The organism is Pseudomonas sp. NFACC39-1 (assembly GCF_900110355.1).
Taxonomy (GTDB): domain Bacteria; phylum Pseudomonadota; class Gammaproteobacteria; order Pseudomonadales; family Pseudomonadaceae; genus Aquipseudomonas; species Aquipseudomonas tehranensis.
Genome location: NZ_FODL01000015.1, coordinates 57,435 through 101,748, shown reverse-complemented (window position 1 = coordinate 101,748; position 44,314 = coordinate 57,435). Strand labels below are relative to the sequence as shown.

Below are 44,314 nucleotides of genomic sequence, written 5' to 3'. Positions count from 1 at the left end.
CAGACATGCAGGCTTGATGTTTCATTCGGATCAAGGCTGCCAATACACCAGCCAGCGCTTTCAATCTGAGCTGCTTGAGCATGGGATAACGCAAAGCATGAGTCGTCGAGGACAATGCTGGGACAACGCGCCAACAGAGCGTTTTTTCGGGACGCTCAAATCAGAGTGGGTGCCCATCAAGGGCTACACGACAGTTGAAGAAGCCAAGCAGGATATGACCAGCTTCTTCATGCGATACAACCGAATCAGGCTCCACAGCTATAACAACTACCTGCCGCCAATAGCCATGGAGCAGCAGGCAGCTTGATCACCGTAATCGGTGTCCGGAAAAACTTGACCAGAACAAGCCCGCTCCCACAGGGTGTGTCGCTTGCCTGATCAGGCCAGCTTCTTGTGCCTTACGCGGTGCGGCTGGGCAGCGGCTTCGCCCAAGCGTTTCTTGCGATCGGCCTCGTACTCGGTGTAGTTGCCTTCGAAGAACACCGCTTGCGAGTCGTCTTCGTACGCCAGGATGTGGGTCGCCACGCGGTCAAGGAACCACCGATCGTGGGAGATCACAATCGCGGCGCCTGGGAAGTCCAGCAGGGCTTCTTCCAGGGAACGCAGGGTTTCGACGTCGAGGTCGTTGGACGGTTCGTCGAGCAGCAGGACGTTACCACCCTCCTTCAAGGTCAGTGCCAGGTGAAGACGACCGCGTTCACCGCCGGACAGGTCCTTGACGAACTTCTGCTGGTCGCCGCCCTTGAAGTTGAAGCGGCCCACGTACGTGCGCGACGGAATTTCATAGTTGCCGATGCGGATCTGGTCGGAACCGTCGGAGATCTGCTGGAACACGGTCTTGCTGCCGTCCAGGTCTTCGCGGCTCTGGTCGACACAGGCCAGTTGCACGGTTTCGCCGATTTCGATGGTGCCCGAATCCGGTGTTTCCTTGCCCATCAGCATGCGGAACAGCGTGGATTTACCCGCACCGTTACCACCGATCACACCGACAATGGCGCCTTTGGGCATGGCGAACGACAGGTTGTCGATCAGCACGCGGTCGCCGTAGCCCTTGGTGACGTTCTTGAATTCGATGACCTTGTCGCCCAAGCGCGGACCGGCCGGGATGTAGATCTCGTTGGTTTCACTGCGCTTCTGGAATTCCTGGGACTGCATTTCCTCAAAGCGTTGCAGACGTGCCTTGGATTTGGACTGGCGGGCCTTGGCGCCTTTGCGCACCCACTCCAGTTCTTCCTTCATGGCTTTTTCATGGGCCGACTGCTGCTTGGATTCCTGGGCCAGACGATCGGACTTGGCTTCGAGCCAACCCGAATAGTTGCCTTCGTAAGGAATACCCGCGCCGCGGTCCAGTTCCAGGATCCAGCCGGCAACGTTGTCCAGGAAGTAACGGTCGTGCGTGATCGCGACCACAGTGCCCGGGAAATCGTGCAGGAAGTGTTCGAGCCAGGCGACGGAATCGGCGTCCAGGTGGTTGGTCGGTTCGTCGAGCAACAGCATGTCCGGCGCCGACAGCAGCAGGCGGCACAAGGCGACGCGGCGCTTTTCACCACCGGACAGGTGTTCAACCTTGGCATCCCAGGCCGGCAGGCGCAGCGCATCGGCGGCGACTTCCAGCTGGCGATCCAGGTTGTGGCCATCGCTGGCCTGCAGGATCGCTTCGAGCTTGGCCTGTTCGGCGGCCAGCTTGTCGAAGTCGGCATCCGGCTCGGCATAGGCCGCGTAGACCTCGTCCAGACGCGCCTGGGCATCCTTGATCACGCTGACCGCCTCCTCGACCACTTCACGTACGGTCTTGGTCGGATCCAGCTGAGGCTCTTGAGGCAGGTAACCGATGTTCAAGTCCGGCATCGGACGGGCTTCACCGTCGAATTCGTTGTCGACCCCGGCCATGATTTTCAGCAGCGTGGACTTACCCGAGCCGTTGAGGCCCAGTACGCCGATCTTGGCCCCGGGGAAGAACGACAGTGAAATGTTTTTCAGGATTTCCCGCTTCGGCGGAACAACTTTGCTCAGCCGATGCATGGTGAAGACGTATTGAGCCATGGTGAACCTAGCGTCAGTGACAGGTGAAAAGAACGGGCCAGGCCATGCGCGGCGCCGGCGCTTGACGGTGATCAATGCCGGCGGGCAGGTTAAGCCTGGGGGATCGGAGCTTGCGCGCTCTTGTTTGACCGGCAAAGCTACCTCAACCATCGGTCAAGGTCCAGCCACCAGGGACTGGCACTTTGCCACAAGTCAAGGCATGCTAGCCGCCCTTTGGGCGTCCGGCTTATAGTGCACGTCGCGCCAGTCCAGCAAACTGCAGGATTACAGCTTGTCCAATGTCACGCCGACCCTGTCCCCACGCGCACCGACTGCTGCGAGCGGCTCGCCCCTGCGCGGGACACTGAAGAGTGCGCTGGCCACGTTGGTGCTGTTGTTACTCGGGCTGCTCTTCTGGCAGTTGCTTGACCAGTTGCGCGAAACCCAGCAGCAACAGCGCCAGTACACCATCGATTACACCGCCGACCTGGCCGCGCAAGTCAGCCTGAACATGGCCTTGAATGCGCAAATCGCCCTCAACCTGCTACCGATCGTCGAACAACCCCAGAGCGCCGACGAACAGCAGGCTTTGCTGCGCAAACTCCGACAATCGTTGCCCGAGCTACGCAGCCTGGCGTTGCTGAGTCCTTCCGGCCGGGTGCTCAGCGACAGTGATCCGGCCAGCCACGATGCCGATTACCTGGCGCAGCTGGTACAGCGCAGTCATGCCCAGGCGCACTATTTCAGCAATGCCGAGGACGGCTCCGTGGTGCATCTGTTGTTGCACCAGGCCAGTGGCAGCAGCCGTGGCTATTGGGCCCTGCGCCTGACACCAACCTTCTTCTCGACCCTGACCAAGCAGGCCGATACAGGCATACGTCCACTGTGGCTGGTGGAAAACCGGCTCAACCAGCAGATCATCAGTCGGGATGAAAGCCTGCCCTCGGCCAACCCTACCCGGCTGTCCCCGGATGATCTGAGCAACACCGTGCTGACCGTGCCGCTGAGCAGCAGCGACTGGCAATTGCGTGGACTGTTCGACCGGCACCAGGTGCTGGAGCAATTGCTGCCGGCCTTCATCGGCAAATGCCTGCTAGGTCTGGCGTTTTCAATGCTGCCGGTGATCGCGCTGTTGAGCATGCGTCGTCGTCAGCGCCAGTTGCACGAGGGTCGCCGACGCTACCAGGATATTTTCGAAGGCACCGGCGTCGCGCTCTGCGTGCTGGACCTGTCGAGCCTCAAGGCGTTTTTTGAAAGGGCCGGCCTGCGCAATGGCGACCAGTTGCGCGCCTGGTTGGCCATCCCTCACCAGCTTGAACAACTGCAGCAGGAGGTTCACGTCACCGAGGTCAATCAGATGGCGTTGAAGCTGCTCAACGTCAACTCCTGCGAACGGGCGTGGCAACTGTTGGTCGGCAATGCAGCCCAGGACAACAATCCCGTGGGTTCGAAGCTGCTCGAAGCACTGCTCGACCCGCACAAGCAACTGGAGCTGGAAATCCAGCTGCAGGACGCCCATGGCCGCGATCAACACCTGTGGCTGGTGCTGCGTCTGCCGGAAAAACAGCAGGACTACAACGCCGTCATTCTGAGCATCAGCGACATTACCAGCCGCAAGTTGATCGAACTCTCGCTGCTCGAACGCGAAGGCTTCTGGTCCGATGTGGTGCGCACCGTGCCGGACCATCTCTATGTGCAAGACGTGATCAGCCAGCGGATGATCTTCAGCAACCATCACCTGGGACAGACCCTGGGGTACGACCGCTCTGAACTGCACCAGATGGGCGAATACTTCTGGGAAATCCTGCTGCACAGCGAAGACGCCGACCACTACCACAACTTGCGCCAGGCACAACGCCAGGCCGGGTATGCGCACCTGCTGCAATGCCAACTGCGCTTTCGCCATCGCAATGGCAAATGGCGGCGCTTCGACATTCGCGAACAAGCCCTGGCCCGGGACCGGCACGATCAGGTGACACGCATCATCGGCGTAGCCAAAGACATCACCGAACAGATCGAAGCCAGCGAATCGCTGCGTGACAGTGAACAACGCTACCGGATGCTCGCCGAAAGCATCAGCGACGTGATTTTTTCTACCAACAGCACGCTTTCGCTCAACTACGTCAGTCCCTCGGTGCAGGCGGTGCTGGGCTATAGCGCTGACTGGATATTCCAGAACGGCTGGCAATCGACCATCGCCAACCCGCAACAACTGACCGGCATCTACACCTTGATGGATCGGGTCAGCAAAGCCCTCGACAAGCCCGAGCAACTGGCCGAGTTGCGCAACCAGATGCAGACCCAGCTGTTTCTGTTCGACTGCCTGCGCGCCGACGGGCGCAAGATTCCCATCGAGCTGCGACTGGTACTGGTATGGGATGAACACGGCGCGTTCGAGGGCGTGCTGGGCGTAGGCCGTGATATCAGCCAACAAAGACGCGCCGAAAAAGACCTGCGTATGGCCGCCACGGTATTCGAGCATTCAACTTCGGCGATTCTGATCACCGACCCGGCCGGTTACATTGTCCAGGCCAACGAAGCCTTCAGCCGCGTCAGCGGTTATGCGGTGTCGCAGGTGCTGGACCAGTTGCCCAACATGCTGACCGTGGACGAACAACAGGAAGCCCACCTGCGCTACGTGCTCAAGCAGTTGCAGCAACACAGCACCTGGGAAGGCGAGGTCTGGCTCAAGCGCCGCAATGGCGAGCACTATCCGGCCTGGGTCGGCATCACGGCGGTGCTGGACGATGAAGGCGACCTGGCCAGCTATGTGTGCTTTTTCAGCGACATCAGCGAACGCAAGGCCAGCGAACAGCGCATCCACCGCCTGGCCTATTACGACGCGTTGACCCACCTGCCCAACCGCACGCTGTTTCAGGACCGCCTGCACACTGCGCTGCAATCGGCCGAGCGCCAGAAAAACTGGGTCGTGCTGATGTTTCTCGACCTGGACCGCTTCAAGCCGATCAACGACTCCCTGGGCCACGCCGCCGGCGACCGAATGCTCAAGGAGATGGCCACGCGGCTGCTCGGCTGCGTGGCCGACGACGACACCGTGGCGCGCATGGGCGGCGACGAATTCACGCTGCTGCTGCAACCGCGCTCCAGCCGCGAAATGGCGCTCAACCGGGCGATCAACGTGGCCGAGCAGATCCTCGCCAGCCTGGTCCGCCCCTTCGTACTGGAAGGTCGGGAGTTCTTCGTCACCGCCAGTATCGGTATCGCCCTGAGCCCTCAGGACGGCAACGAGCTGAGTCAGCTGATGAAGAACGCCGACACGGCCATGTATCACGCCAAGGAGCGCGGCAAGAACAACTTCCAGTTCTACCAGGCCGACATGAACGCCAGCGCCCTGGAACGACTGGAGCTGGAAAGCGACCTGCGCCACGCCCTGGAGCAGAACGAGTTCGTGCTGTATTACCAGCCACAGTTCAGCGGCGACGGCAAACGCCTGACCGGCGCCGAGGCCTTGCTGCGCTGGCGCCATCCACGACGCGGGCTGGTGCCGCCAGGGGACTTCATCCCGGTACTCGAAGAGCTCGGCTTGGTGGTGGACGTCGGTGACTGGGTGATCAGCGAAGCCTCTCGGCAGCTCAAGGCCTGGCACCAGGCCAAGGTCCGAGTGCCGAAAGTCTCGGTCAACATTTCGGCCCGGCAGTTCTCCGACGGCCAGCTCGGCACGCGCATCGCCAACATTCTGCGCAGCACCGGCCTGCCCCCGGCCTGCCTGGAACTGGAACTGACCGAAAGTATCCTGATGCGTGAAGTCAGCGAGGCGATGCAGATCCTGGCCGGGTTGAAAAACCTGGGCCTGAGCATCGCCGTGGATGACTTCGGTACCGGTTATTCGTCCCTCAACTACCTCAAGCAATTCCCCATCGACGTGTTGAAAATCGACCGCACCTTTGTCGATGGCCTGCCATCCGGCGAACAGGACGCCCAGATCGCCCGGGCGATCATCGCCATGGCCCACAGCCTCAACCTGGCGGTGATTGCCGAAGGGGTCGAAACCCACGAACAACTGGACTTTCTGCGCGAACACGGCTGCGATGAAGTCCAGGGCTACCTGTTCGGCCGCCCGATGCCGGCCGGTCGGTTTGAAGCGCAGTTCAGCAATGATGCGCTGTTCATGCTCGACTGAAAGCTTGTGCTGGCTGGGCGGGCCTCTTCGCGAGCAAGCCCGCTCCCACAGGGGGAACGCATTTCAAAATGTGGGAGCGAGCCTGCTCGCGAGGAGGTCAGTACAGGCAGCGTGAATCCCATTCGTCCGCGACATGACGTCCTTTCATATGCCTTCCAAAACCGGTTGGGTTAGAATGCCCCCCTTTTCTGCCCCCGATCCTTGAGGACCGCCATGTTCAGCCGTGATTTGACTATTGCCAAGTACGACGCCGATCTCTTTGCCGCCATGGAGCAAGAAGCTCAGCGCCAGGAAGAGCACATTGAGCTGATCGCTTCGGAAAACTACACCAGCCCCGCGGTGATGGAAGCTCAAGGCTCGGTACTGACCAACAAGTACGCCGAAGGCTATCCAGGCAAGCGCTATTACGGTGGTTGCGAGTTCGTCGACGTGGTCGAGCAACTGGCCATCGACCGCGCCAAGGAACTGTTCGGCGCCGACTACGCCAACGTTCAGCCCCACGCCGGTTCCCAGGCCAACGCCGCCGTCTACCTGGCGCTGCTGTCGGCCGGTGACACCATTCTGGGCATGAGCCTGGCCCACGGCGGTCACCTGACCCACGGTGCCAGCGTCTCGTCCTCGGGCAAGCTGTACAACGCCATCCAGTACGGCATCGACGGCAACGGCCTGATCGACTACGACGAAGTCGAGCGCCTGGCGCTCGAGCACAAGCCGAAAATGATCGTGGCCGGTTTCTCCGCCTACTCGCAAATCCTCGATTTCCCGCGTTTCCGCGAAATCGCCGACAAGGTCGGTGCCTACCTGTTCGTGGACATGGCGCACGTTGCCGGCCTGGTTGCCGCTGGCGTCTACCCGAACCCGGTGCCATTCGCCGACGTCGTCACCACCACCACCCACAAGACCCTGCGCGGTCCACGTGGCGGCCTGATCCTGGCTCGTGCCAACGCCGACATCGAGAAGAAGCTCAACTCCGCCGTATTCCCGGGCGCCCAGGGTGGCCCGCTGGAACACGTGATCGCCGCCAAGGCGATCTGCTTCAAGGAAGCGCTGCAGCCTGAGTTCAAGGCTTACCAGCAACAAGTGGTGAAAAACGCCAAGGCCATGGCCAGCGTGTTCATCGAGCGTGGCTTCGACGTAGTGTCCGGCGGGACCGAGAACCACCTGTTCCTGCTGTCCCTGATCAAGCAGGACATCTCCGGCAAAGACGCCGACGCTGCACTGGGCAAGGCGTTCATCACCGTGAACAAGAACTCGGTGCCCAATGACCCACGCTCGCCGTTCGTCACCTCCGGCCTGCGCTTTGGCACCCCGGCCGTGACCACTCGTGGTTTCAAGGAAGCTGAGTGCAAGGAACTGGCTGGCTGGATCTGCGACATCCTGGCGGACCTGAACAACGAAGCGGTGATCGACGCCGTTCGCGAGAAGGTCAAGGCGATCTGCAAAAAGCTGCCGGTATACGGCGCTTAATCAGCCCCGCTAAACCTCAGTAGAAAAGGCCTCCATTGAAAGATGGGGGCCTTTTTCATGGGCGCAGACAACTGACTCAAACAACTAACCCCGTACTTATCTAACGTCTTGCAATACACACACCACCACCAAGAGCCGATAAATCAATAACATCGCGCCCTAACTGCACACTTCCTAAACCCAACGAGGAGTTGAATCACATGGACAGTGATCAATCTTTTAACGCAACACTTCGAATGTTTGACACCCATGTCAATCTGCTTGAAATACTTCATGGCAAACCGGCAATGGCCACCGTGAGCTTATTCAGCGGTGGCTTTTTTACCGGTCGCCCACAAACCCATGACCACTCCAGCCTGCTCGGCATGCGCCCCAAAAATCAGGGCCACTCCAGCAGCCCGTTGAAATTGCATTTGCGACACACCTCGGACGGCTACAACCTGGTCATTAAAAACACAGGGGAACATGAAAACAAACTTATCGGTAAACGCTGGCTTGAGGTTCTGGGCGCACAGGACTCCGACACGGATGATCCGATGCTCTTTACCCTCGTTGATCATCAGAACAACGCCATTACCCGGAAGAATATTTCCACGCCGCATTTACCCGTCTCGCTCATGACAAAAAATAAAAAATATATCGGCGGATTGAAAGTTCGAGGCTCGCCTTACCTTTATCTCGCCGAGACAGAAGAAAAGTCGAAAGTGACGTTCATCCTGAGTGTTCTTTAAAGAATCTATCGACAACGTCGTGGCGAGGGGGCTGATCCCTCGTCACACGGTGCTGTGGCGCACTGCTTGCCACTGACAACTTTTTTCACCGCAACAAACGGCTCAAGCACAAGGGTTTCGCTCCAACTGGTAAGACCGGTCATGCCAAATCTCAGCAAATCAGCTTGCACAGCCGCCAAAACCACGCCTAGACTGCGCCTGCACTGGACAAACCGGTAAGACCACAATAATGAAGTCCTGACGCCAACAGCTCTATTGACGGCGAAAAAGGACACCGAACCAGGAATCCCTCCCATGCTCAAATGGTGCTCGCGTTCGATCTTCCTTCAAGTTGTTCTCGGATTGGTGCTCGGCATCGTCTGTGGACTGACCCTTCCCGAATACTCCGCACAGCTCAAACCCCTCGGCGACGGCTTTATCAAGCTGATCAAGATGCTCATCGGCCTGATCGTATTCTGCGTGGTAGTCAGCGGTATCTCGGGGGCCGGAGACCTCAAGAAGGTCGGGCGCATCGGCCTCAAGTCGGTCATCTACTTCGAAGTATTGACCACCATTGCGCTGGTCATCGGTCTGGTGCTTGCCTTCAGCACCGGCATCGGCAGCGGTGCGAACATCCATCTGGAACAACTCTCCAGTGCGGACATGGGCGATATCGCCCAGCGTGGCGAGCATCTGGTCACCACCACCCAGTTCCTCATGAACCTGATCCCGACCTCGGTGCTCGGGGCCTTCGCTGAAAACAACATTCTGCAAGTGCTGCTGTTCTCCGTGCTGTTTGGCAGTGCGCTGAACCTGGTGGGCGATGCAGCGTCCGGCATCTCGCGGTTGATTAACGAACTCAGCCACGTGATCTTCCGCATCATGGGCATGATCGTGCGTCTGGCCCCCATTGGTGTCTTCGGAGCCATTGCCTTCACTACCAGCAAATATGGCCTGGACTCGCTGCAACACCTGGGCAGCCTCGTGGGCCTGTTCTACCTGACCTGCATCGCCTTCGTTGCGCTGATCCTCGGTCTGGTGATGCGTGCATCGGGCCTGCCGATGTTGCCGTTTCTCAAATACCTGCGTGAAGAGCTGCTTATCGTGCTCGGTACCGCCTCTTCCGACGCCGTGCTGCCACAGATCATGCGCAAGCTTGAGCACCTGGGAATCGGCAGCTCCACCGTCGGCCTGGTCATCCCGACCGGTTACTCGTTCAACCTGGACGGCTTTTCGATCTATCTGACCCTGGCGATTGTGTTCATTGCCAACGCCACCGGCACACCTCTGGCGATGAGTGATTTGCTGACCATCCTGCTGGTGTCATTGATCACCTCCAAGGGCGCCCACGGAATTCCCGGCTCGGCGTTGGTGATCCTGGCTGCCACACTGACGGCGGTCCCGGCGATCCCGGTGGTAGGTCTGGTGCTGGTACTGGCCGTGGATTGGTTCATGGGCATCGGCCGAGCCCTGACCAACCTGATTGGTAACTGTGTGGCCACGGTAGCGATTGCCCGCTGGGAAAAAGATATCGATGTGCCTCGGGCGCGCAAGGTACTGTCCGGCCAACAAGGTTATGCCTTCCAAACCAGGAAGCCAGTAGGCACTGCGCATCAGCAGCAATTCTGAAAGACTGCGGTGCCGGTCCGCGAACCGGCACCGCCTGATTGATTTTCGAGGAGTCACCCGTGATCAGTTCATCAACCGTCGTCAATTCCGTGGTGGAGAAACTACGTGCCGCCCTCGCCCGGGGCCAATGGCGCTCCGGCGACATGCTGCCCGGCCAGCGCGAGCTGGCCGAGCAATTGGGCATCAGCCGACCAAGCCTGCGTGAAGCGGTGATTGTCCTGGAAACCCTGGGTCTGGTGCGTTCGATGCCCGGCAAGGGCGTCGTGGTGCTGGAGGCCAGCTTCGCCGACACCGCCAGTGAAGGCAGCGCCATGGCCGGCGCGAGCCTGGAGGACGTGCTGCAACTGCGCTACACCCTGGAGCCTTTCATCGTTGGCCTTGTGGCGCAATCCATCAGCAGCAAGGAGGTCGGCCAGTTACGCCTGACCCTCATGGACATGCGCGAAGCGTTGGAGGCCAACGACAGCGACGCCTGCGCCAACGCCTACATTGCCTTCCATGAAGAGTTGTTTGCCTTGACGTCCAACCCGATATTTCAAAACGTGGTCCAGCAGACCAGCAACGCGCTCAAGCAAAGCGCCGATGTGTTGCGCAATTCACCCCAGCATCTGGCCGAACGCCTGGAGGAAAACGAAGCCGTGGTGCGCGCCATCCGCGGCAAGAACAGCGCCCAGGCCAGCACCGAAATGCGCCGGCATATCCTCAGGGAAGGCCAGCGCATGGGCATCGAACTGAACATTCCGGACGACAACCTCGGCACTTGAGCCACGCCCTGCGGAGACCGCCATGAACATCCTCATGCCCCACCCGAATCAGCCTGAGCGCAACGTGCTCGCGTCCCTGTCGCTGCCCGGTCGGATCGGCAAACCGTCGGTGGACGATATCTACCCGCAGATTTTCGACGCCATCCTCGAACAACGCATTGCTCCGGCCAGCCGTTTCACCGAGGAAAGCCTGGGGGATGTGTTCGGGGTCAGCCGCAGCATCATTCGCCGTGTCCTGGCGCGCCTGTCTCACCAGCAAGTGGTGATCCTGCGGCCCAACCATCGGCCCCAAGTGGCGGCACCGGACCTGGAGCAGACCCGGCAAATCCTGCATGCCCGGCGCCTGGCCGAGCAGACCCTGGTGCGCCTGGCCTGCAAGGCGCCGCAACCCAAGGACCTGCAGCGCCTACGCGATCTGGTAGAGCACGAGCGCCAGTGCCTGGATCGCGGCGAGCGCGGCCCGGCGATTCGCCTGTCCGGCGAGTTTCACCTGCAATTGGCGGCCATGGCCGGAAACGCGCCGTTGGCGCAGTTTCTCGGCAGCCTCGTGCCATTAACCTCGCTGGCCCTGGCGCGGCATGAGGTCAAGTCCCGCAGGCATTGCGCCTGGCAGGAGCATTTGGCGATCGTAGACGCGATGGAACGTGGCAACGTTGATCAGGCGTTGCAACTGATGAGTGAGCACCTGGACCATCTTGAACAAAAGCTGCTGATGGCCGCAGGCACCGGGACATCAAAGTAGCGCGGCTTCGAAGCCTGCGCGGATCTTCTCTTCGGGCAACTCGTCGGCGATGAACACAATGACGCTCTCCCGGGCTTCGTCGGGCGCCCATTCGGTGTCCCAATCAAAGCCGTACAGTTTGAGTACGCCCTGGAACACCAGTCGACGGGATTCGCCAGCGATGTTCAGTACCCCCTTGTAGCGCAGCAGCTGTTTACCATGCGCCTCCAGTAACTGGTTCATGAACTCGCTGAGCTTGTCGATATCCAGCGGTTTATCGGTGCGAAGCACGAGGCTGCTGATGCGGTCTGCGGTGCTTGCCTTGCCCACCGGTCGCAGGCTGAACCCCGCCCCCAGGTCTGCGTTGAGATTGAAGCCGCGGATGTCGAGCAGTTCGGCCAGATCGATCTTGCCGTGTTCCACCACCCTGATCGGTGCCCTTCGGTTGATCCGCGTCAGTCGTTCGCTAAGGGCTTGGACATGGGCGGCGTCCACCAGATCGGTCTTGCTCAGCAGCAGACGGTCGGCAAACCCGACCTGGGCCTGGGCAATGGCCTGGGTCAGGTGGATCTCGGCGTGAGCGGCGTCCACCAGGGTCAGGATGCCGTCGAGGATGTAGCGCTCGCGCAGGTCCTCATCGATAAAAAATGTCTGGGCCACAGGGGCCGGATCGGCCAGACCGGTGCATTCGATCACCAGGCGATCAAAGGCAATTTCGCCGCTGTCCAGCCGTTCGAGTAGCAGGTACAGGGCTTTGGTCAGGTCAGTGTGAATGGTGCAGCACACGCAGCCATTGGCCAGGGTCATGACCTGCACCGGCTCATCGCCCAATAGCTGGGTATCGATGCCGGCATCGCTGAATTCATTCTCGATCACGGCGATTTTCAGGCCGTGCTCGGCCTTGAGCAAATGACGCAAAAGCGTGGTCTTGCCGGCGCCGAGGAAGCCGCTGAGGATGGTGACCGGGATGGGAGAGGACAACGTGATTCTCCTGTTGCGAAATTGAAAGAAGAGCACAAAACCCATGTGGAGGCGAGGCAAACTGTTCCGACGCCTTCGCGAGCAAGCCCGCTCCCACAAGGTTCTGTGGTGTATGAAAATCCCGAGGCCACCCCAAAACAACTGTGGGAACGAGCCTGCTCGCGATAGCGGTGGGTCAGTCAACATCCTCGTTACTGACCCGGCGCCTTCGCGAGCAAGCCCGCTCCCACACGGGTATCGGGCTGGTCGCAGGACCCATGTTCACCTCAAATCCCCTGTGGGAGATTCTATGGTGCATGAATATCCCCTAAACGCTTTTTGGCTGGTATTCACTCTGACTTTTCAGCAGAGCGAATACCACTCGGGCAAGCTTGCGCGACAACGCCACCATGGCTTGGGTCGTACTCAGCCCTCGGGCCAGTAACGCCTCATAAACCCCCTTCCATCTCTCGGTGCGCCTTGCCGACATTGCAGCGTTGTGGAGCAAGCGGCGAACCTCCGGATCTCCTCGCTTGGTCAGGCAACTGCGCCCCTTTTTTCGTCCTGATTGCGCTATACGCAGGTCCAACCCCAGAAACGCGATGAAAGCATCGGCATTTCGGAAATCTCCACGCTGAAACGATGCGATCAATCGCGCGCCGGTCAACAGGCCAATACCTTCGACTTTCATGCAGCGCTTGAGCTGCCCCAGCAAGCCCGCTTCCTTGAGCTCTTCCTGGATCTTTTGTTCGACCAGCGTTTCCAGCCTTTGCATGGCGCTTACTTGGCGCTTGAACGCGGCTTTGAGCAGCGGCTCATTCGCCCAGGCTTGGCTCAGACTGACACGGGCTTGAACCACAGCCGCACGACGCCGGAAAAGGCTTACGAGCCTGCGATACAAGGGCGATGGCGGCCTCCAGGGTTTTAGCTCTTGTCCTTCGTTCTTCAGGTAACGGGCCAATAGGCGAGCATCCAGAGCATCGGTCTTGGCGCGAACGTTCACACCTTTGCGGTAGTGACTGAGCTCATAACCACCGACCATATAGATCAAGCAGCCGGCCTTGTGAGCCAGATCGGCGAACTCCAAGTGATAGATGTTGGTCGCCTCAATAGCAATATCCACCCGTGTGGACAAGGCCTTGAGCCATTTCTTGATCGCAGCTTTGGTGTTAGGGATCGTCTCGAGTTGATCTGACTCGGCGTGATACATCACCAACTCGTCCTTGGCGACATCTACACCTACGATCGGTTGGTGGATGGCGACGGGCATTGCCATTGAAAAACCTCCGGGCTAAGGTTTGAACACTTGAAGGGTTCACCCAGAGGCGCAGGCTTGTTCCTATCGTCGGTCTAGGCCAGATGCATTCTTTATCGGCGCTTGGGTGAAAGGAGGAGGGGCGAAATCTCCCACGGTCTGTACTGCGCCTAACAGTCAGAAGCGAACCTTGTCCCTCCTCCTCCCTTCAAGTCCTACCATACAAGCGAGCCTGCTCGCGATAGCGGTGGGTCAGCCACATCAATGGCGACTGACCCGACACCTTCGCGAGCAAGCCCGCTCCCACAAGGGTTCTGTGGTGTAGGCAAATGTTGAGACAACCCCAAACAACTGTGGGAGCGGGCTTGCTCGCGATAGCGGTGTGTCAGCCACATCAATGGCGACTGACCCGACGCCTTCGCGAGCAGGCTCGCTCCCACAGGGGGTATCTCAACCCAAGCGGTGTTTCAACAGCACTTGGGCCCGGCCTTGCCACCGTATCGGGCTTCCTGGCGTTCGCGGAAGAACGCCTCGTAGTCCATCAGCGGCTTGTCCGGGTGTTTGCTTTGCATGTGCTCGACGTAGTTGTCGTAGTCGGGCATGCCGACCATCAGGCGGGCGGCCTGACCGAGGTATTTACCGAGGCGACTCAAGTCATTGAACATCGTTGCAATCCTCGATTCAGGCGTCCGGCACAGCCTGGAATGGCGCTTCTTTATCCGTGCGTTCCTTGTGACCCCAGGCGGCGATGCCGACCTTGAGCGCGTAGAACAGGATGCTGAAGACCACCAGCAGGAACAATACCGTCAGCGTGGCGTTGGTGTAGGCGTTGTACACCACATGTTGCATCTGCTCGATGCTCTTGGCCGGGGCCAGGATCTGGCCGGCGGCCAGGGCATCGTTGTATTTGCGCGCCAGGGCCAGGAAGCCGATCGCCGGGTTGGCGTCGAACAGCTTGATCAGGCCCGCCGTGGTGGTGCAGATCAGCAGCCAGACCGCCGGCAGCATGGTCACCCAGACGTAGCGCTGGCGCTTCATCTTGATCAGTACCACGGTGCCGAGCATCAGGGCGATACCGGCCAGCATCTGGTTGGAGATGCCGAACAGCGGCCACAAGGTGTTGATGCCGCCCAGCGGATCGATCACGCCCTGGTACAGCAGGTAGCCCCACAGCGCCACACAGCCGGCGGTGGCGATCAGGTTGGCGACCCAGGATTCAGTCCGCTTGAGGGCTGGGACGAACGAGCCCAGCAGGTCCTGCAGCATGAAGCGCCCGGCACGGGTGCCGGCGTCCACTGCGGTGAGGATGAACAGCGCTTCGAACAGGATCGCGAAGTGGTACCAGAAGGCCATGGTGTTCTCACCCGGCAACACCGAGTGCAGGATCTGCGCGATGCCCACCGCCAGCGTTGGCGCACCGCCGGCACGGGCCAGCACGGTGGTCTCGCCAATGTCATTGGCCACCGCCTGCAGCGCTTCGGGGGTGATTGCGAAGCCCCAACTGCTGACCGTCTGCGCCACGCTCACCACATCACTGCCGACGATCGCCGCCGGGCTGTTCATGGCGAAGTACACGCCCGGCTCGATCACCGAAGCGGCGACCATGGCCATGATTGCCACGAACGACTCCATCAGCATGCCGCCATAACCGATGTAGCGGGCGTTGACTTCGTTATCGAGCATCTTCGGCGTGGTGCCCGAAGAGATCAGCGCGTGGAAACCCGAGACCGCGCCACAGGCAATGGTGATGAACAGGAACGGGAACAGTCCGCCCTTCCACACCGGCCCGGTGCCGTCAGTGAACTGGGTCAGTGCCGGCATTTTCAGCTCGGGCATGGTGATCAGGATGCCGATCGCCAGGGCGACGATGGTGCCGATCTTCAAGAAGGTGGACAGGTAATCGCGCGGCGCCAGGATCAGCCAGATCGGCAACACCGCGGCAACGAAACCGTAGCCGATCAGCATCCAGGTGATCTGCACGCCGGTGAACGTGAAGGCCTCGGCCCAGACCGGGTCTGCGGCCACTTGCCCGCCGAGCCAGATCGAGCCCAGCAGCAACAGCACGCCAATGAGGGAGATTTCACCGATGCGGCCCGGGCGGATGTAGCGCATGTAGATGCCCATGAACATCGCAATCGGGATGGTCGCCATCACCGTGAAGATCCCCCACGGGCTCTCGGCCAGGGCCTTGACCACGATCAGCGCCAGCACCGCGAGGATGATGATCATGATCAGGAAGCAGCCGAACAGCGCGATGGTGCCGGGAACGCGGCCCATTTCTTCACGGACCATGTCGCCCAGGGAGCGACCGTTGCGACGGGTGGACAGGAACAGGACCATGAAGTCCTGCACGGCACCGGCCAGCACTACGCCGGCGATCAGCCAGAGCGTACCGGGCAGGTAGCCCATCTGCGCCGCCAGCACCGGCCCGACCAGCGGCCCCGCACCGGCAATGGCCGCGAAGTGGTGGCCGAACAGGATGTGTTTGTTGGTCGGGACATAGTCCAGGCCATCGTTGTTGAGCACGGCGGGGGTGGCCCGGCGCGCATCGAGTTGCATCACGTTATTGGCGATGAACAGGCTGTAGTAGCGGTAGGCGACCAGGTAGATGGCCACGGCTGCGACGACGATCCAGAGGGCGTTGATCGCCTCCCCCCGACGCAATGCCACGACGCCCAGGGCGCTCGCTCCCAAGACGGCCAGCAGTAGCCAGGGTATGTGGCGCAGCAGGCTATTATTATTTGTCATTTTTATATTCCGGCCAGGGTGGACAAGAAAGACAGCCATCGGAGTTTAGCGCTAACGAGAACAAAGGCCACCCCCCCGACATTCGTCTGCCACCAGCCCAACGGTGACGACGGCGCGCCAGTTGGGTCTATAGTCAATCAATCTCCAGAAAGGAAGACGTAATGAGCGAACGCCGCCGCTTCGTACGAATCGAGTTCCATGCCCGGACCGAGTTGAGTCAGGGCGAGGGTGAGGACAAACTGACTTGGCCGGTCGAACTGCTGGACCTGTCCCTCAAGGGCCTGCTGATTAAAAAGCCCGAACCCTGGCTTGGCAATCCCGCAGAGACTTTCGTCGCTGACATTCATCTGAGCAATGAGGTGGAAGTGCGGATGGAGGTTCGGTTAACCCACGACGACCACGGTCACCTGGGCTTTGTCTGCGAGCATATCGACTTGGACTCCATCGCCCATCTGCGCCGGCTGGTGGAGTTGAACCTGGCCGATAATGATGAGCTGGAGCGGGAGCTGGCGGCGTTGATCCATATCTGAATCAACAGCGATCCCTTGTGGCGAGGGGATTTATCCCCGCTGGGCTCTGTAGGAGCTGGCGAAGCCTGCGATCTTTTGATCTCTGACCTCTCACCTAGGACTCAAGCGTCGGTGGAAAGATCGCAGCCTCGTTGCACTCGACAGCTCCTACGAGCGCAGCCCAACGCCCTCGCCACAGGACCGCGGTATCACTCGAACAACGCATCCAGCGCCTGTTCCAGGCGGGTGACGGCAATGATCTGCAACCCCGGCGGAGCTTCCTTCGGCGCGTTGCCCTTGGGCACGATGGCGCGTTTGAAACCGTGTTTGGCGGCTTCCTTGAGTCGCTCCTGCCCACTGGGCACCGGCCGGACTTCCCCCGACAGCCCCACTTCACCGAACACCAGCAGATCATGGGGCAGCGGCCGATTGCGCAAGCTGGACATGACCGCCGCCATCAACGCCAGGTCAGACGCGGTTTCCAATACTTTGACGCCGCCCACCACGTTGAGGAAAACATCCTGATCGTGGGTAGGAATGCCACCGTGTCGATGCAGGACGGCCAGCAGCATGGCGAGCCGATTCTGATCCAGCCCCAAGGTGACCCGACGCGGGTTCGCCAAATGGCTGTCATCCACCAGCGCCTGCACCTCCACCAGCATCGGCCGGGTGCCTTCCCAGGTCGCCATGACCACGCTGCCCGGCACTTCTTCCTGGGCACGCGTGAGAAAAATCGCCGAAGGATTCGAGACTTCTTTCAAGCCCCTGTCGGTCATGCCGAACACACCCAGCTCGTTGACGGCACCAAAGCGATTTTTCACTGCCCGTAACAACCGTAGGCGACCGTCGGATTCGCCCTCGAAATACAACACGGTATCAACCATGTGCTCCAGCACCCGCGGGCCTGCCAGCGCGCCTTCCTTGGTGACGTGCCCCACCAGGAAAATCGCCGTGCCACTCTGCTTGGCGTACCGCACCAGCAACGCCGCGCTTTCACGCACCTGGGACACGCCGCCCGGCGCCGATTGCAGTTGTTCGGTGAAAATCGTCTGGATCGAGTCGATCACCATGACCTTGGGTTTTTCCAGGCGGGCTGTGGCAATGATGGTTTCGATGCACGTCTCGGTCATGACCCGCAGTTGATCCTGGGGCAGCCCCAGACGCCGGGCGCGCATGGCGACTTGCTGCTGGGACTCCTCGCCAGTGACGTACAGCGCCGGCATGCGCGTGGCGAGGTTGCACAAGGTTTGCAGCAGGATGGTGGACTTGCCGATGCCCGGGTCCCCGCCAATCAGCACGACCGAACCGTCCACCAGACCGCCGCCCAACACGCGGTCCAGCTCGCCGGACGCGGTGGAAAACCGTGGAATTTCCTCGACGCTGACTTCGGCCAAGGTCTTGATTTGCGCCTGCTGACCGGCCCACCCCGTGCGACCGGTGGGGGCTGCGGCACCGCCACTTTCCACCATGGTTTCGGTCAAGGTGTTCCAGGCACCGCACTCACTGCACTGGCCGGCCCATTTGGGAAAGGTCGAGCCGCACTCGGTGCAGCCATACATGCGCTTTGCCTTGGCCATCTGAACTCCGGGATAAAAACCGCGATGATAGCCCACGCGGGGGTCAGCGCGGGGCCGGCATTCTGATTTCACCGTTGGCCAGGTTCGCCGCGGTATTGCCCAACGGATCCTGGGCCTGCAGGTCCGCCCCTTTGGCCGCCAAAGCGTCGAGCAACTCGACGCGCTTGAACAGGCCGGCGTACATCGCAGCGGTCTGTCCGGCGCCGTTGCGCTGATCCGGGCTGCAATCGGTGGACAGCAAACGGCGGGCAATCTGCACTTCGCCCTTGAAGATGGCGCCCATCAGCGCCGTGTTGCCGCGTTTATCCTGGGCGCAGGCATCGGCGCCGGCGGCCAGCAGCCGCTCCACCGCCGGGCGATGGCCGTGATAAGCCGCGAGGATCAGGGCGGTGTAGCCCTTTTCATCCTGGGTGTCGAGCGCGTAACCGGCCTCGATAAAGGTCTCGAGAATCGGCACATCGCCGCGTCGGGCGGCGTCAAAGTAATAATTCTGCAATTGTTCTTGTACAGCCACCGAGTCAGTAGGCACGGGCTGATCGGCCCACACGCTCAATGAGCAGGCTGCGAGCATCGAAAACAGGAAGTTACGCAGCATGACGTCTCCTTGGCATAAGACTATAGATGCAGGGTTGCGGGAGCATGGCTTGCCCGCAATGCAGACAACTCGGTCTAGCTTCAGACCGCAGCGCCTGCTTCGCGAGCAAGCTTTGCTCCCACCGGTTATGCACGTGCCAGACTGTGGATCAATCGCTGAGTTTTTCCGCCAGCGCCTTGACCCGGACCAGATCGCCTTTGGCGACACGGGCCACGCCCGTGCCGTATTCAGGGTCAGCCTTGTAGAGGAACGACAGGATGATGTGCTTGCTCTCATCATCAGTGGTCGCCAACGACCCGCCGAAACTTTCGATCAGGTCATTGCGCTCCTTCTGGTTGAACGAGCGGTACAGATCACCGGCTTGCTTGAAGTTCTGCTCACGCTGAATCTTCGCCTGCTGGGTACTGCCAGTCAGCGCGGCCTGGCTGTAGCGTGCCGCTGGCTGTTCCTGGCGAGGCATCAGACGGCTCGGCTGATAATTCACGCCGGTGCTGGTGCTGCCCGAATTCATCGCGCCGTCCTGGTTGCCATTGTTGACCGCCACCTTAGGCGCATTGATGGGCAACTGAAGCGCGTTGGGCCCCACGCGATACATTTGCGTATCGGCATAGGAGAACACCCGCCCCTGCAACAGCCGATCTTCCGAAGGCTCAATACCCGGAACAAGATTGGCCGGCGCCATCGCCACCTGCTCGGTTTCCTGGAAAACATTCGCCGGGTTACGGTCCAAAACCATTTGCCCGACTTTGCGCTCAGGCACACCCGGCCAGATTTTGGTCGCGTCAAGGGGATCGAAATCAAACATGGAAAGGTCCTGCGGGTTCAGCACCTGAACGTACAAGTCCCATTTCGGGAAGTCGCCCTTATTAATATGACTCACCAGATCGTTAGTCATATGGCTGTAATCTTGCCCCTGAACTTTCACAACTTCTTTCGGATCGAGATTTTTCAGGCCCTGCAAACTTTTCCAATGAAACTTGACGTAGTGAACTTCACCCTTTGCATTCACCAACTTGTAAGCATGCACACCGTTACCGTCCATTTCACGATAACTGGCCGGCGTGCCGGAATTGGAATACAACTCGGTCAGCGTGCGCGTTGCTTCGGGCACGTGAGAAAAGAAATCGAAACGGCGGGCGTCATCATCCAAGTTGGTCCGAGGGTCGGGTTTGAAAGCATGGACCATGTCCGGAAACTTGATGGCATCGCGAATGAAGAAGGTCGGGAAGTTGTTACCCACCAGATCCCAGTTACCCTCGGCCGTGTAGAACTTGGTGGCAAAACCACGGGGGTCACGCAGGGTTTCCGGCGAATGGTTGCCGTGCACTACGGCAGAAAAACGCACGAACACCGGCGTGGCCTGGCCAGCGGCGAAGACTTTGGCCTTGGTCAGGTCACTGAGGTCGTCGGTGACTGTAAATGTGCCATGGGCACCGGTTCCTCGTGCATGCACCACACGCTCGGGGATGCGCTCGCGGTCGAAGCGCTGGAGTTTCTGGATCAGTTGCACGTCTTGCAACAAGGTCGGCCCGTTAGGACCGGCTGTTTGCGAGTTCTGGTTGTCGCCCACGGCCGCACCGTTATCGCGGGTCAGGGTGGCCGCATTGACGGACAAGGACAACAGGCTGGCGGTGAGCACAAACAAGGCACGGCGATGGGGGAAAGTCCCGCCGCCAAGGGAAATGTTCATAGGCGTTTCCTCTGATGTTATAGAGCGCATCCATGTGCGCCTTGCAGAGGCTAGTGCCGGCAAAAGAAAAACCTAAATAGAAATGCCGCACCGATCCGATAGAAAAATCCTTATGGGGAATCGGCTCGGGACCACGTATCACGCGCGATTGATGGCACTTTGTAAACTTTTCGCCCAGACCCGAGTCGATAACTGGAGGTTTGTAAGCAGGCGTTTCGAGCAGGACGCGTTGGGCTGATTTACACTGCCACCATCCACTTCATCTGTCACAAGGAACAACTCATGGGCGTGATTAACGAGTTCAAGGCCTTCGCGGTCAAAGGCAATGTCGTCGACATGGCCGTCGGGATCATTATCGGCGCTGCTTTCGGCAAAATCGTTTCGTCATTCGTGGGCGATGTCATCATGCCTCCGATCGGCCTTTTGATTGGCGGGGTGGACTTCAGCGACCTGGCCATCACCCTCAAGGCGGCACAAGGCGATGCGCCTGCGGTGGTATTGGCCTATGGCAAATTCATTCAAAGCACCATTGACTTCATCATTGTGGCGTTCGCCATTTTCATGGGCGTCAAAGCCATCAACCGCCTCAAGCGCGAAGAAGCCGTTGCCCCCAGCGCTCCACCGGTTCCCACCAAGGAAGAACTGTTGCTGAGCGAAATCCGCGACCTGCTCAAGGCCCAGAACGAGAGGCCCTGACTCACACTTCGCCGCCTGTGGCGTGGTTTTTTGTCTCCACGCCACAGGCGCCTTTTCTACCAATAGTTTTCCACGGCCACCTGACCTGGCCGACGGCTGAGACTCAGATGCAGGCCTCTGGCCTTGAGCAGCTTGCGCGTGTCATCAATCATCTGCGGATTGCCGCACAACATCACCCGCGAGTGTTCCGGCGTCAGCTCGATGTCAGCCGCCCTTTCCAACTCGCCATTTTCGATCAGTGTCGTGATTCGTCCGCTGAGCGCACCGGGATGCTGCTCACGGGTGACGGTGGCGATGAAACGAAATTTATGGGCGTAGCCGGCCAGGTAGTCACGGTGGGTCAACCCTTTGATCAGCTCCTGGTACGCCAGCTCGCGTGCCTCGCGAACGCTGTACACCAGAATGATCCTCTCGAATTTTTCCCATGCTTCGAAATCCTGGAGAATCGAAAGAAACGGCGCGACGCCCGTTCCCGTGGACAGCAGCCACAAATCGCGCCCGTCAACGAAACGATCCAGCGTCAGGTAACCAAAGGCCTGGCGATCCACCAGCAGGCTGTCGCCCGGCTGCAGCCGGCTAAGTTCGCTGGTGAACTCGCCATCCGGTACCACGATGGAAAAAAATTCGAGGAATTCATCGAACGGCGAGGACACCATGGAATATGCCCGCCAAACGAGGGTGCCATCCGCTTTGGCAACCCCCAGCCGGGCGAACTGGCCCGCCCGAAAACGAAAACCGCGATCCCGTGTGGTGCGCAACGTAAACAAATGAGGTGCCACTGGCTGCACATCGAGCAAGGTTTGACGGGTGAACTTCTCTGAGCTGTCGGTCATGAGCCACTCCAAGGGGACAAGACTTACAGTGTCCCGCAAAGTGAGGCCCTTCACCACTGACAACGAGTAGTGGCACTTTAGCCACTATCGCCCCCGGTGCCGAACATATCTTCTACCAGACTTATACAAAGCCACATCTACTGTAAAATCAAACTCGATAAGTTTATGTCTTAAACATTTCAAACTGTAAGCAAACAAAAAAAAGCTCACTGGAAATTAAGAATAGTCCTACACTAAAAATTCGCATCATGGATTGGATCCGCATGGACGAACTCAACCCAGGAGAGAGCGATGGACAAGTGGAAGGACTTGCTGTTGAGGAAATTATCCTGTGAAAAGGACTTACAGACGGCCTATCGTCTAGTCCTGAATTTCTTTAACAATCAGGGATTTGAATATTGTGCATTCTCAGCTTATCTCGGAAGCCCGGACAAGCATACCAACAAGGTAAACCTAAATAACTACCCTTATGGATGGGACAGACTTTATGAACAGAACGGCTATGCGTCGAACGACCCACTAGTAGCACATTGCAATCAATCACCGCTCCCTATCTTGTGGGATGAGACTGTTTTTGCTCAGGCCCCCAAGTTGTGGCGAGAACTTAATCGACAGGGACTCAAGTATGGCTGGACCCAGGCCGTTCATGATGAACAGGGGGCACATTGCAGCCTTTTCAGCTTGGCTCGGACTCATTGCCCCATCGATATCGACGAGCACTACGCAAATCTCGGCTATGCCATTTTCGCCAGTCAAAGACTGCATGCGCTGGCCAGCAAAAAACTGGCTGATGCTGTCGCGCCCCCACAAAAATGTCATTTATCACCCAGAGAGATCGAAGTATTGAGGTGGTCGGCCGAAGGCAAGACGGCCTCGGAAGTGGGCAGAATCCTCTGCCTCTCCGAGCGCACCGTGAACTTTCATGTGTGCAGCTGCATGCGAAAGCTCAACGTCAACAACAAAATCTCAGCGGTAGCCAAGGCGGCCCACATCCATGTGATCTGAACCGTGCGACGCGCTTACCCACCTGAAAAACCCGCGAGTAATGCCTGGCAAAAAAACGTACCATTTACGGCTCCACTTGAATGATGACGCGCCAAGCACGCGACGCAGTTCATTCAGGCGGTCCCGCTGAGACACCTGCCCCAGGGCAGCGGGACATTCGTTGATCTCCAGAGTCCCAGCCATGCCCTTGCTCGACAGTCCCTTCGCCCAACTTGACCTGATCCGCCAACCCGAACAGCAGAACGAGCCGCTGCAAGCCTTCGACGCGGCCGATGAATACCTGCTCGCGCATCTGGCCGAGCAACAGCCGCTCGCCGCTACCCGGGTCCTGGTCCTCAATGACAGCTTTGGTGCCCTGGCGGCGAGCCTTGCCGGCAAGGTTGAAGTCATCAGCAGCAGCGACTCGTACCTGGCCTTGCATGCGCTGGAGAAAAATCTGGTGCGCAATGGCCTGCCCTTCGATGCGGTACCGACGTTGCCGGCCAGTGAACCGTTGACCGGGCCTTTCGACCGCGTCCTGATCAAAGTCCCGAAAACCCTGGCCCTGCTGGAAGAACAGTTGATTCGCCTGCAAGGCCAATTGGCCCCCGGCGCCCAGGTGATTGCTGCTGCGATGGTCAAGCATCTGCCTCGGGCCGCCGGTGACCTGCTGGAACGTTACGTGGGCCCGGTGCAGGCCTCGCTGGCCGTGAAAAAAGCTCGCTTGTTGATCGCCACACCAGAAGCGCTCCGGCCACAAACCCGAGTGCCGGCCGCATCCCCCTACCCCACGCGCTACTGGCTGGAAGAACCGAAGATCGAATTGCTCAACCACGCCAACGTGTTCTGTCGCGAAGGCCTGGACATCGGCACCCGGGCATTTCTGCCGCATCTGCCAAAGAACCTGGGCACCGCCCGCGTCGCGGACCTGGGGTGCGGCAACGGTGTACTGGCAATCGCCAGCGCCCTGCAGAATCCCGAGGCCCACTACACCCTGGTGGATGAATCGTACATGGCCGTACAGTCGGCCGCCGAGAACTGGCGCGCCGCCCTGGGCGAGCGTGAGGTGACAATACGGGCCGGGGACGGTCTGGCCGGGCAAGAGGCGCAGTCATTGGATGTCGTGCTGTGTAATCCTCCCTTCCACCAACAGCAGGTGGTGGGCGACTTCCTGGCCTGGCGGATGTTTCAGCAGGCGCGCGAAGCACTGGTGGTCGGCGGCGCGCTGTACATCGTCGGCAATCGGCACCTGGGCTACCACAGCAAACTGGCGCGGTTATTCCGGGGTGTCGAGCAAGTGGCCGCGACCCCGAAGTTCGTCATTCTCAAGGCCCGCAAATAATTTGACCCTGCCCCGGGAGGGTCAGTGGGTGGTCAGCCCTGCGGCGCTCATGAACATCCGCATCAGGCTGGCGACAATAAACAGCGCCAGCACACTGCCGGCCCAGATCAGCGCCAGCCAGCCAAGCCGCTGCCAGAGCGGCTTCTTTTCAGCCGCTTCGATGTCTTTCAAATCAGGCTTGGCCATTTTCAATGCCTCGCAGGTCAATCAATGGTAGCCGTCGTCATGGGTCACCTTGCCCCGGAACACGTAGTAGCTCCAGAAGGTGTACACCAGAATCAAAGGAATGATGAACAGCGTCCCGACCAGCATGAACCCCTGGCTCTGTGGCGGTGACGCCGCGTCCCAGATGGAGATGGATGGCGGTACGATGTTCGGCCACAAGCTGATGCCCAGACCGCTGTAACCGAGAAAGATCAGCGCCAGCGTCAGAAGGAACGGCGTGTAGTTGGCGTTGCGGGCGACGGCGCGAAACAACCCGTACATGGTCACCAGCACCAGGATCGGCACCGGCAGGAACCAGAACAGATTCGGCAGGGTAAACCAGCGCGCCGCGATATCAGCGTGGGCCAGCGGGGTCCAGATACTGACGATACCGATCACCGCCAGCACCCCGAACGCCAGCGGCCTGGCCAGGTTATGCATCTGCTCCTGCAACTTGCCTTCGGTTTTCATGATCAGCCAGGTGCAGCCGAGCAAGGCGTAGGCGACGATCAAGGCCAGCCCACAGAAGACGGTGAACGGTGTGAACCAGTCCAGGGAGCCGCCGGCGAACTGGCGATCGACCACTTCGAATCCATCGATGAACGCTCCCAGCGCCACCCCCTGGAAGAAGGTGGCCGTCAGGGAGCCGCCGATGAACGCCTTGTCCCACAGATGGCGCTTGTCAGCCTTGGCCTTGAAGCGAAACTCAAAGGCCACGCCGCGGAAAATCAGCCCGATGAGCATCAGGATCAGCGGCAGGTACAGCGCCGAAAGCACCACCGAATAAGCCAACGGGAACGCTCCGAACAGGCCCGCGCCGCCCAGCACCAGCCAGGTTTCGTTACCGTCCCAGACGGGCGCCACGGTGTTCATCATCACGTCACGATCACGCTCGCCCTTGACGAAGGGGAAGAGAATGCCGATCCCCAGATCAAAGCCATCCATGATCACGTACATCATGATGCCGAAGATGATGACCACGGCCCAGATCAGCGGAAGATCAATACCCATGACTCAATTCCCCTTGTGCGAGCTGTCGTTATGGTCCGTATCGTCGTCGCCATCATCGGCGGCGGACAATGGACGGGCCGGGGTACGTTTCTGACCAGGGCCACCATCGGCCGGCTCGTCTTCATGGGCTTCCGGCCCCTTGCGCACCAAGCGCAGCATGTAGCTCAGCCCCGCACCGAACAGCGCGAAATACACCACGACGAACAGCACAAGCGTGATACTCATCTGCGCAAAGCTGTGGCCGGACGAAGCATCGGCGGTGCGCATCAGGCCGTAGACCACCCAGGGCTGGCGACCGATTTCAGTGGTGAACCAGCCTGCCAGGATCGCGATCAGCCCGGACGGGCCCATCCACAACACCATGTGGAGGAACGGTCGCGATTGGTAGAGCCGGTCATTACGGCGCAACCAGAGACTGCACAGACCGGTGAAAATCATCAGCAGGCCCAGGCCCACCATGACCCGGAACGACCAGAACACAATGGTCGAATTCGGTCGGTCTTCAGGCGGGAACTCCTTGAGGGCCGGCACCTGCTTGTCCAGGCTGTGGGTCAGGATCAGGCTACCCAGATACGGGATCTCCACGGCGAACCTGGTTTTTTCGGCTTGCATGTCTGGCCAGCCGAACAGAATCAGCGGGGTCGGCTCATTGCCGACGTTCTCCCAGTGCCCTTCGATGGCGGCGATCTTGGCCGGTTGATGCTTGAGGGTATTGAGCCCATGGAAGTCGCCGATGACCGCCTGTATCGGCGCTACCAGCAAGGCCATCCACATCGCCATCGACAGCATGCGGCGAATGGCCGGGGTGTCGCGACCGCGCAACAAGTGCCAGGCCGCCGACGAACCGACGAAAAACGCCGTGGCGACAAACGCTGCCGTGGACATGTGCAACAGGCGATAAGGGAACGAGGGGTTGAACACCACCGCCAACCAGTCCACCGGGATGACCCGGCCATCGATGATTTCGTAGCCCTGAGGAGTCTGCATCCAGCTGTTGGAGGACAGGATCCAGAACGTCGAGATGAGCGTGCCGATCGCTACCATGACTGTGGAAAAGAAATGCAGACCACGCCCGACGCGATTCCACCCGAACAGCATCACCCCCAGAAACCCTGCCTCGAGGAAGAACGCCGTGAGCACCTCGTAAGTCAGCAGCGGCCCGGTGACCGCGCCGGCAAAATCAGAGAAACGACTCCAGTTGGTCCCGAACTGATAGGCCATGACCAACCCGGATACCACCCCCATGCCGAAGTTGACGGCGAAGATCTTCGACCAGAAGTGGTACAGGTCGCGGTAGGTGTCGTCGCGGGTCTTGAGCCACAAGCCCTCGAGTACCGCCAGGTAACTCGCCAGGCCGATGGTGATGGCCGGGAACAGGATATGGAACGAGATGGTGAACGCGAATTGGATTCGGGCGAGATCGAGCGCCTCCAAACCGAACATAAGTCTTCCTCTGTCAGGTAAAACCGGCTGCGGGCGGGGCTTGCGTCGCAACCTCCAGGGATATGGAGTGCGACGCTTTTCAAATCGTTCTTTTTTTAAACCGTCACAACGCAGGAACATGGCCGGATGGCCGCCAGCCCAAGGCCCGGAGGGTATTGACCTGGATCAAGCAATGTTCAAAGAGTAGTCGCATTATCGCCGATGGACGGCGTGGTCTTTTGTCGCGTGACAGGTTGTCTCAGTGCGCGATAGAGCTGTGGGCATCGGTGAAGTCTCTTGTGGCGAGGGGATTTATCCCCGCTTTGTGGGAGCAAAGCTTGCTCGCGAAACAGTCACCTCCGATATCTGAACGACCGCGTCGCCTTCATCGCGGGCAAGCCTTGCTCCCACACAGGGATAATTCCCTCGCCACAAAAATTGCATCTCGATCTAAATCGATGCTTGGCTAACTATTTTTCCGGCAACCGCAACCTCCGGTTACAACTCGGTGATAATCTCGATGCCCTCATCACCGGACCCGTCATAGATGCCCAGCCAAGCGCCATTGCTGCTCCGCCACCATCGCCCCTTCATCGCCTTCTGGCTGGCCCGTATCTTCACCGCCAGTGGTTTCCAGATGCTCACGGTGGCCATCGGCTGGAATCTCTATCAACTGACCGGCAACGTATTGGACCTGGGTCTTGTAGGGTTGGTGGAGTTTGCTCCGCGCGTGCTGTTCATGCTGCACACCGGGCATGTGGCCGACCGCTATGATCGCCGCAAGGTCGCGGCGATCTGCCAGTCGTTGCAGGCACTGATTGCCCTGGCGCTGGTCATCGGCAGTGCCACTGATAACGTCACGCGGGAGATGATCTTCATCCTCGCCTTCCTGCTTGGCGCCGCCCGTTCCTTTGAGATGCCCACCACCCAGGCGCTGCTGCCGAGCATCGTGCCGGCCGCGCTGTTTCCCCGCGCCGTCGCCGCCGCGCAGTCGGCCCAGCAGTCCGCGACCATCGTCGCCCCGGCCCTGGGCGGTCTGCTCTATGCCTTTGGCAGCGTCTGGGTCTATGGCCCGACCGTGTTGCTCTACGTCATCGCCTGCTGCCTGATGCTCAACCTGCCCGCCCGCCAGACGCCACTGAACAAAGGCAAGGCAACCATGGATTCGTTGCTGGCCGGGATTCGCTTCATCCGCAGCCAGCCGGACATTCTCGGGGCGATTTCCCTGGACCTGTTCGCGGTCCTGCTGGGCGGCGCGACGGCGCTCTTGCCGGTGTTCGCCAAGGACATTCTGCTCACCGGCCCTTGGGGCCTGGGCCTGCTGCGCTCGGCTCCGGCGGTGGGGGCCTTGCTGATGTCGCTGTGGCTGGCGCGGTTTGCCGTGGAGCGCAAGGTCGGTCGAGTGATGTTCACCGCCGTGGGCGTGTTCGGCGTCGCCACCATCGCCTTCGGCCTCTCCACTTCGTTCTGGTTCTCGTTGGCAGTGCTGGTGGTGCTGGGCGCGGCAGACATGATCAGCATGGTGATCCGCGCCTCCTTCGTGCAGTTGGAAACGCCGGACGAAATGCGCGGCCGGGTCAGCGCCGTGAACGGGCTGTTCATCGGCGCCTCGAACCAGTTGGGCGAGTTCGAGTCCGGCCTGACCGCCCATTGGTTCGGCACCGTGCCGGCAGTGGTCATGGGCGGTGTCGGCACGCTGCTGGTGACCGGGGTCTGGATCAAACTGTTCCCGACCCTGGCCAACCGTGACCGGATGCACGAACCGGTGGAAGCTGCGAAAACCTAAAGCAATTTATCCAGCGTGATGGGAAAGTCCCGGACCCGTTTGCCGGTGGCGTGATAAATCGCATTGGCCACGGCCGCCGCCACACCGACAATGCCGATCTCACCGACGCCCTTGGAGCCGAGGGCATTGACGATCTCGTCGTGCTCGTCGACAAAAACCACGTCAATGTCGCCGATGTCGGCGTTCACCGGCACATGGTATTCCGCCAGGCTGTGATTCATGTGCCGGCCCAAGGCATGGTCAGTCAAGGTTTCTTCGTGCAAGGCCATACCGACACCCCAAACCACGCCGCCGAGGATCTGACTGCGCGCGGTTTTCGGGTTGATCACCCGTCCGGCGGCGACGGCGCTGACCACCCGACTGACCTTCACCGTGCCCAAGTCCTCATCCACCAGCACTTCGACAAACACCGCCGAATGCGTGGCCGTGGCGTAGGCTTGGCGTTTTTCCTCCGGCTCGGCAGTGACCTGAACCTGCAAGGGTGTCTCGCCGCTTTTTTGCGCCAGCTCTGTCAACGAGACACAGGCCTCGCCCAAACGTAGCTGACCATCGGCAAACGTCACTTGCTCAAGGGTCGCGCCAGCAAAGGCAGGACAGGTCTGCCGCGCTACAGCCAGGAGTTTTTCGTTCAGGGCTTCACAGGCCTGCTGCACGGCAGTGCCCACCGACGAGACGGTGAACGAGCCGCCCTGCAGCGGCGCAGTCGGCAGCGACGAATCTCCGAGGATAAAGGTGACGTTTTCCAGGGAAATCCCTGACGCTTGGGCAGCGATCTGGGTCATGACTGTGTAGGTGCCGGTACCGATGTCAGTGGTGGCGCTGCTGACGGTCAACTGGCCGTTGGCATCCAGCGAGGCCCGAGCGCTGGCCTTCTGCTGCATGGCCTCCCACACACCGCCCGCCATGCCCCAACCGACCAACTGCCGACCTTCACGCATGCTGCGCGGTTCCGGGTTGCGCTTGTCCCAGCCGAAACGACGGGCACCTTGGGCATAGCATTCACGCAACTCCTTGCTGGAATAGGGTTTGCCTTCGTTCTCGTTACGCTCGGCATAGTTGAGCAACCGCAGCTGGATCGGGTCGATCGCCAGGGCACAGGCCAGTTCATCCATGGCGCACTCCAGACCGATCAGTCCCAGGGCAGCGCCGGGGGCGCGCATGTCCAGCGGCGTATAGACGTCCAGCGGCACCAGTTTGTAGGTCAATTCGACGTTGTCGCAGTGATAGAGCATGCCGCTCCACTCCACGACATGTTCGGTGAAATCCTCAAAGCGTGAGGTTTGGCCAATGGCCGTATGCGCCACCGCCAACAGCCGCCCGTTGGCCGCGGCCCCCAGTTGCACGCGCTGCAAGGTCCGTGGCCGATAGCCAAACGTAAACATCTGCTGACGCGTCAGACTGACCCGCACCGAGCGCTTGAGCGCCAGCGCCGCCATCACCGCCAGGGGCAGTTGGTACTGTGGCCGCAGCCCGGAACCGAAGGCGCCGCCCACATAGGCGGCAAACACTCGCACCTGGTCTTGCTCAAGCCCGAAGACCTTTTGCACATAGGCCTGGCAGTTTTGCGTGCCTTGGGTCTTGTCGTGGATGTGCAGGCTGCCGTCAGGCTGATACAGCACGGTGGAGGCATGAGGCTCCATCGGGTTGTGGTGTTCGATCGGTGTGCTGTAGGACACGTCCACACTGAGGGCCGAACTGGCGTACTCGCCCTGAAAATTCCCACGGGGCTTGGGCAATTCTGCTGGAGCCGGATGGGCTTCGTTTTGCAGGATGGCCAGATCGGTCTGATGGTCCTGGGCTTCATATTCGATTTCAATAAGCGAACCGGCGTAGCGGGCCAGCTCGAGATTTTCAGCGACCACCAAGGCCAATGGCTGGCCGCTGTAGAGTACCTGATCGTTATACAGCGGTCGGAACGGCGAACCCTCTGCCGCATCGGCGTCTTGGTAAGGCTCGTCGTAGCTGGCGATCCTGGGGCGGTTGGTGTGGTCGATCACCGTGACCACTCCGGGCAACGTCAACGCTCGGCTGGCATCGATGCGCCGCACGCGGCCACGGGCGATGCTGCCGGAGACGACGCTGCCGTGCAGCAAACCGTCCTCGGGGTATTCGCCGGCATATCGGGCCTGGCCGGTGACCTTGAGCAGGCCATCGACCCGGTCAAGGGGTTGCCCTATGGATTTGCTCGAAGCATTCATCAGGCGTGTCCTCCCACCAGTGCGGCATCGCTCAAGGCGCGGACCACCGCACGGCGCGCCAGTCTGACCTTGAAGCCGTTATGTTCCAGCGGCTCGGCGTTTTGCAACAGCGCGTCAGCGGCAGCAGTGAAGGTTTCGCGGCTGACGGTCTGGCCGCTCAGCCAACTCTCCACGGCCCGGTCGCGCCAGGGTTTGTGGGCAACGCCACCCAGGGACAGACGCGCCTGGCGTATCACCGGACCGTCCAGCTCCAGCGCCGCCGCCACCGAAACCAGCGCAAAGGCGTAGGACGCCCGATCGCGAATTTTCAGGTAATGGCTGTGTTCAGCGAAACCGGCGGCAGGTAACTCAATAGCGGTGATCAGTTCATCATCGGCCAGTTGGTTGTCCCGTTCCGGGGCATCGCCGGGAAGGCGGTGAAAGTCAGCAAACTCGATGGTCCGTGCCCCGCCCCGACCGATAACATGCACCACCGCCTCCAGGGCAGCCAGCGCCACACACATGTCGGAAGGGTGCGTGGCGACACATTGATCACTGGCACCGAATATCGCGTGCATACGATTCAAGCCGTCCCGAGCCGGGCAACCGCTGCCGGGGCGCCGCTTGTTGCACGGCACGTTGGCGTCATAGAAGTAATAACAACGGGTGCGTTGCAGGAGGTTACCGCCGGTGCTGGCCATGTTGCGCAACTGCGGCGAGGCGCCCGCCAGGATGGCCTGGGAGAGCAGCGGATAGCGGCGCTGGATCCAGGGATGCCAGGCCAGGTCGGCATTGCTCACCAACGCGCCGATCATCACCCCGCCGGAAGGGGTTTCACTGAGATCCGCCAGGGGCAGCCCGGTAATGTCGATCAGGTGCTCGGGGCGGGTGAGGTTTTCTTTCATCAAGTCCAGCAGGTTGGTGCCACCGGCAATGAAGCGGGACACCGGGCTCGACAAGTCGACGGCGGCCTGCACGGTGTCGGGCTTGCTGTATTGGAAAGGGTTCATTGATCACCTCCCCGCTGCGGGCAGAGCGGCAATGCCTCTTCGATAGCGTCACGGATGTTGTTGTAGGCGCCGCACCGGCAGAGATTGCCGCTCATCAGTTCGCTGATCTGCCCCTTAGTCTGTGCCCGGCCTTCGTTGGCCAATCCCACCGCAGAGCAGATCTGCCCAGGCGTGCAGTAACCGCACTGGAAGGCGTCGTGCTTGATGAAAGCCTGCTGCATGGGATGCAGCTGATCACCGTTGGCCAACCCCTCGATGGTGGTCAGCTCAGCGCCGTCGCACATCACCGCCAGCGTCAGGCAGGCGTTGATCCGCTTGCCGTCGCGCAGCACCGTACAAGCGCCACACTGACCGTGGTCGCAGCCTTTCTTGCTGCCCACCAAATCCAGTTGCTCACGCAGCAAGTCCAGCAGCGTGGTCCAGGGCAGCACTTGCAGTTCGCGTGCCTGGCCATTGAGCGTCAGGCGGATCGGATGGCGGACGAAGGACGCCTGTGTCGTTTCGGACAAGGTCGCGCTCATAAACACCTCACGGTTGGTCGTACACTCGCGGCGTTTTCGCAAACCGCCGTCATAAGGGGTACGACTTCGGGGTGGGATGAGCGTTCAAGACAAATGATTGATGCTGGAAGCCAGCGCCTTTAGTGGGTCAGCTTGCATTGAGGTTGAATGTGCTGACGCCATCGCGAGCAGGCTCGCTCCCACATTGGCTTTCGGGTGATCATAGATCCTGCATCCATCATAAACTCCTGTGGGAGCGAGCCTGCTCGCGATAGCGGTAGGTCAGCTTGCATTGATGTTGGCGGGAGCAAGCGCCCTTGCCACAGACCGCTGCCGGCTTGAAGCGTTTCAGGCCAGCAACTCCGCCGCCACCACACCCCTCACGCCCTTGCCGCTGAGTTGCTCCACCAGCGTCAAGGCAAACGCCAGCGCGGCGGCGGAGCCTTGGGCGGTGATGCAGTTGCCGTCCACCACCACCGGCTGATCGACAAAATTGCAACCGGACAGTTGCTGGCTCACGGCGGGCAGGCAGGTCATGCGGCGCTGGCGCAGTACGCCGAACGCTTGCAAGGCCAGGGCCGGGGCTTCGGCAATGGCGGCGAAGACACGTCCGGCGGCGGCCTGGTCCTTGACCAATTGTTGCAGAGGCTGGTGCGCCGCCAGGTGTTGAGCACCAATGATGCCGCCGGGCAGGACGATCAGGTCAAAGCCCTGCGCCAACAAGTCCACCAGCATGCCATCGGCGGTCAACCGCGTGCCACGGGCGCAGGTCAACATCCGCCGCCCTTCGATACTCGCCACCACCACTTCGACCTGAGCCCGGCGCAGCACATCGATCAACGTGACGGTCTGCAAATCGTCGACACCTTCGGCAACGGCAATCAGGGCTCGGGGGATCTTGGTTCCAGGAATCATGGGCGCTCTCCGCTGGGTGATGCTTGTAGTGTAGGAGTTGCCGAAGGCTCGGGCCGGGTTCGAGCGATCTTTTGACCTTTGGCTGGGGGTTCAAGCGCCGGGGGAAAGATCGCAGCCTCGCTTCGCTCGACAGCTCCTACAGAGGGGCGGCGGGTCATTTGATGTACAGCTGGGTCGCCATCCGGTTGCCTGGGGCGTTGATCGACTGGTTGCTGAAGCTGAAGGTACCTTCCTGCTTGCCCTTCAGATCGAAGATGTACAAATAGCCGACCGTTTGAGTCCCGTTCGAGCAGTCATTCAGGTTGCCATTGCTGAACGCACACACCGGCGAGCGGGTGCCATCGACGTCAAAGCCGTCCAGCGTGACATGGGGCTGACGGCCGTAACCCACCTCCAGCACATAGACCTTGATACTCGGGCCGCTGTGATTGCAACGGGTCTGCGCTTGCCCTTGGGCGATGTCTTCGAAGCCACAGGCGGGCGACTCGACCTTGAGCACCTTGACCTCGCTCAGGGGCGGTGCCGAAGCGGCATTGACGACCTGCGAATGCAGCCCCAGGCCCAGCGCACATGCCCATGCGGCCAACAGGTGTTTTTTCATACGATGCATAAAGACCTCCCGGAACCGCGGGCAGTATGGCCCACTTGGCGCGTCGGCAAAACATCGACGAGGATCGCAGCCATTGCGCCACGCTGCTGGTATGATGCGCGGCTTTTTCCGACCCACAGAAAATTCCCGAGCGCCCCTGGCGGTCTGTGCTTTGCTGTTGAGGTCGATACATTCACGGCGCCCGGCGCGCCACGGGGAGCAGACATGCTGGAAAGGCTGTTTCAACTCAAGGCACACAACACCAACGTGCGGACCGAGATTCTGGCGGGCGTCACGACCTTCCTGGCCATGGCCTACATTCTGTTCGTCAACCCGAGCATCCTCGGCGAAACCGGCATGGACAAGGGAGCGTTGTTCGTCGCCACCTGCCTGGCGGCGGCCATCGGTTCCGCAACCATGGGGTTGATCGCCAACTACCCGATCGCCCTCGCGCCGGGCATGGGCCTGAACGCGTTTTTCACCTACACCGTGGTCCTGCACATGGGCCATACCTGGCAAGTGGCGCTGGGCGCGGTGTTCATTTCCGCCGTGTTGTTCTTCCTGCTGTCGATCTTTCGCATCCGCGAATGGATCATCAACAGCATCCCGCTGCCCCTGCGCTCGGCCATCGCCGCCGGTATCGGCCTGTTCCTGGCGCTGATCGCTCTGAATAATGCCGGCATCGTGGTGAAAAACCCGGCAACCATGGTCGGCCTCGGTGATTTGAAACAACCGGCGCCGATCCTCGCCACCCTCGGCTTCATCCTGATCGTTGGCCTCGAAGCGCTTAAGGTGCGCGGAGCGGTGCTGATCGGCATCCTGGCGGTCACCCTCGCCTCGATCCTGATGGGCTTCACCCCGTTCGGCGGAATCATGTCCATGCCGCCATCGCTGGCGCCGACCTTCCTGCAACTGGACATCAAGGGCGCCCTGGACATCGGTCTGGTGAGCGTGATTTTCGCCTTCCTGTTCGTCGATCTGTTCGACAATTCCGGCACCCTGATCGGCGTCGCCAAGCGCGCCGGACTGATGGGCAAGGACGGGCACATGCCGAAAATGGGCCGGGCGCTGATCGCCGACAGCACCGCCGCCATGGCCGGCTCGCTGCTGGGCACCTCCACCACCACCAGCTACATCGAATCGGCGGCGGGCGTCAGCGCTGGCGGGCGCACCGGCCTGACCGCCATCGTCGTGGCGGTCCTGTTCCTGCTGGCGCTGTTCTTCTCGCCACTGGCCTCCAGCGTCCCGGCCTTCGCCACCGCGCCGGCGCTGTTGTTCGTCGCCGTGCTGATGACCTCGGGCCTGGCGGAAATCGACTGGGACGACATCACCGTGGCCGCTCCCGTGGTGATTACCGCGCTGGCGATGCCGTTCACCTATTCCATCGCCAACGGCATTGCCTTCGGCTTCATCGCCTGGACCGCCATCAAACTGGTGTCTGGCCGTGGCCGTGAGCTGAACCCGGCGCTGGTCATCCTGTCGATTCTGTTTGTGATCAAGTTGGGTTGGTTCAACGCATGACTTTTGATTCCCAGGCCTACGCCGCTCAACTCCAGGACAAGGTCAGCCGCTTGCGTGACCTGCTGGCCCCGTTCGATGCACCGCAGCCTGCGGTGTTCGACTCACCGCTGGAGCACTTTCGCCTGCGGGCCGAATTCCGCCTGTGGCGCGAGGCCGGCGAGCGGCATTACGCGATGTTCTCCCAGGACGACAAGCGCACGCCGATCCTCATCGAGGAATTCCCCATTGCCAGCCTGCGCATCAATCAGTTGATGCCGCAACTCAAGGCCGCCTGGCAGGCCAGCGCGCCCCTGAGCCACAAGCTGTTCCAGGTGGAGTTCCTGACCACCCTGGCCGGCGATGCGATGATCACCCTGTGTTACCACCGCCCGCTGGATGAGCACTGGCACGCAGCGGCCACGAAGCTGGCGAACGACCTCGGCGTGAGCATCATTGGTCGCTCCAAGGGCAAACGGGAAGTGATCGGCCATGATTACGTGGTGGAGAAACTCGACGTCGGTGGCCGCACGTTCAGCTACCGCCAGCCTGAAGGCGCCTTCACCCAGCCCAACGGCACCGTGAACCAGAAGATGCTCAACTGGGCTTATGAGGCATTGGGTGATCGCAGTGATGATCTGCTGGAGCTGTACTGCGGTAACGGCAACTTCACCCTGCCTCTGGCCACCCGTGTGCGCAAAGTGCTGGCGACCGAGATCAGCAAGACGTCGGTGAACGCCGCGCTGAGCAACCTCAGCGAGAACGCTGTGGATAATGTGACGCTGGTGCGCCTGTCAGCCGAAGAATTGACCCAGGCCCTGAACGAAGTCCGCCCGTTCCGTCGCTTGCATGGCATCGACCTCAAAAGCTACGAATTCGGCAGCGTCTTCGTCGATCCGCCCCGCGCCGGCATGGACCCGGACACCTGCGAACTGACCCGGCGCTTCGACAATATCCTGTACATCTCCTGCAACCCCGACACCCTCGCCGCCAACATCGCGCAACTGCACGATACCCACCGCATCACCCGCTGCGCGATGTTCGATCAATTCCCCTGGACCCATCACATGGAATCCGGGGTGTTGTTGACTCGGCGGTAAGCACAGCCCCCCGTGGCGAGGGAGCTTGCTCCCGCTGGGCTGCGCAGCAGCCCCAAGCTTTTTGCGGTTGCTGCGCAACCGAGCGGGAGCAAGCTCCCTCGCCACAGTTTCCGTCTCCAAATTACCGACCTCTGAGGACCGCTGTTCGATCATCGAACACTTATTGCCCGATGCCTTCGGCTTTGTTTGACCAAATTAACCATCTAGTACAATTTATCTCCACCGGCTGAAATCCGCCGACCCCAACAATAAAAATTGTGGAGAAATTGCCATGCCTCCGATCGTTCTGGTGCTCAACGGCCCGAACCTGAACCTGCTCGGCACCCGCGAGCCGGCCACCTACGGCCACGAAACCCTGGCCGACATCTCGTCGCTATGCGGTCGTGCCGCTGAAGAACTTGGCCTGACGGTGGAGTTTCGCCAGACCAATCAGGAAGGCGAATTGCTGGACTGGGTGCATGGCGCACGCGGCCGGTGTGCCGGCATCGTCATCAACCCGGCAGCCTGGACCCACACCTCGGTGGCGATCCGCGATGCCCTGGTCGCCAGCGAAGTCCCGGTGATCGAGGTGCACCTGTCCAACGTCCACGCCCGCGAAACGTTCCGTCATCACTCCTTTGTTTCATCGGTCGCCATCGGTGTGATGTGCGGGTTTGGCAGCCATGGTTATCGCCTGGCGCTGGAGCATTTCAGTCAGCGGTTGAAGGGTTGATGAGCATGTCGAATATCACCGTGCTTGCCGGCCTGATTGGTGCGGGCATCCAGGCTTCGCGCACCCCTGCCCTGCATGAGCGCGAGGGCGATGCCCAGGGCATGCGCTACCTCTATCGACTGATCGATCTGGACGCCCTGGAACTCGACAGCGGCGCCCTGCCCGATTTGCTCAAGGCCGCCGAGCATATGAACTTCACCGGCCTGAACATCACCTTCCCCTGCAAACAGGCGATCATCCCGTTGCTCGACGAGCTGTCGCCCGAGGCCAGGGGCATTGGCGCGGTGAATACCGTGGTGTTCAAGGAGGGCAAACGCATCGGCCACAACACCGACTGCCTGGGGTTCGCCGAAGGGTTTCGCCGCGGCCTGGGTGAAGTGGCGCGCAAGCATGTGGTCCAGATGGGTGCCGGTGGCGCAGGCGCGGCGGTGGCCCACGCGCTGTTGGCAGAAGGCACACAGACACTGAGCATTTTTGATGTTGAAGTCAGCCGCGCCGAAGCGCTGGCAAACAACTTGAATCAACACTTCGGTCCTGGCCGCGCCCGCGCCGGGCATGATTTGCCTGCCGCCATGGCCAAGGCGGACGGCCTGGTGAATACCACGCCCATGGGCATGGCTAAACTGCCGGGCATGCCGGTGCCGGTCGAGCTGCTGCGGGGCGAGTTGTGGGTCGCGGAAATCGTCTACTTCCCACTGGAAACCGAACTGCTGCGCAACGCCCGCGCGCTGGGTTGCCGCACGCTGGATGGCGGCAACATGGCAGTGTTCCAAGCGGTGAAGGCGTTCGAGCTGTTCAGCGGCGTGGCGCCGGATGCGCAGCGGATGCTGGAGCATTTCCAGAGCATGAATCACTAAGACCTGAAGCATCCCCTGTGGGAGCGGGCTTGCTCGCGAATGCGCTGGGTCAGTAAGCCAATATGTGACTGACACACCGCATTCGCGAGCAAGCCCGCTCCCACATTAGGTTCAGAGTCAGGCCTGCAGATACCGCAACACCGACTCACAAATCATCTGGCGATGACGCTGCTTGATCGCTTCGTCCGGCAAATCGATCTGAAAAATCTCACCGAGTGTGTGGCGATTGGACACGCGGTAAAAGCAGAAAGAACTGATCAGCAGATGCACATCCAGCGGTTCGAGGCCGGCGCGGAACACCCCCTCTTCGGCACCTCGGCGCAGGATCACGCCCAGGGAATCAAGGATGGTATTGGTCATCGCCTTGATGGCGCCCGATTGCTTGACGTACTCGGCGTTGTGAATGTTTTCGATGCAGACGATGCGCACGAAATCCACATTGCGATCATGGTGGTCGAAGGTGAATTCCACCAGGCGCCGGATCGCATCGACCGGGGCCAGTTCCGCCAAGTGCAGGCGGCTCTCAGTGTTGCGGATATCGCCGTAGAGTTTTTCCAGCACCTCGACGTACAACTGCTCCTTGCTGCCGAAGTAGTAGTAGATCATGCGCTTGGAGGTGTGGATGCGCTCAGCAATGGCGTCGACCCGAGCGCCGGACAGGCCCTGCTGGACGAACTCGACGATGGCTTCCTGAAGAATGTTTTCCCGGGTTTTCTCCGGGTTGTTCTTGCGACTCTTGCGCGGCTCGACGACAGGTTCGTCGAGGTCTGCGGAAAGCTCTGAATTCATAGTCATCGCGGGGCTCACGGCCATCACTGCACAGGTTGGCGATTATGGGCCGCACCGCGCAGTCAAGCCAAGCCACGGGGTTGCCCTTTACCGCCGCATTTACGATTTCCCTACAACTTGGCGTGCCGCAAGCCACCGCTGCGGGACTTGGCCATGGCCGCCAGCCGCACCGCGACATTGGCGGCGCCGTAGCCGGCATAGCCGTTCTTGCGCTGGATGATTTCAAAGAAGAAGCGCCCTTCGAACGGCTCGGTGTAGACGTGAAACAACTCACCGCCCTGGGCATCTCGGTCGTACAACACGTTGAAATACGCCAGCTCGCTGAGAAACTCATCATCGAAATCGAAACGCGCCGCGAGGTCATCGTAATAGTTGAGCGGAATGTCCAGCAGCGGCACGCCGGCTTCTTTGGCGCGGCTGACCTGGGCAAAGATGTCATCGCAGTCGAAGGCGATGTGGTGCACCCCGGAGCCGCGATAACTGGACAGCGCATGGGAGATCGCGGTGTTACGGTTCTCGGAAATATTGAGCGGTAAGCGGATCGAACTGCAACGGCTACGCAGGGCGCGACTCTTTACCAGGCCATACGGATCGGGCAACACCACTTCGTCGTCGGCTTCGAAATCCAGCAGGCTCTTGTAGAACAGCACCCAGCTGTCGAGGCTATCGGCCGGCAGTGCCATCGCCATGTGGTCGATACGCTTGAGTCCGGCACCGATGACAGCGCCCGGTTGCAGGTTGAAATCGGTGCCGTAGACGTCGGCGTCCTGATCCACCAGATAAATCAGACTGCCATCCGGTGCACGCACCGCCGCCAACTCCAGTTCGTTGGGCCCCACCAGGCCGCGATAAGGCTGACCCTTGTAGGCCACGGCCCGTTCCAGGGCGCTGGCGCTGTTTTTGACCCGCACGGCGGTGGCGCATAGGGACGGCCCGTGAGCTTCGAAAAAGCTGTGGGCAAAAGAATAGGGCTCGCAATTGAGGATCAGGTTGATATCGCCCTGGCGCAGCAGGCTCACGTTCTTGGAGCGATGCTGGCCGGCCTTGACGAACCCCAGCCGCTCCAGCCAATGGGACAGCTTCGCGCCAAGGTTGTCGTCCACTGCAAACTCAAGGAACTCGATACCGTTGTATTCGCTGGCCGGCGGTGTGGCGAACAGGATGTCAGCATGGCTCGCCGGCTCGGCCTCTTCGGCCAGCCGCTGGCGGGTCTTCTCTTCCAGATACAGCAATGAACGCAGGCCGTCGGCGGCATTGGCCCGTGGTGGCGCGGCGCGAAAACCGTCGTTGAAAATCTCCAGCGACAGTGGCCCGGTGTAGCCACTCTTGATGATCGGTGCCAAAAAGCCCGGCAAATCGAACTCGCCCTGGCCTGGGAAGCAACGGAAGTGCCGGCTCCATTCCAGGACATCCATCGCCAGGATCGGCGCATCGGCCATTTGCACGAAGAAAATCTTGTCGCCGGGAATCTGGGCAATCGCACTCGAATCGCCCTTGAGAGACAAGGTATGGAAGCTGTCGAGCAACACACCCAGGTTGGGGTGGTCGGCCTGGCGCACGATGTTCCAGACCTGTTGATAAGTATTGACGTGTCGGCCCCAGGCCAGCGCCTCGTAACCGATGCGCAAGCCTCGCGCACCGGCTCGTTCGGCCAGCAATCGCAGGTCATCCACCAGAATCTGCTCATCACCCAGGCTGTCGGCCGAGGCGTTACTGCACACCAGCACCAGGTCGGTGCCCAGCTCCTGCATCAGGTCGAACTTGCGCTCGGCCCGCTCCAGATTGCGCGCAAGGCGTTCGCGACGGCAACCTTCAAAGTCCCGAAACGGCTGGAACAGTGTGATGGCGATGCCCAGGTCGGCGCACATCTGCCTGATTTCCCGAGGGCTGCCATCGTAATAGAGAAGGTCGTTCTCGAAGATTTCCACACCGTCGAAACCGGCGGCGGCAATGGCTTCAAGTTTCTCCGGCAGGGTACCGCTCAAGGACACGGTGGCAATGGAACGCTGCATGACTTCGGCTCCCGGGACAGGCATCGGCTACACACAGGTGTGCCGCTTTTGAAAGAGTGAGCCGATTATTGAGCTGAAGGTTTGTTTCAGCAATTTAATATGTACTATTCGGTTAGTTTTTTGGGCGATTATCGAACGCAATGCCCGATCAGCGAATTGACGATTTTTTGCTCACTGCGCACCATCGGCCCCCTCATTGAAGCCGCCCTGATCGTCGGCCTCTTTGGACAGCCCCAGACCACACCATAAGAATTTCAAGAACGGGTACACGTTATGATTCCTTCCCAAAGCTCCCGCCTGCCCCCCGTCCTGAGTGCCACGACCGCTGGCGTCGGTGACAAGATCCGCGGCGCCCTGGCCGTGGGCAAAACCCGTTGGGGCATGCTCGCCCTGGTATTTTTCGCCACCACCCTGAACTACATCGACCGCGCCGCACTGGGCGTGATGCAGCCCATCCTCGCCAAGGAAATGAGCTGGACGGCGATGGATTACGCCAACATCAACTTCTGGTTCCAGGTCGGCTATGCCATCGGTTTCGTGCTGCAAGGCCGACTGATCGACCGGATCGGCGTCAAGCGTGTCTTCTTCTGCGCCGTACTGCTCTGGAGCCTGGCGACCGGTGCCCATGGCCTGGCCACGTCGGCGGTGGGCTTCATGGTCTGCCGCTTCATTCTGGGCCTGACCGAAGCGGCCAACTACCCGGCCTGCGTGAAGACCACACGGCTATGGTTCCCGGCCGGTGAACGGGCCGTGGCGACCGGTATTTTCAACGCCGGAACCAACGTTGGCGCGATGTTCACCCCAATGCTGCTGCCGCTGGTCCTGCAGGTGTGGGGCTGGCAGGCGGCGTTCCTGTGCATGGCTGCGCTGGGCGGGATCTGGCTGGTGTTCTGGGGCCTGAAATACTTCAACCCGGAAGATCATCCCAGCGTCAAACAGGCGGAACTGGACTACATCCAGGCCCAGGACGAACCCGATCAGGTCCGCGTGCCGTTCTCCCGTATCTTGCGCATGCGGGGCACCTGGGCGTTCGCCCTGGCCTACTCGATCACGGCACCGGTGTTCTGGTTCTACCTCTACTGGTTGCCGCCGTTCCTGAACCAGCAATACAACCTGGGCATCAACGTGACCCAGATGGGCATCCCGCTGATCATCATTTACCTCACCGCCGATTTCGGCAGCGTGGGCGGCGGGATTCTGTCTTCCTTCCTGATCGGTCGCGGCCTGAATCCGATCAAGGCCCGGCTGATTTCCATGTTGCTGTTCGCCTGCTGCATCATCGGCGTGATCATGGCCGCCGGCGCCAGCAACCTGTGGATGGCAGTGTTTGCCATTTCCCTGGCCATCGGCGCGCACCAGGCCTGGACCGCCAATATCTGGAGCCTGGTGATGGACTACACGCCCAAACACATGATGAGTACAGTGTTCGGCTTCGGCGGCATGTGCGCCGCCGTCGGCGGGATGTTCATGACCCAATTGGTGGGCCACATCCTCACAGTGACCAACAACAACTACACCGTACTGTTCACCCTGATCCCGGCGATGTACTTCATTGCCCTGATCTGGTTGTACTTCATGGCACCGCGCAAGGTGCCGACGCTGGAAAGCTGATACCCGTCAGCCCGGGACTCATCCCCCTGTGGGAGCAAGGCTTGCTCCCACAATCGATCCCACCACGGTCCGCGTTAGCTCCGCCGCTGTTGCCACGCCGCCGCCAACCCGCTGAGGCAGATCAGCACGATGCCGAACACCGTGGTCAGCGTCGGCGTATGGCTGAACAGCAACCAGCCGAGCAGGCCGGCAAAGACGATCTGGCAATACCCGAATGGCGCCAGCAGCGCCGGGGCGGCGAAGCGGAAGGCCTGGGTCAACATCAGGTGCGCCGTCATCCCGCACGCCCCGAGTGCAAGCATCATCGCCCCATGCAACAGACTCGGCACCTGCCAAAAGAACGGTACCAGGGCGCTCATCACCAATGTGTTGCACAGGCCGGCGAAGAAATTGCTGGTGGTGGGGCTGTCGATCTCGCTGAGTTTGCGAGTGAGCAGTTGATAGAAACAGAAAAACAGTGCCGAACAGAACGGCAACAACACCGCCGGCGTGAACAGCTCACCGCCCGGATGGACAATGATCAACACCCCGATAAAACCGAAGATCACCGCGATCCACTGGCCGCGCGTCACGTGTTCACCCAATAAAGGCACCGACAATGCAGTGACTAGCACGGGCGCGAGGAAGTTGACCGCCGTCGCCTCCGCCAACGGGATGTAGAGCAGCGCCGTGGTGAAAAACAGGCTGGTGCCCAACAGGCACAACGCACGCGCCAACTGCCATAACGGCCGCTTGGTACGCAGCACGCGCAGCCCGGAGCGCGGCAGGAAAATCCCCGCCATCAACAGCGTGTGCACCAGATAACGCGCCCACACCACCATGATGATCGGATAGAACCCCGAAAGATATTTGGACAAAGCGTCATGGCTGGAGAACAGGAACGTCGCGCAGAGTATCAGCAGGATGCCCTTGAAGGCCTGATTGACGCCGGAAAGCGGGGTGCTGACGGTCATGTAAAAATCCTGCGCTGCTTGATGTAGAGGAGCCGGTATCTGCGACTGAAAATTCAGCTGAACAACTCCGATGCCTGGCTGGCTTGTGACAATTCCTCGGTAAACGCAAGCAAGGTCGGCGCCAGCTCATGCAGCCTCGCTCGCGTCATCCGTGCGGTGGGCCCGGCAATGCTGAGCACCCCCAAGACCCGGCCATCCAGCGGATGACGCACCACGGCAGCAATGGCTGAGGTGCCGACCGCCGAACTTTCCTCGACACAGGCATAGCCCTGCTCACGGGCCTGGCGCAGGTACTGAAGCAATTCAACGCTGCTGCGCGGCGCGTTGGGGCCCACGTCCGCCGGCATTTCCAGGGCCTGGCGGTCCACCAGCGACAGCGCCTGGGCGTCGCTCATGCACGCCAGCCAGGCATGGCCCGACGCGGTATAGACCAACGGCGCCTCGCGGCCCATGTCGGGGTCGTAGCGCAACCCGGACCGGGCGCCCTGGGACTTGGCAATCCAGGTCTGGCGATCACCCTCGATCA

General features: G+C 60.5%; 38 protein-coding genes (1 of these 38 running past the window's edge). 17 read left to right on the top strand and 21 right to left on the bottom strand.

The window, feature by feature from the left end; genetic code table 11:
* The coding region (locus tag BMY45_RS23915; protein WP_143071697.1) for an integrase core domain-containing protein at window positions 1-307 on the top strand (307 nt) is incomplete at its 5' end.
* Between the two features lie 71 nt (window positions 308-378).
* Here the strand turns inward: BMY45_RS23915 and ettA are convergent.
* On the bottom strand, window positions 379-2,043 hold the full coding sequence (ettA, locus tag BMY45_RS23910) for an energy-dependent translational throttle protein EttA (RefSeq protein ID WP_047230152.1): 1,665 nt from the start codon (window positions 2,041-2,043) through the stop codon (window positions 379-381).
* 271 nt (window positions 2,044-2,314) lie between these two features.
* Here ettA and BMY45_RS23905 point away from each other — a divergent pair, with 271 nt between their 5' ends.
* The 6 genes from BMY45_RS23905 to BMY45_RS23880 all read left to right on the top strand — a co-directional run bounded on the left by BMY45_RS23905 (window position 2,315) and on the right by BMY45_RS23880 (window position 11,475).
* Window positions 2,315-6,163, top strand: a complete 3,849-nt coding sequence (locus BMY45_RS23905; RefSeq protein WP_092402394.1) for a bifunctional diguanylate cyclase/phosphodiesterase — start codon at window positions 2,315-2,317, stop codon at window positions 6,161-6,163.
* A gap of 213 nt (window positions 6,164-6,376) precedes the next feature.
* Complete coding sequence (gene glyA, locus BMY45_RS23900; protein ID WP_092402391.1) at window positions 6,377-7,630, top strand: serine hydroxymethyltransferase; 1,254 nt, start codon at window positions 6,377-6,379, stop codon at window positions 7,628-7,630.
* Between the two features lie 200 nt (window positions 7,631-7,830).
* A complete protein-coding gene (locus BMY45_RS23895) occupies window positions 7,831-8,361 on the top strand; it encodes a hypothetical protein (RefSeq protein WP_092402388.1) in 531 nt (176 codons plus the stop codon).
* A 294-nt stretch (window positions 8,362-8,655) separates the two neighbouring features.
* On the top strand, window positions 8,656-9,969 hold the full coding sequence (locus tag BMY45_RS23890) for a C4-dicarboxylate transporter DctA (RefSeq protein ID WP_092402385.1): 1,314 nt from the start codon (window positions 8,656-8,658) through the stop codon (window positions 9,967-9,969).
* A gap of 59 nt (window positions 9,970-10,028) precedes the next feature.
* Window positions 10,029-10,733: a FadR/GntR family transcriptional regulator gene (locus BMY45_RS23885; RefSeq protein ID WP_092402382.1), complete on the top strand. Its 705-nt coding sequence runs from the start codon at window positions 10,029-10,031 to the stop codon at window positions 10,731-10,733.
* A gap of 22 nt (window positions 10,734-10,755) precedes the next feature.
* Complete coding sequence (locus tag BMY45_RS23880; RefSeq protein WP_371913973.1) at window positions 10,756-11,475, top strand: GntR family transcriptional regulator; 720 nt, start codon at window positions 10,756-10,758, stop codon at window positions 11,473-11,475.
* On the opposite strand, the gene yjiA is transcribed toward BMY45_RS23880, so the two are convergent.
* From yjiA to BMY45_RS23860, 4 genes are all read right to left on the bottom strand, one after another.
* Window positions 11,467-12,435 (bottom strand): GTPase, encoded by a 969-nt coding sequence (gene yjiA, locus BMY45_RS23875; protein ID WP_092402379.1) that lies wholly within the window; start codon window positions 12,433-12,435, stop codon window positions 11,467-11,469. The genes BMY45_RS23880 and yjiA overlap by 9 nt on opposite strands.
* Before the next feature lie 307 nt (window positions 12,436-12,742).
* Window positions 12,743-13,690, bottom strand: coding sequence for an IS110 family transposase (locus BMY45_RS23870; RefSeq protein ID WP_092402376.1), 948 nt, complete (start codon window positions 13,688-13,690; stop codon window positions 12,743-12,745).
* A gap of 446 nt (window positions 13,691-14,136) precedes the next feature.
* Window positions 14,137-14,334 carry a YbdD/YjiX family protein gene (locus BMY45_RS23865; protein ID WP_047230563.1) on the bottom strand — a complete coding sequence of 66 codons (198 nt, stop codon included), beginning with the start codon at window positions 14,332-14,334 and terminating at the stop codon, window positions 14,137-14,139.
* Window positions 14,335-14,350: 16 nt separating this feature from the next.
* Window positions 14,351-16,417: a carbon starvation CstA family protein gene (locus tag BMY45_RS23860; RefSeq protein WP_092402373.1), complete on the bottom strand. Its 2,067-nt coding sequence runs from the start codon at window positions 16,415-16,417 to the stop codon at window positions 14,351-14,353.
* A gap of 161 nt (window positions 16,418-16,578) precedes the next feature.
* Between BMY45_RS23860 and BMY45_RS23855 the strand changes: the two genes are divergently transcribed.
* Window positions 16,579-16,947, top strand: a complete 369-nt coding sequence (locus BMY45_RS23855) for a PilZ domain-containing protein (RefSeq protein WP_092402370.1) — start codon at window positions 16,579-16,581, stop codon at window positions 16,945-16,947.
* 188 nt (window positions 16,948-17,135) lie between these two features.
* On the opposite strand, the gene radA is transcribed toward BMY45_RS23855, so the two are convergent.
* From radA to katB, 3 genes are all read right to left on the bottom strand, one after another.
* The gene (gene radA, locus BMY45_RS23850; RefSeq protein WP_003185644.1) at window positions 17,136-18,503 is read right to left on the bottom strand and encodes a DNA repair protein RadA; all 1,368 of its coding nucleotides are present in this window, start codon (window positions 18,501-18,503) and stop codon (window positions 17,136-17,138) included.
* 43 nt (window positions 18,504-18,546) lie between these two features.
* Window positions 18,547-19,098 carry an ankyrin repeat domain-containing protein gene (locus tag BMY45_RS23845; RefSeq protein ID WP_371913972.1) on the bottom strand — a complete coding sequence of 184 codons (552 nt, stop codon included), beginning with the start codon at window positions 19,096-19,098 and terminating at the stop codon, window positions 18,547-18,549.
* Between the two features lie 148 nt (window positions 19,099-19,246).
* Complete coding sequence (katB, locus tag BMY45_RS23840) at window positions 19,247-20,788, bottom strand: catalase KatB (protein ID WP_092402367.1); 1,542 nt, start codon at window positions 20,786-20,788, stop codon at window positions 19,247-19,249.
* Window positions 20,789-21,070: 282 nt separating this feature from the next.
* Here katB and mscL point away from each other — a divergent pair, with 282 nt between their 5' ends.
* A complete protein-coding gene (mscL, locus tag BMY45_RS23835; protein ID WP_047229580.1) occupies window positions 21,071-21,484 on the top strand; it encodes a large-conductance mechanosensitive channel protein MscL in 414 nt (137 codons plus the stop codon).
* A gap of 56 nt (window positions 21,485-21,540) precedes the next feature.
* On the opposite strand, the gene BMY45_RS23830 is transcribed toward mscL, so the two are convergent.
* The gene (locus tag BMY45_RS23830) at window positions 21,541-22,317 is read right to left on the bottom strand and encodes a ferredoxin--NADP reductase (protein ID WP_092402364.1); all 777 of its coding nucleotides are present in this window, start codon (window positions 22,315-22,317) and stop codon (window positions 21,541-21,543) included.
* A gap of 291 nt (window positions 22,318-22,608) precedes the next feature.
* Here BMY45_RS23830 and BMY45_RS23825 point away from each other — a divergent pair, with 291 nt between their 5' ends.
* Together BMY45_RS23825 and BMY45_RS23820 are read left to right on the top strand one after the other, a co-directional pair.
* A complete protein-coding gene (locus tag BMY45_RS23825; protein WP_092402360.1) occupies window positions 22,609-23,322 on the top strand; it encodes an autoinducer binding domain-containing protein in 714 nt (237 codons plus the stop codon).
* Window positions 23,323-23,503: 181 nt separating this feature from the next.
* Complete coding sequence (locus tag BMY45_RS23820; protein WP_092402357.1) at window positions 23,504-24,643, top strand: methyltransferase; 1,140 nt, start codon at window positions 23,504-23,506, stop codon at window positions 24,641-24,643.
* A gap of 21 nt (window positions 24,644-24,664) precedes the next feature.
* Here the strand turns inward: BMY45_RS23820 and BMY45_RS23815 are convergent, their stop codons facing one another.
* The 3 genes from BMY45_RS23815 to BMY45_RS23805 are packed head-to-tail and all read right to left on the bottom strand — an operon-like array spanning window position 24,665 to window position 27,301.
* Entirely contained in the window at window positions 24,665-24,829 is a 165-nt protein-coding gene (locus tag BMY45_RS23815) for a DUF2474 domain-containing protein (protein WP_092402355.1), read from the bottom strand.
* A 21-nt stretch (window positions 24,830-24,850) separates the two neighbouring features.
* Window positions 24,851-25,858, bottom strand: coding sequence for a cytochrome d ubiquinol oxidase subunit II (gene cydB, locus BMY45_RS23810; protein WP_092402352.1), 1,008 nt, complete (start codon window positions 25,856-25,858; stop codon window positions 24,851-24,853).
* Between the two features lie 3 nt (window positions 25,859-25,861).
* Window positions 25,862-27,301: a cytochrome ubiquinol oxidase subunit I gene (locus tag BMY45_RS23805; protein ID WP_092402349.1), complete on the bottom strand. Its 1,440-nt coding sequence runs from the start codon at window positions 27,299-27,301 to the stop codon at window positions 25,862-25,864.
* A gap of 526 nt (window positions 27,302-27,827) precedes the next feature.
* Here BMY45_RS23805 and BMY45_RS23800 point away from each other — a divergent pair.
* Window positions 27,828-29,066, top strand: coding sequence for an MFS transporter (locus BMY45_RS23800; RefSeq protein WP_092402346.1), 1,239 nt, complete (start codon window positions 27,828-27,830; stop codon window positions 29,064-29,066).
* Here BMY45_RS23800 and BMY45_RS23795 read toward each other — a convergent pair.
* From BMY45_RS23795 to BMY45_RS23775, 5 genes are all read right to left on the bottom strand, one after another.
* Window positions 29,063-31,264 carry a xanthine dehydrogenase family protein molybdopterin-binding subunit gene (locus BMY45_RS23795; RefSeq protein ID WP_092402343.1) on the bottom strand — a complete coding sequence of 734 codons (2,202 nt, stop codon included), beginning with the start codon at window positions 31,262-31,264 and terminating at the stop codon, window positions 29,063-29,065. The two genes, BMY45_RS23800 and BMY45_RS23795, sit on opposite strands and share 4 nt — an antisense overlap.
* The gene (locus BMY45_RS23790) at window positions 31,264-32,253 is read right to left on the bottom strand and encodes an FAD binding domain-containing protein (protein WP_092402340.1); all 990 of its coding nucleotides are present in this window, start codon (window positions 32,251-32,253) and stop codon (window positions 31,264-31,266) included. The genes BMY45_RS23795 and BMY45_RS23790 overlap by 1 nt, the downstream gene beginning before the upstream one ends.
* The gene (locus tag BMY45_RS23785) at window positions 32,250-32,774 is read right to left on the bottom strand and encodes a (2Fe-2S)-binding protein (protein ID WP_092402337.1); all 525 of its coding nucleotides are present in this window, start codon (window positions 32,772-32,774) and stop codon (window positions 32,250-32,252) included. Before BMY45_RS23785 ends, BMY45_RS23790 begins: the two co-directional genes overlap by 4 nt.
* A 327-nt stretch (window positions 32,775-33,101) precedes the next feature.
* Window positions 33,102-33,668 carry a DJ-1 family glyoxalase III gene (locus BMY45_RS23780; RefSeq protein WP_092402334.1) on the bottom strand — a complete coding sequence of 189 codons (567 nt, stop codon included), beginning with the start codon at window positions 33,666-33,668 and terminating at the stop codon, window positions 33,102-33,104.
* A 154-nt stretch (window positions 33,669-33,822) separates the two neighbouring features.
* On the bottom strand, window positions 33,823-34,278 hold the full coding sequence (locus tag BMY45_RS23775) for a DUF4879 domain-containing protein (RefSeq protein ID WP_092402330.1): 456 nt from the start codon (window positions 34,276-34,278) through the stop codon (window positions 33,823-33,825).
* A gap of 204 nt (window positions 34,279-34,482) precedes the next feature.
* Here BMY45_RS23775 and BMY45_RS23770 point away from each other — a divergent pair, with 204 nt between their 5' ends.
* From BMY45_RS23770 to BMY45_RS23755, 4 genes are all read left to right on the top strand, one after another.
* Window positions 34,483-35,778 (top strand): NCS2 family permease, encoded by a 1,296-nt coding sequence (locus tag BMY45_RS23770; protein WP_092402327.1) that lies wholly within the window; start codon window positions 34,483-34,485, stop codon window positions 35,776-35,778.
* Complete coding sequence (gene trmA, locus BMY45_RS23765; protein WP_092402325.1) at window positions 35,775-36,854, top strand: tRNA (uridine(54)-C5)-methyltransferase TrmA; 1,080 nt, start codon at window positions 35,775-35,777, stop codon at window positions 36,852-36,854. Before BMY45_RS23770 ends, trmA begins: the two co-directional genes overlap by 4 nt.
* 271 nt (window positions 36,855-37,125) lie before the next feature.
* Entirely contained in the window at window positions 37,126-37,566 is a 441-nt protein-coding gene (aroQ, locus tag BMY45_RS23760; protein WP_092402322.1) for a type II 3-dehydroquinate dehydratase, read from the top strand.
* Between the two features lie 5 nt (window positions 37,567-37,571).
* On the top strand, window positions 37,572-38,423 hold the full coding sequence (locus BMY45_RS23755; protein ID WP_371913971.1) for a shikimate dehydrogenase: 852 nt from the start codon (window positions 37,572-37,574) through the stop codon (window positions 38,421-38,423).
* A gap of 117 nt (window positions 38,424-38,540) precedes the next feature.
* On the opposite strand, the gene BMY45_RS23750 is transcribed toward BMY45_RS23755, so the two are convergent.
* A complete protein-coding gene (locus BMY45_RS23750) occupies window positions 38,541-39,218 on the bottom strand; it encodes a TetR/AcrR family transcriptional regulator (RefSeq protein ID WP_092402315.1) in 678 nt (225 codons plus the stop codon).
* A 104-nt stretch (window positions 39,219-39,322) separates the two neighbouring features.
* On the bottom strand, window positions 39,323-41,224 hold the full coding sequence (gene quiC / locus BMY45_RS23745) for a 3-dehydroshikimate dehydratase QuiC (protein ID WP_092402312.1): 1,902 nt from the start codon (window positions 41,222-41,224) through the stop codon (window positions 39,323-39,325).
* A 273-nt stretch (window positions 41,225-41,497) separates the two neighbouring features.
* Between quiC and BMY45_RS23740 the strand changes: the two genes are divergently transcribed.
* Entirely contained in the window at window positions 41,498-42,835 is a 1,338-nt protein-coding gene (locus BMY45_RS23740; RefSeq protein ID WP_092402309.1) for an MFS transporter, read from the top strand.
* 74 nt (window positions 42,836-42,909) lie between these two features.
* On the opposite strand, the gene BMY45_RS23735 is transcribed toward BMY45_RS23740, so the two are convergent.
* Both BMY45_RS23735 and BMY45_RS23730 read right to left on the bottom strand, forming a co-directional pair.
* A complete protein-coding gene (locus tag BMY45_RS23735) occupies window positions 42,910-43,788 on the bottom strand; it encodes a DMT family transporter (protein WP_092402306.1) in 879 nt (292 codons plus the stop codon).
* A 53-nt stretch (window positions 43,789-43,841) separates the two neighbouring features.
* Window positions 43,842-44,314 carry the 3' portion of an IclR family transcriptional regulator gene (locus BMY45_RS23730; RefSeq protein ID WP_092402303.1) on the bottom strand. Its footprint extends 304 nt past the window's final position, so only the last 473 of its 777 coding nucleotides appear in the window; its start codon lies off the right edge, out of view; the stop codon is at window positions 43,842-43,844.

Coding starts and splice junctions, on each gene's coding strand:
- ettA (WP_047230152.1), bottom strand. CDS start 2,043: ATGGCTCAATACGTCTTCACCATGCATCGGCTGAGCAAAGTTGTTCCG.
- glyA (WP_092402391.1), top strand. CDS start 6,377: ATGTTCAGCCGTGATTTGACTATTGCCAAGTACGACGCCGATCTCTTT.
- BMY45_RS23895 (WP_092402388.1), top strand. CDS start 7,831: ATGGACAGTGATCAATCTTTTAACGCAACACTTCGAATGTTTGACACC.
- BMY45_RS23890 (WP_092402385.1), top strand. CDS start 8,656: ATGCTCAAATGGTGCTCGCGTTCGATCTTCCTTCAAGTTGTTCTCGGA.
- BMY45_RS23880 (WP_371913973.1), top strand. CDS start 10,756: ATGAACATCCTCATGCCCCACCCGAATCAGCCTGAGCGCAACGTGCTC.
- BMY45_RS23870 (WP_092402376.1), bottom strand. CDS start 13,690: ATGGCAATGCCCGTCGCCATCCACCAACCGATCGTAGGTGTAGATGTC.
- BMY45_RS23865 (WP_047230563.1), bottom strand. CDS start 14,334: ATGTTCAATGACTTGAGTCGCCTCGGTAAATACCTCGGTCAGGCCGCC.
- BMY45_RS23860 (WP_092402373.1), bottom strand. CDS start 16,417: ATGACAAATAATAATAGCCTGCTGCGCCACATACCCTGGCTACTGCTG.
- BMY45_RS23855 (WP_092402370.1), top strand. CDS start 16,579: ATGAGCGAACGCCGCCGCTTCGTACGAATCGAGTTCCATGCCCGGACC.
- radA (WP_003185644.1), bottom strand. CDS start 18,503: ATGGCCAAGGCAAAGCGCATGTATGGCTGCACCGAGTGCGGCTCGACC.
- BMY45_RS23845 (WP_371913972.1), bottom strand. CDS start 19,098: ATGCTGCGTAACTTCCTGTTTTCGATGCTCGCAGCCTGCTCATTGAGC.
- katB (WP_092402367.1), bottom strand. CDS start 20,788: ATGAACATTTCCCTTGGCGGCGGGACTTTCCCCCATCGCCGTGCCTTG.
- mscL (WP_047229580.1), top strand. CDS start 21,071: ATGGGCGTGATTAACGAGTTCAAGGCCTTCGCGGTCAAAGGCAATGTC.
- BMY45_RS23830 (WP_092402364.1), bottom strand. CDS start 22,317: ATGACCGACAGCTCAGAGAAGTTCACCCGTCAAACCTTGCTCGATGTG.
- BMY45_RS23825 (WP_092402360.1), top strand. CDS start 22,609: ATGGACAAGTGGAAGGACTTGCTGTTGAGGAAATTATCCTGTGAAAAG.
- BMY45_RS23820 (WP_092402357.1), top strand. CDS start 23,504: ATGCCCTTGCTCGACAGTCCCTTCGCCCAACTTGACCTGATCCGCCAA.
- BMY45_RS23815 (WP_092402355.1), bottom strand. CDS start 24,829: ATGGCCAAGCCTGATTTGAAAGACATCGAAGCGGCTGAAAAGAAGCCG.
- cydB (WP_092402352.1), bottom strand. CDS start 25,858: ATGGGTATTGATCTTCCGCTGATCTGGGCCGTGGTCATCATCTTCGGC.
- BMY45_RS23805 (WP_092402349.1), bottom strand. CDS start 27,301: ATGTTCGGTTTGGAGGCGCTCGATCTCGCCCGAATCCAATTCGCGTTC.
- BMY45_RS23800 (WP_092402346.1), top strand. CDS start 27,828: ATGCCCAGCCAAGCGCCATTGCTGCTCCGCCACCATCGCCCCTTCATC.
- BMY45_RS23795 (WP_092402343.1), bottom strand. CDS start 31,264: ATGAATGCTTCGAGCAAATCCATAGGGCAACCCCTTGACCGGGTCGAT.
- BMY45_RS23790 (WP_092402340.1), bottom strand. CDS start 32,253: ATGAACCCTTTCCAATACAGCAAGCCCGACACCGTGCAGGCCGCCGTC.
- BMY45_RS23785 (WP_092402337.1), bottom strand. CDS start 32,774: ATGAGCGCGACCTTGTCCGAAACGACACAGGCGTCCTTCGTCCGCCAT.
- BMY45_RS23780 (WP_092402334.1), bottom strand. CDS start 33,668: ATGATTCCTGGAACCAAGATCCCCCGAGCCCTGATTGCCGTTGCCGAA.
- BMY45_RS23775 (WP_092402330.1), bottom strand. CDS start 34,278: ATGCATCGTATGAAAAAACACCTGTTGGCCGCATGGGCATGTGCGCTG.
- BMY45_RS23770 (WP_092402327.1), top strand. CDS start 34,483: ATGCTGGAAAGGCTGTTTCAACTCAAGGCACACAACACCAACGTGCGG.
- trmA (WP_092402325.1), top strand. CDS start 35,775: ATGACTTTTGATTCCCAGGCCTACGCCGCTCAACTCCAGGACAAGGTC.
- aroQ (WP_092402322.1), top strand. CDS start 37,126: ATGCCTCCGATCGTTCTGGTGCTCAACGGCCCGAACCTGAACCTGCTC.
- BMY45_RS23755 (WP_371913971.1), top strand. CDS start 37,572: ATGTCGAATATCACCGTGCTTGCCGGCCTGATTGGTGCGGGCATCCAG.
- BMY45_RS23750 (WP_092402315.1), bottom strand. CDS start 39,218: ATGACTATGAATTCAGAGCTTTCCGCAGACCTCGACGAACCTGTCGTC.
- quiC (WP_092402312.1), bottom strand. CDS start 41,224: ATGCAGCGTTCCATTGCCACCGTGTCCTTGAGCGGTACCCTGCCGGAG.
- BMY45_RS23740 (WP_092402309.1), top strand. CDS start 41,498: ATGATTCCTTCCCAAAGCTCCCGCCTGCCCCCCGTCCTGAGTGCCACG.
- BMY45_RS23735 (WP_092402306.1), bottom strand. CDS start 43,788: ATGACCGTCAGCACCCCGCTTTCCGGCGTCAATCAGGCCTTCAAGGGC.